Annotated in this window: 54 protein-coding genes (1 of these 54 only partly in view); 34 read left to right on the forward strand and 20 right to left on the reverse strand. The window is 58.3% G+C overall.

The features are described from left to right. Positions 1–251 precede the first annotated feature (251 nt). The 6 genes from AC3ZVB_RS26335 (at position 252) to AC3ZVB_RS26360 (ending at position 9,958) form a co-directional block, all read left to right on the forward strand. The gene (locus AC3ZVB_RS26335; RefSeq protein ID WP_194692609.1) at positions 252–1,607 is read left to right on the forward strand and encodes an imelysin family protein; all 1,356 of its coding nucleotides are present in this window, start codon (positions 252–254) and stop codon (positions 1,605–1,607) included. 289 nt (positions 1,608–1,896) lie between these two features. Further along, positions 1,897–3,324 carry a di-heme oxidoreductase family protein gene (locus tag AC3ZVB_RS26340; RefSeq protein ID WP_490148180.1) on the forward strand — a complete coding sequence of 476 codons (1,428 nt, stop codon included), beginning with the start codon at positions 1,897–1,899 and terminating at the stop codon, positions 3,322–3,324. A gap of 27 nt (positions 3,325–3,351) precedes the next feature. Next, positions 3,352–4,416 (forward strand): imelysin family protein, encoded by a 1,065-nt coding sequence (locus AC3ZVB_RS26345; protein ID WP_490148181.1) that lies wholly within the window; start codon positions 3,352–3,354, stop codon positions 4,414–4,416. A gap of 14 nt (positions 4,417–4,430) precedes the next feature. Beyond that, positions 4,431–5,528: a DUF1513 domain-containing protein gene (locus tag AC3ZVB_RS26350; RefSeq protein WP_490148182.1), complete on the forward strand. Its 1,098-nt coding sequence runs from the start codon at positions 4,431–4,433 to the stop codon at positions 5,526–5,528. Between the two features lie 229 nt (positions 5,529–5,757). Next, positions 5,758–6,906, forward strand: a complete 1,149-nt coding sequence (locus AC3ZVB_RS26355; protein WP_490148183.1) for an efflux RND transporter periplasmic adaptor subunit — start codon at positions 5,758–5,760, stop codon at positions 6,904–6,906. A 13-nt stretch (positions 6,907–6,919) separates the two neighbouring features. Continuing rightward, positions 6,920–9,958, forward strand: coding sequence for a multidrug efflux RND transporter permease subunit (locus AC3ZVB_RS26360; protein WP_162439436.1), 3,039 nt, complete (start codon positions 6,920–6,922; stop codon positions 9,956–9,958). Between the two features lie 204 nt (positions 9,959–10,162). On the opposite strand, the gene AC3ZVB_RS26365 is transcribed toward AC3ZVB_RS26360, so the two are convergent. From AC3ZVB_RS26365 to colR, 5 genes are all read right to left on the reverse strand, one after another. Further along, positions 10,163–10,390 carry a hypothetical protein gene (locus AC3ZVB_RS26365; protein WP_194692615.1) on the reverse strand — a complete coding sequence of 76 codons (228 nt, stop codon included), beginning with the start codon at positions 10,388–10,390 and terminating at the stop codon, positions 10,163–10,165. Between the two features lie 2 nt (positions 10,391–10,392). Beyond that, positions 10,393–11,106 (reverse strand): lipopolysaccharide kinase InaA family protein, encoded by a 714-nt coding sequence (locus tag AC3ZVB_RS26370; protein WP_490148184.1) that lies wholly within the window; start codon positions 11,104–11,106, stop codon positions 10,393–10,395. A 4-nt stretch (positions 11,107–11,110) separates the two neighbouring features. Beyond that, positions 11,111–11,779 (reverse strand): class I SAM-dependent methyltransferase, encoded by a 669-nt coding sequence (locus AC3ZVB_RS26375; RefSeq protein ID WP_162439433.1) that lies wholly within the window; start codon positions 11,777–11,779, stop codon positions 11,111–11,113. Between the two features lie 158 nt (positions 11,780–11,937). Then, the gene (locus tag AC3ZVB_RS26380; RefSeq protein WP_162439432.1) at positions 11,938–13,221 is read right to left on the reverse strand and encodes a sensor histidine kinase; all 1,284 of its coding nucleotides are present in this window, start codon (positions 13,219–13,221) and stop codon (positions 11,938–11,940) included. Beyond that, a complete protein-coding gene (gene colR, locus AC3ZVB_RS26385; protein WP_162439431.1) occupies positions 13,211–13,894 on the reverse strand; it encodes a two-component system response regulator ColR in 684 nt (227 codons plus the stop codon). The genes AC3ZVB_RS26380 and colR overlap by 11 nt, the downstream gene beginning before the upstream one ends. A gap of 230 nt (positions 13,895–14,124) precedes the next feature. On the opposite strand from colR, the gene AC3ZVB_RS26390 reads away from it, so the two are divergent. Next, entirely contained in the window at positions 14,125–14,868 is a 744-nt protein-coding gene (locus tag AC3ZVB_RS26390; RefSeq protein WP_490148185.1) for a phosphatase PAP2 family protein, read from the forward strand. A 185-nt stretch (positions 14,869–15,053) separates the two neighbouring features. On the opposite strand, the gene groL is transcribed toward AC3ZVB_RS26390, so the two are convergent. The 4 genes from groL to AC3ZVB_RS26410 form a co-directional block, all read right to left on the reverse strand. Then, positions 15,054–16,697, reverse strand: a complete 1,644-nt coding sequence (gene groL / locus AC3ZVB_RS26395) for a chaperonin GroEL (protein WP_162439429.1) — start codon at positions 16,695–16,697, stop codon at positions 15,054–15,056. Positions 16,698–16,746: 49 nt separating this feature from the next. Then, a complete protein-coding gene (locus AC3ZVB_RS26400) occupies positions 16,747–17,040 on the reverse strand; it encodes a co-chaperone GroES (protein WP_054045166.1) in 294 nt (97 codons plus the stop codon). A gap of 246 nt (positions 17,041–17,286) precedes the next feature. Next, positions 17,287–17,763 (reverse strand): FxsA family protein, encoded by a 477-nt coding sequence (locus AC3ZVB_RS26405; protein WP_162439428.1) that lies wholly within the window; start codon positions 17,761–17,763, stop codon positions 17,287–17,289. A gap of 66 nt (positions 17,764–17,829) precedes the next feature. Next, positions 17,830–18,561, reverse strand: a complete 732-nt coding sequence (locus AC3ZVB_RS26410) for a HugZ family pyridoxamine 5'-phosphate oxidase (RefSeq protein ID WP_490148186.1) — start codon at positions 18,559–18,561, stop codon at positions 17,830–17,832. Between the two features lie 164 nt (positions 18,562–18,725). On the opposite strand from AC3ZVB_RS26410, the gene AC3ZVB_RS26415 reads away from it, so the two are divergent. After that, on the forward strand, positions 18,726–19,484 hold the full coding sequence (locus AC3ZVB_RS26415) for an SDR family oxidoreductase (protein ID WP_194692619.1): 759 nt from the start codon (positions 18,726–18,728) through the stop codon (positions 19,482–19,484). A 158-nt stretch (positions 19,485–19,642) separates the two neighbouring features. On the opposite strand, the gene apbC is transcribed toward AC3ZVB_RS26415, so the two are convergent. Continuing rightward, positions 19,643–20,737 (reverse strand): iron-sulfur cluster carrier protein ApbC, encoded by a 1,095-nt coding sequence (gene apbC / locus AC3ZVB_RS26420; RefSeq protein ID WP_162439425.1) that lies wholly within the window; start codon positions 20,735–20,737, stop codon positions 19,643–19,645. A 389-nt stretch (positions 20,738–21,126) separates the two neighbouring features. Here apbC and metG point away from each other — a divergent pair, with 389 nt between their 5' ends. From metG to AC3ZVB_RS26460, 8 genes are all read left to right on the forward strand, one after another. After that, positions 21,127–23,178, forward strand: coding sequence for a methionine--tRNA ligase (gene metG / locus AC3ZVB_RS26425; protein WP_490148187.1), 2,052 nt, complete (start codon positions 21,127–21,129; stop codon positions 23,176–23,178). A 119-nt stretch (positions 23,179–23,297) separates the two neighbouring features. Continuing rightward, positions 23,298–23,867 carry an Rnf-Nqr domain containing protein gene (locus tag AC3ZVB_RS26430; protein ID WP_490148188.1) on the forward strand — a complete coding sequence of 190 codons (570 nt, stop codon included), beginning with the start codon at positions 23,298–23,300 and terminating at the stop codon, positions 23,865–23,867. Further along, a complete protein-coding gene (gene rsxB, locus AC3ZVB_RS26435; protein ID WP_194692623.1) occupies positions 23,864–24,874 on the forward strand; it encodes an electron transport complex subunit RsxB in 1,011 nt (336 codons plus the stop codon). Before AC3ZVB_RS26430 ends, rsxB begins: the two co-directional genes overlap by 4 nt. Next, on the forward strand, positions 24,861–25,853 hold the full coding sequence (locus AC3ZVB_RS26440; protein WP_490148189.1) for an RnfABCDGE type electron transport complex subunit D: 993 nt from the start codon (positions 24,861–24,863) through the stop codon (positions 25,851–25,853). The genes rsxB and AC3ZVB_RS26440 overlap by 14 nt, the downstream gene beginning before the upstream one ends. Next, the gene (locus AC3ZVB_RS26445; protein ID WP_194692625.1) at positions 25,850–26,461 is read left to right on the forward strand and encodes an RnfABCDGE type electron transport complex subunit G; all 612 of its coding nucleotides are present in this window, start codon (positions 25,850–25,852) and stop codon (positions 26,459–26,461) included. The genes AC3ZVB_RS26440 and AC3ZVB_RS26445 overlap by 4 nt, the downstream gene beginning before the upstream one ends. Further along, on the forward strand, positions 26,454–26,963 hold the full coding sequence (locus tag AC3ZVB_RS26450) for an Rnf-Nqr domain containing protein (RefSeq protein WP_162439419.1): 510 nt from the start codon (positions 26,454–26,456) through the stop codon (positions 26,961–26,963). The genes AC3ZVB_RS26445 and AC3ZVB_RS26450 overlap by 8 nt, the downstream gene beginning before the upstream one ends. A gap of 25 nt (positions 26,964–26,988) precedes the next feature. Continuing rightward, a complete protein-coding gene (gene nth / locus AC3ZVB_RS26455) occupies positions 26,989–27,627 on the forward strand; it encodes an endonuclease III (protein ID WP_162439418.1) in 639 nt (212 codons plus the stop codon). A gap of 106 nt (positions 27,628–27,733) precedes the next feature. Beyond that, positions 27,734–27,913 (forward strand): PA3496 family putative envelope integrity protein, encoded by a 180-nt coding sequence (locus tag AC3ZVB_RS26460; RefSeq protein WP_162439417.1) that lies wholly within the window; start codon positions 27,734–27,736, stop codon positions 27,911–27,913. 66 nt (positions 27,914–27,979) lie between these two features. Here AC3ZVB_RS26460 and AC3ZVB_RS26465 read toward each other — a convergent pair whose 3' ends face one another. Beyond that, positions 27,980–28,606 carry a response regulator transcription factor gene (locus tag AC3ZVB_RS26465; RefSeq protein WP_162439416.1) on the reverse strand — a complete coding sequence of 209 codons (627 nt, stop codon included), beginning with the start codon at positions 28,604–28,606 and terminating at the stop codon, positions 27,980–27,982. Positions 28,607–29,081: 475 nt separating this feature from the next. Here AC3ZVB_RS26465 and AC3ZVB_RS26470 point away from each other — a divergent pair, with 475 nt between their 5' ends. Further along, positions 29,082–29,702: a hypothetical protein gene (locus AC3ZVB_RS26470; RefSeq protein ID WP_490148190.1), complete on the forward strand. Its 621-nt coding sequence runs from the start codon at positions 29,082–29,084 to the stop codon at positions 29,700–29,702. Positions 29,703–29,855: 153 nt separating this feature from the next. On the opposite strand, the gene AC3ZVB_RS26475 is transcribed toward AC3ZVB_RS26470, so the two are convergent. After that, positions 29,856–31,073, reverse strand: coding sequence for an argininosuccinate synthase (locus AC3ZVB_RS26475; protein ID WP_008155574.1), 1,218 nt, complete (start codon positions 31,071–31,073; stop codon positions 29,856–29,858). A 129-nt stretch (positions 31,074–31,202) separates the two neighbouring features. Next, positions 31,203–32,123 (reverse strand): flagellar protein MotY, encoded by a 921-nt coding sequence (locus AC3ZVB_RS26480; RefSeq protein WP_490148191.1) that lies wholly within the window; start codon positions 32,121–32,123, stop codon positions 31,203–31,205. A 159-nt stretch (positions 32,124–32,282) separates the two neighbouring features. Between AC3ZVB_RS26480 and pyrC the strand changes: the two genes are divergently transcribed. Beyond that, complete coding sequence (gene pyrC / locus AC3ZVB_RS26485) at positions 32,283–33,329, forward strand: dihydroorotase (RefSeq protein ID WP_490148192.1); 1,047 nt, start codon at positions 32,283–32,285, stop codon at positions 33,327–33,329. Further along, positions 33,326–34,003 carry a ribonuclease T gene (rnt, locus tag AC3ZVB_RS26490; protein ID WP_162439412.1) on the forward strand — a complete coding sequence of 226 codons (678 nt, stop codon included), beginning with the start codon at positions 33,326–33,328 and terminating at the stop codon, positions 34,001–34,003. Before pyrC ends, rnt begins: the two co-directional genes overlap by 4 nt. A gap of 73 nt (positions 34,004–34,076) precedes the next feature. On the opposite strand, the gene AC3ZVB_RS26495 is transcribed toward rnt, so the two are convergent. Further along, the gene (locus tag AC3ZVB_RS26495; RefSeq protein ID WP_064679479.1) at positions 34,077–34,679 is read right to left on the reverse strand and encodes a peroxiredoxin; all 603 of its coding nucleotides are present in this window, start codon (positions 34,677–34,679) and stop codon (positions 34,077–34,079) included. A 302-nt stretch (positions 34,680–34,981) separates the two neighbouring features. On the opposite strand from AC3ZVB_RS26495, the gene AC3ZVB_RS26500 reads away from it, so the two are divergent. After that, a complete protein-coding gene (locus AC3ZVB_RS26500; RefSeq protein ID WP_008057530.1) occupies positions 34,982–35,200 on the forward strand; it encodes a bacterioferritin-associated ferredoxin in 219 nt (72 codons plus the stop codon). 199 nt (positions 35,201–35,399) lie between these two features. After that, positions 35,400–35,873 (forward strand): bacterioferritin, encoded by a 474-nt coding sequence (gene bfr, locus AC3ZVB_RS26505; RefSeq protein WP_017340571.1) that lies wholly within the window; start codon positions 35,400–35,402, stop codon positions 35,871–35,873. A 199-nt stretch (positions 35,874–36,072) separates the two neighbouring features. On the opposite strand, the gene grxD is transcribed toward bfr, so the two are convergent. From grxD to AC3ZVB_RS26520, 3 genes are all read right to left on the reverse strand, one after another. Continuing rightward, positions 36,073–36,414 carry a Grx4 family monothiol glutaredoxin gene (gene grxD, locus AC3ZVB_RS26510; RefSeq protein ID WP_194692629.1) on the reverse strand — a complete coding sequence of 114 codons (342 nt, stop codon included), beginning with the start codon at positions 36,412–36,414 and terminating at the stop codon, positions 36,073–36,075. A 97-nt stretch (positions 36,415–36,511) separates the two neighbouring features. Further along, positions 36,512–38,620 carry a molybdopterin oxidoreductase family protein gene (locus AC3ZVB_RS26515; RefSeq protein WP_490148193.1) on the reverse strand — a complete coding sequence of 703 codons (2,109 nt, stop codon included), beginning with the start codon at positions 38,618–38,620 and terminating at the stop codon, positions 36,512–36,514. 160 nt (positions 38,621–38,780) lie between these two features. Next, on the reverse strand, positions 38,781–39,071 hold the full coding sequence (locus tag AC3ZVB_RS26520) for a hypothetical protein (protein ID WP_490148194.1): 291 nt from the start codon (positions 39,069–39,071) through the stop codon (positions 38,781–38,783). Between the two features lie 408 nt (positions 39,072–39,479). On the opposite strand from AC3ZVB_RS26520, the gene argF reads away from it, so the two are divergent. Together argF and AC3ZVB_RS26530 are read left to right on the forward strand one after the other, a co-directional pair. Next, the gene (gene argF / locus AC3ZVB_RS26525) at positions 39,480–40,400 is read left to right on the forward strand and encodes an ornithine carbamoyltransferase (protein WP_162439408.1); all 921 of its coding nucleotides are present in this window, start codon (positions 39,480–39,482) and stop codon (positions 40,398–40,400) included. Beyond that, positions 40,397–41,506: an ABC transporter ATP-binding protein gene (locus AC3ZVB_RS26530; RefSeq protein ID WP_490148195.1), complete on the forward strand. Its 1,110-nt coding sequence runs from the start codon at positions 40,397–40,399 to the stop codon at positions 41,504–41,506. Before argF ends, AC3ZVB_RS26530 begins: the two co-directional genes overlap by 4 nt. A gap of 134 nt (positions 41,507–41,640) precedes the next feature. On the opposite strand, the gene ybaK is transcribed toward AC3ZVB_RS26530, so the two are convergent. Further along, positions 41,641–42,111 (reverse strand): Cys-tRNA(Pro) deacylase, encoded by a 471-nt coding sequence (gene ybaK, locus AC3ZVB_RS26535; RefSeq protein WP_110659830.1) that lies wholly within the window; start codon positions 42,109–42,111, stop codon positions 41,641–41,643. Positions 42,112–42,407: 296 nt separating this feature from the next. Between ybaK and AC3ZVB_RS26540 the strand changes: the two genes are divergently transcribed. The 11 genes from AC3ZVB_RS26540 to AC3ZVB_RS26590 all read left to right on the forward strand — a co-directional run bounded on the left by AC3ZVB_RS26540 (position 42,408) and on the right by AC3ZVB_RS26590 (position 55,015). Next, positions 42,408–43,259, forward strand: coding sequence for an MIP/aquaporin family protein (locus tag AC3ZVB_RS26540; RefSeq protein WP_162439405.1), 852 nt, complete (start codon positions 42,408–42,410; stop codon positions 43,257–43,259). Positions 43,260–43,334: 75 nt separating this feature from the next. Continuing rightward, positions 43,335–44,840: a glycerol kinase GlpK gene (glpK, locus tag AC3ZVB_RS26545; protein WP_490148196.1), complete on the forward strand. Its 1,506-nt coding sequence runs from the start codon at positions 43,335–43,337 to the stop codon at positions 44,838–44,840. A 95-nt stretch (positions 44,841–44,935) separates the two neighbouring features. Beyond that, on the forward strand, positions 44,936–45,691 hold the full coding sequence (locus AC3ZVB_RS26550; RefSeq protein WP_490148197.1) for a DeoR family transcriptional regulator: 756 nt from the start codon (positions 44,936–44,938) through the stop codon (positions 45,689–45,691). A 362-nt stretch (positions 45,692–46,053) separates the two neighbouring features. Further along, a complete protein-coding gene (gene glpD, locus AC3ZVB_RS26555; RefSeq protein ID WP_490148198.1) occupies positions 46,054–47,592 on the forward strand; it encodes a glycerol-3-phosphate dehydrogenase in 1,539 nt (512 codons plus the stop codon). A 451-nt stretch (positions 47,593–48,043) separates the two neighbouring features. Next, complete coding sequence (locus AC3ZVB_RS26560) at positions 48,044–48,958, forward strand: glutamate/aspartate ABC transporter substrate-binding protein (RefSeq protein ID WP_162439401.1); 915 nt, start codon at positions 48,044–48,046, stop codon at positions 48,956–48,958. A 191-nt stretch (positions 48,959–49,149) separates the two neighbouring features. Continuing rightward, positions 49,150–49,896: an amino acid ABC transporter permease gene (locus AC3ZVB_RS26565; RefSeq protein WP_162439400.1), complete on the forward strand. Its 747-nt coding sequence runs from the start codon at positions 49,150–49,152 to the stop codon at positions 49,894–49,896. Beyond that, positions 49,896–50,567, forward strand: coding sequence for an amino acid ABC transporter permease (locus tag AC3ZVB_RS26570; protein ID WP_162439399.1), 672 nt, complete (start codon positions 49,896–49,898; stop codon positions 50,565–50,567). Before AC3ZVB_RS26565 ends, AC3ZVB_RS26570 begins: the two co-directional genes overlap by 1 nt. Beyond that, a complete protein-coding gene (locus AC3ZVB_RS26575) occupies positions 50,564–51,298 on the forward strand; it encodes an amino acid ABC transporter ATP-binding protein (RefSeq protein WP_162439398.1) in 735 nt (244 codons plus the stop codon). Before AC3ZVB_RS26570 ends, AC3ZVB_RS26575 begins: the two co-directional genes overlap by 4 nt. A 152-nt stretch (positions 51,299–51,450) precedes the next feature. Beyond that, a complete protein-coding gene (gene aauS / locus AC3ZVB_RS26580) occupies positions 51,451–53,352 on the forward strand; it encodes a two-component sensor histidine kinase AauS (protein ID WP_490148199.1) in 1,902 nt (633 codons plus the stop codon). Further along, positions 53,349–54,677, forward strand: a complete 1,329-nt coding sequence (gene aauR / locus AC3ZVB_RS26585; protein WP_162439396.1) for a two-component response regulator AauR — start codon at positions 53,349–53,351, stop codon at positions 54,675–54,677. The genes aauS and aauR overlap by 4 nt, the downstream gene beginning before the upstream one ends. 8 nt (positions 54,678–54,685) lie before the next feature. After that, positions 54,686–55,015, forward strand: a complete 330-nt coding sequence (locus AC3ZVB_RS26590) for a GlpM family protein (RefSeq protein ID WP_178114321.1) — start codon at positions 54,686–54,688, stop codon at positions 55,013–55,015. A 209-nt stretch (positions 55,016–55,224) separates the two neighbouring features. Here the strand turns inward: AC3ZVB_RS26590 and AC3ZVB_RS26595 are convergent, their stop codons facing one another. Both AC3ZVB_RS26595 and AC3ZVB_RS26600 read right to left on the reverse strand, forming a co-directional pair. Beyond that, positions 55,225–55,890 (reverse strand): DsbA family oxidoreductase, encoded by a 666-nt coding sequence (locus AC3ZVB_RS26595; protein ID WP_194692634.1) that lies wholly within the window; start codon positions 55,888–55,890, stop codon positions 55,225–55,227. A gap of 83 nt (positions 55,891–55,973) precedes the next feature. Then, positions 55,974–56,565, reverse strand: the 3' portion of a protein-coding gene (locus AC3ZVB_RS26600) for an alpha/beta fold hydrolase (RefSeq protein WP_194692635.1). 428 nt of this gene lie beyond the right edge of the window; the window shows 592 of its 1,020 coding nt (coding positions 429–1,020); the start codon falls outside the window, past its right edge — the gene reads right to left on this strand; it ends in the stop codon at positions 55,974–55,976.

Below are 56,565 nucleotides of genomic sequence, written 5' to 3' on the forward strand. Positions count from 1 at the left end.
CGGCTGCGCAGCAGTCGCTCAACCTGACACCGAAGTTTGCCCGGATCAACGAGGCACCCGATTTCACGACGGCTTCGCCGCCGAACGCAGGCTGCGGCAGCTGCTACAGGTTTTGTATCGCCTGACCTGTCTGTGAATAAGAAATATTTCCACCTACAACCCTTTACACATAATGCGAAAGATTTGCATTATGTCGCAGTTTTGCGCGCTGACAGCGCCATTCCACCCCCTCTCGAAGCAGGATGTTCGCCATGATTCGTATGCCTCTGGCTACCGCCAGTCTGTTGGCCATCGCTATTTCCCTCGCCGGTTGTGGCGAAGGCAAAGACAAGAACGCCGCGGCACCAGCGCCGACTCCAGCCGCCAGCACCACCGCTCCAGCCGCCCCGGCTGCTGCACCTGCCGCTGCCGGTAAAGTCGACGAAGCCGCCGCCAAAGCCGTTGTCGCCCATTACGCCGACATGGTTTTCGCCGTTTACAGCGATGCCGAATCTACTGCGAAAACCCTGCAAACCGCCGTCGACGCCTTCCTCGCCAAACCGAACGCCGACACCCTGAAAGCCGCCAAGGCTGCCTGGGTCGCCGCTCGCGTTCCGTACCTGCAGAGCGAAGTCTTCCGCTTCGGCAACACCATCATCGACGATTGGGAGGGTCAGGTGAATGCCTGGCCACTGGACGAAGGCCTGATCGACTACGTCGACAAATCCTACGAACACGCACTGGGTAACCCGGGCGCGACGGCCAACATCATCGCCAACACCGAAGTTCAGGTCGGCGAAGACAAGATCGACGTGAAGGACATCACCCCGGAAAAACTCGCCAGCCTGAACGAGCTGGGCGGTTCCGAGGCCAACGTTGCTACCGGCTACCACGCGATCGAATTCCTGCTGTGGGGCCAGGACCTGAACGGCACCGGCCCTGGCGCGGGCAATCGTCCAGCGTCCGACTACCTGGAAGGCGCCGGCGCTACTGGCGGCCACAACGACCGTCGTCGTGCCTACCTGAAGTCCGTGACCCAACTGCTGGTCAGCGACCTGGAAGAAATGGTCGGCAACTGGAAGCCGAACGTGGCCGACAACTACCGCGCCACGCTGGAAGCCGAACCGGGTGAATCCGGCCTGCGCAAAATGCTGTTCGGCATGGGCAGCCTGTCCCTGGGCGAACTGGCGGGCGAGCGCATGAAGGTTTCCCTGGAAGCCAACTCCCCGGAAGACGAACACGACTGCTTCAGCGACAACACGCACAATTCCCAGTTCTACGATGCCAAAGGCATTCGTAACGTATACCTGGGCGAATACACCCGCACGGACGGCACCAAAATGACTGGCGCAAGCCTGTCGTCCCTGGTGGCCAAAGCCGACCCGGCCGCCGACACCGCGTTGAAAGCCGACCTGGCCGCGACCGAAGCGAAAATGCAGGTCATCGTTGATCACGCCAACAAAGGTGAGCACTACGACCAACTGATCGCTGCCGGCAACACCGCTGGCAACCAGATCGTCCGCGACGCCATCGCTTCGCTGGTCAAGCAGACCGGTTCGATCGAAGCCGCCGCTGGCAAACTGGGCATCGGCGACCTGAACCCGGACAACGCTGATCACGAGTTCTGATCAACGCTGACTGAACAGAAAGGCGACCTCCGGGTCGCCTTTTTCTTGCCTGATTTTTGCGTGACGCTGATGGCCCCATCGCTGGCAAGCCAGCTCCCACAGATTCGTCGGCGCTCGCAAAACCGGGCACACCACAATCCCTGTGGGAGCTGGCTTGCCAGCGATGGCGGCGCCTCGGTCTCACATGAAAACCATGCCCCACATCAACCAAACGATAATTCCTCTTATTCAATCTCCCGTGCCCTGTTAGACTTTGCGCCCTTGTTTTGCTCGTCTTGCAGGATGTCTGATGCCCCCGCTGCTTCTTCGCTTGTCCGCACTGTTTCTGGCCTTGGGCCTGAGTGCCTGCGATGACGCCCCGCGTTTTACCAAGGCCGAACCCGGTGAAGCCCGGTCCGGTGGCAGCACGACCGTGCGCAAGACCGATCAGAATTCCTTTTCCCTGCCGTCCGCCAATCTGCCGCCCTCCCGGCGGGTGGATTTCAGCGTCGGCAACAGCTTCTTCCGCAATCCCTGGGTGATCGCCCCCTCGACCACCACCGCGCGGGATGGCCTCGGCCCGTTGTTCAACACCAACGCCTGCCAGAACTGTCACATCAAGGACGGCCGCGGTCATCCGCCTGCGCCCGGCGCGTCGAATGCCGTTTCAATGCTTGTACGGCTGTCGATTCCCGATGCACCGGCGTTTGCCAACGTCATCGAGCAACTGGGGGTGGTTCCCGAGCCCGTCTATGGCGGGCAGTTCCAGGACATGTCAGTGCCCGGCGTGGTCCCGGAAGGCAAGGTGCGTGTCGACTACACGCCGGTGCCGATTCGCTTCAAGGACGGCACCGAAATCGAGTTGCAAAAGCCGACCCTGCAGATCACTCAGCTCGGCTATGGCCCGATGCACCCCGACACGCGTTTTTCCGCACGCGTTGCCCCGCCGATGATTGGCCTGGGACTGCTGGAAGCCATTCCCGAATCGGCAATCCTGGCCAATGCCGAGGCTCAGGCGAAAGACAACAAAGGCGTCAGCGGACGTCCAAACCAGGTCTGGGATGACGCCCAACAGAAAACCGTCCTTGGCCGATTTGGCTGGAAAGCCGGCCAACCGAACCTCAATCAACAAAATGTTCACGCGTTTTCTGGTGACATGGGCCTCACCACGAGTCTGAGGCCGATTGATGACTGCACCGACACGCAAACCGCTTGCGAGCAGGCCCCTAACGGCAACGGTCCCGATGGCGAGCCGGAAGTCAGCGACAATATTTTGCGCCTGGTGCTGTTCTACAGCCGCAACCTGGCCGTACCAGCGCGCCGCGATGTCGGCGCGCCCGAAGTGCTGGCCGGCAAGACCCTGTTTTTCCAGGCCGGCTGCCAGTCCTGTCACACGCCCAAATACACCACTGCCGCCAATGCCGCGGAACCTGAGCTGGCCAATCAAGTGATTCGCCCGTACAGCGATCTGCTGCTGCATGACATGGGCGAAGGTCTGGCCGATAACCGTACCGAATTCCAGGCCAGTGGCCGCGAATGGCGTACGCCACCATTGTGGGGCATGGGCCTGACGCAGGCGGTCAGTGGACACACCCGGTTTTTGCATGACGGCCGCGCCCGTAATGCGCTCGAAGCCGTGCTCTGGCATGGCGGCGAGGCGACAGCGGCGCAGCAACAGGTTTTGTCTTTCAATGCCGAGCAGCGCGCCGCGTTGCTGGCATTTTTGAATTCCCTTTAATACGCGTTCAATCAGCGGGAGCCCTACATGTTCCGTCCCAAATTGCTATTTACCAGCCTTGCCGCACTCGCCTTGGGCGCGTGTTCGCCACAGGATCCGCAAGCGGTCACGTCGGCGGCCATCGCCAAATCCGTGATCCTGCCGACCTACACCCGCTGGGTTGAAGCCGACCGCCAACTGGCCGTCAGTGCGCTCGCCTATTGCGAAGGCAAGCAAGACCTCGACACCGCTCGCGCCGACTTCCTGCACGCGCAGAAAGCCTGGGCCGAACTGCAACCGCTGTTGATCGGTCCGCTGGCCGAGGGCAACCGGGCGTGGCAAGTGCAGTTCTGGCCAGACAAGAAAAACCTCGTCGGCCGTCAGGTCGAGCAACTGGTCACCGCGCAACCGCAGATCGACGCCGCTGCCCTGGCCAAGTCGAGTGTTGTGGTTCAAGGGCTTTCGGCCTACGAATACATCCTGTTCGACAGCAAGCCCGACGTCGCCAGCGACGCGCAAAAAGCCAAGTACTGCCCATTGCTCAAAGCGATCGGCGAGCACCAGAAACTGTTGGCCGAAGACATTCTGAAAAGCTGGAACAACACCGACGGCATGCTCGCGCAGATGAGCAAGTTCCCGAACCAGCGCTACGCCGATTCTCACGAAGCCATCGCCGATTTGCTGCGCGTGCAGGTGACCGCCCTCGACTCCCTGAAGAAAAAACTCGGCACCCCGATGGGCCGTCAGAGCAAAGGCGTGCCGCAACCGTTCCAGGCTGATGCATGGCGCAGCCAATCGTCGCTGACAGGCCTCGAAGCCAGCCTCGCCGCCGCCAAATCCGTGTGGGAAGGTGTGGACAACAAAGGCCTGCGTGGCCTGTTGCCAAGTGATCAGAAGCCCTTGGCCGACAAGATCGACGCTGCCTACGCGACGTCCCTGAAACTGTTTGCCAGCAACCAGCGCTCGCTGACAGAAATGCTCAATGACGATGCCGGCCGCCAGCAACTCAACGATATCTACGACAGCCTCAACGTCGTCCACCGCCTGCACGAAGGCGAACTGGCCAAAGCGCTGGGCATTCAACTGGGCTTCAACGCCAACGACGGTGACTGATGAGGGCAAGTGCGATGCTGCGACGTCAGGCTCTGACTTTAGGTAGTTTGCTGCTGGGAGCAGTGACACTGGGCGGCTGGACGCTGTTCAAGCAAAAGGACAAGAGCCCGCTATTGCTGTCGGCGCGGGACGATACCGATGGCAAGCATTACGCCGTCGGTTATCGGCTGGACGGCACGCGGGTGTTCGCCACCCAGGTCGGCCAGCGTTGCCACGACATCATCAATCATCCGACGCTGCCCATTGCACTGTTTGTCGCTCGTCGTCCGGGCACCGAAAGCTACCTGATCAACTTGCGTGACGGCGCCTTGCTGCAAACCGTGACGTCGCTGCCGAATCGGCATTTCTACGGTCACGCAGTGATTCACAAGAGCGGCGACTGGTTGTACGCCACCGAGAACGACACGTCCGATCCGGGCCGTGGCTTGCTCGGCGTTTACGCATTCGAAGGTGAGCGCCTGGTTCACCGCGGCGAGATTTCCACTCACGGGATTGGTCCGCACCAGGTGTCATGGATGCCCGATGGCGAAACCCTGGTGGTGGCCAACGGCGGGATTCGCACCGAGGCCGAAAGCCGGGTCGAGATGAATCTCGAGGCCATGGAGCCGAGCCTGGTATTGATGCAACGCGACGGCACCCTGCTCAGCAAGGAAACCCTGGCCCAGCAGATGAACAGCGTGCGCCATCTGGGGATCGCCAGCGACGGCACCATCGTCGCCGGCCAGCAGTTCATGGGGGCTTCCCATGAATCTTCGGAGTTGCTGGCGATCAAGCGTCCCGGTCAACCGTTCGTGGCGTTCCCCGTGCCTGAGCACCAGCTCCAGGCGATGGGGCACTACACCGCGAGCGTTGCGGTGCACAGCGAATTGCGTCTGGTCGCATTGACGGCTCCAAGGGGCAATCGATTTTTCATCTGGGACCTGGACAGCGGCGAAGTGCGCCTGGATGCGCCACTTCCCGATTGCGCCGGGGTCGGGGCGGTGGCCGATGGTTTCGTCGTGACCTCGGGCCAGGGCCGTTGCCGCTACTACGATTGCCGTCAGGACGATCTGGTCGCAAAACCGTTGGAACTGCCTGCCGGGCTCTGGGATAACCATCTTCACCTGATGTAACTCACCCTGCCCTTTGTGGGAGCCGAGCTTGCTCGCGATAGCGGTCTATGACTGACCATTGATGCTGAATGGAAAGACGCCATCGCGAGCAAGCTCGGCTCCCACAGGTCTCCCACAGGTCTCCCCCGGGCCTTATGACTACCTGTAAAACCTGCCAGTTGGAAACACCCTCACACTCGGAGTAATGTGCGGCACTGTATGCCCTGATTTTCTCCAAGGAAGTGGAAATATGCTGCGTCGCCGCATGCTGATCATGTTGGGTGTTGTCCTGCTAGTTGTGCTGGTGCTGGCCGCTTACAAAGCCTTTTCCATCTATACGATGATTCAAGGCTTCACTGCGCCGAAACCGCCGATAAGCGTCGCCGTGGCCACCGCCACCGAACAACCCTGGCAAGCCCGTCTGCCCACTGTCGGCACGCTCAAGGCGCTGCAAGGCGTGGACCTGAGCCTGGAGACCGACGGTACTGTTATCGAGCTGCAGTTCGAGTCAGGGCAAAAGGTCAAGGCCGGCCAACCACTCCTGCGACTCGACAGCGCCGTGGAAAGTGCGTTGCTGGAAACGGCGCAGGCCGACCTCGGGCTGGCCCAGCTCGATTACGGACGCGGCAGCCAGCTGGTCGGCAGCCAGGCCATTTCCAAGGGTGAGTTCGACCGACTGTCGGCAGTGCAGAAAAAGAGCAAGGCCACGGTCAATCAACTCAAGGCTGCACTCGGCAAAAAAAGCATCGTCGCCCCCTTCAGCGGGACCATCGGTATTCGTCAGGTGGACATCGGTGACTATCTCGCCACTGGCACCATGATCGCCACCCTGCAAGACCTCAGCAGCCTCTATGTCGACTTCTTCGTGCCTGAGCAGTCGGTACCGAAGATCGCCGTCGGCCAACAGGTACAGATCATCGTCGCTGCCTACCCGACGCAAACTTTCCCCGGCCTGATCAGTGCGATCAACCCGAAAGTCGAGAACACCACCCGCAACGTTCAGGTTCGCGCCACCCTGGCCAACCCCGACGGCAAGTTGCTGCCGGGCATGTTCGCCAGCCTGCAAGTGCTGCTGCCTGACCCGCAGCTGCGAATCGTCATCCCTGAAAGCGCGATCACCTACACGCTCTACGGCAATTCGCTCTATGTGGTCGCACAGAAGAAAGGCGAAGACGGCACGCCGGAAAAAGACGACAAGGGCCAACCGGTCCTCATCGCCGAACGACGTTTCATCGAAACCGGTGAGCGCCGCGATGGACAGGTGATGATCACCAAAGGTGTGCGCAAAGGCGAAAAAGTGGTGACGGCCGGCCAGATCAAACTGGACAACGGCGCGCCCATTGCCATCAGCGACGACAAGACTTTAGCCGAGCAGAACAGCCCGCCACGCGCGGACTGATCAAGGAATCCCCATGGCTTTTACCGACCCGTTCATCCGCCGCCCGGTGCTCGCCACCGTGGTCAGCCTGTTGATTGTCCTGCTGGGTTTCCAGGCCTGGAGCAAGCTGCCGCTGCGCCAATACCCACAGATGGAAAACGCCCTGATCACGGTGACCACCGCCTACCCCGGGGCCAACGCCGAAACCATCCAGGGCTACATTACCCAACCGATGCAACAAAGCCTGGCGAGCGCCGAGGGTATCGACTACATGACGTCGGTCAGTCGCCAGAATTTCTCGGTGATCTCGATCCACGCACGTATCGACGCCAACACCGACCGTCTGTTCACCGAATTGCTGGCCAAAGCCAACGAGGTCAAGAACCAGCTGCCACAGGATGCTGAAGACCCGGTGCTGAGCAAGGAAGCCGCGGACGCTTCGGCGCTGATGTACATCAGCTTCTTCAGCAAGGAACTGAATAACCCACAGATCACCGACTACCTGTCGCGGGTGATCCAGCCAAAACTGGCCACATTGCCCGGCATGGCCGAAGCCGAGATTCTCGGCAACCAGGTCTTCGCCATGCGCCTGTGGCTGGACCCGGTCAAGCTGGCCGGTTTCGGCCTGACCGCAAGCGATGTGACCAACGCGGTGCGCCAGTACAACTTTCTCTCCGCCGCCGGCGAAGTGAAAGGCGAGTACGTGGTCACCAGTGTCAACGCCAACACCGAGCTCAAATCGGCTGAAGCCTTCGCTGCCATTCCATTGAAGATCGATGGCGACAGCCGGGTACTGCTCAGCGATGTGGCGCGGGTGGAAATGGGCGCGGAAAACTACGACACCATCAGTTCCTTCGGCGGCACCCCTTCGGTGTACATCGGAATCAAGGCGACACCGGGCGCCAACCCGCTGGACGTGATCAAGGAAGTGCGCAAGATCATGCCGGAACTGGAAGCCCAGCTGCCGCCGAACCTCAAAGGTGAAATCGCCTACGACGCGACTCTGTTCATTCAGGCGTCGATCGATGAAGTGGTGAAAACCCTGTTCGAAGCCGTACTGATCGTCATTGTGGTGGTGTTCCTGTTCCTCGGCGCCCTGCGGTCGGTGGTGATTCCGGTGGTGACCATCCCGCTGTCCATGATCGGCGTGATGTTCTTCATGCAAATGATGGGTTACTCGATCAACCTGCTGACCCTGCTGGCGATGGTGTTGGCCATCGGCCTGGTGGTGGATGACGCCATTGTGGTGGTCGAGAACATTCACCGGCACATCGAAGAAGGCAAGACGCCGATGGATGCCGCCATCGAAGGAGCCCGGGAGATCGCCATGCCGGTGATCTCGATGACCATCACCCTGGCGGCGGTCTACGCCCCCATCGGCTTCCTGACGGGGCTGACCGGTGCATTGTTCAAGGAGTTCGCCCTGACCCTGGCCGGCGCGGTGGTGATCTCGGGCATTGTGGCCCTGACCTTGTCGCCGATGATGTGCGCCTATCTGCTGCGCCATGACGAGAATCCCAGCGGACTTGCCCATCGACTGGACCGGATTTTCGAAGGCCTCAAACGCCGCTACCAACGCATGCTGCACGGCACGCTCAATACCCGGCCGGTGGTGCTGGTGTTCGCCGTCATCGTGTTATGCCTGATTCCGGTGTTGCTCAAATTCACCAAGTCGGAACTGGCCCCCGACGAGGATCAGGGCATCATTTTCATGTTGGCCAACGCACCGAAAACGACCAACCTTGACTATCTGAACGCCTACACCGACGAATTCATTACCATTTTCAAGGAGTTTCCCGAGTACTACTCTTCCTTTCAGATCAATGGATTCGATGGCGTGCAATCGGGAATTGGCGGCTTCCTGCTCAAGCCATGGGGTGATCGTAGCCGTACCCAGATGGAGATCCTGCCGGAGGTTCAGGGCAAGCTGGAGAAAATTTCCGGCCTGCAGGTGTTCGGTTTCAACCTGCCCTCGTTGCCAGGCACGAGCGAAGGACTGCCGTTTCAATTCGCCATCAACACCGCCAACGACTATGAGTTGTTGGCACAGGTGATGGAACGGGTAAAAAAACGCGCCGTAGAATCAGGCAAGTTCGCCTTCGTCGACGTCGACCTGGCCTTCGATAAACCTGAAGTGGTGGTGGATATCGATCGCGCCAAAGCGGCGCAGATGGGCGTGTCCATGCAGGACTTGGGCGGAACCCTGGCGACGTTGCTGGGCGAGGCCGAGATCAACCGTTTCACTATTGAAGGTCGCAGCTACAAAGTCATTGCCCAGGTTGAACGGCCCTTCCGGGACAACCCCGACTGGCTGAACAACTATTACGTGAAAAACACCAAGGGCGAATTACTGGCCTTGTCGACCTTGATCACCGTGACCGACCGGGCGCGACCGCGGCAGCTCAACCAGTTCCAGCAACTCAACACGGCCCGCCTGTCCGGCGTGCCTTTAGTGAGCATGGGCGAAGCGCTCGACACCGTCCGCCAGATCGCTCGGGAAGAAGCGCCGGTCGGGTTTGGAATCGACTATGCCGGCGCCTCGCGACAGTTTGTCCAGGAAGGCAGTGCGCTGTGGGTGACGTTTGCCTTGGCTTTGGCGATTATTTTCCTGGTGCTGGCGGCGCAGTTTGAAAGCTTCCGCGATCCGCTGGTGATCCTGGTGACGGTGCCGCTGTCGATTTGCGGGGCGTTGATTCCGCTGTTCCTGGGGTGGTCGAGCATGAACATCTATACCCAGGTCGGGCTGGTGACACTGATCGGGTTGATCAGTAAACACGGGATTCTGATCGTCGAGTTCGCCAACCAGCTGCGCAAGGACAAAGGGTTGACGGCGCGCGAGGCCGTGGAAGAAGCGGCGGCCATCCGTTTGCGGCCTGTCTTGATGACGACGGCGGCGATGGTGTTTGGCATGGTGCCATTGATCCTCGCGACCGGCGCGGGGGCTGTCAGTCGGTTCGACATTGGCACGGTCATCGCCACGGGGATGTCGATCGGGACGCTGTTTACTCTGTTTGTATTGCCGTGCGTGTATACGTTGCTGGCGAAACCTGACAAGCCAAAGGAACACGCATAACCCTGTGGGAACAGGTTGGTTCCTGTAGCCGCTGCCGAGGTACGAGGCTGCGTTTATGGTCCGCAGGACCGTCCTCAGGGGCCGCTTCGCAGCCCGACGCAGCCTCGTACCTCGGCAGCTGCTACAGGGTTCACCTGCCTCCACCCTCAAGCCCAAATAAAAGGCCTCGCATTTGCGAGGCCTTTTATTTGGGCTTCAATTTGTTCAACTCTGCGGCCTCATTCCCTGGGAAAGTCCGAACATGAACAGCAACAGGTCATGATCGGGTTGGGACGCTTCGGATGCTTTCGCGACCCGTGGCAGCGGACAGTGAGCGTCGCCGCTCACCGAACTGAGGACCTGCGTGCGGGGCTGCTCCCAAGCCGCCACCGCAATTGAAGCAACTGCCAAGGCTCCTACCAGAAACACACCTCGTGCAATTTCGAGTTTCATTGCTATAAACCCTTGATAGCGCTGCCAAACGCCGTCTCATAAAGGTAGACCAGTTTTTTCCAGTCCGTCGTGCTGAACGACGAGTGGCGGCGCAATTGCTTCATGTCATGGGCCGCGGCCTGGCGAGCCGTCAGACGCTGTCGACACTTCTCCAGATCGATCAATGCGACCTCTACTTTGGCCGCCTCGCCTTCACCCGTGACACGGACAAAAACATGCTTGATGTAAATACAACTGTGCTGCCAGCGACCCTTGTGCATCCGCGCCAGATTGTCTGCCAGATCTTTCAGCACACGGTCGTGTACCGCCTCACCTGAACGCTCGCGACCACCGCCGGCGTACCAATGTTCGATTTCCTCAAAGCCGTCCAGCGACTTCGTCACCAGCAAGGCGCGCCACTTGTGCACAGGATCGCGTTGAGCACCGCAGAAAACGACTTCAGGAACGCGTACGCCGATCTTGCGCAAACCGGTCAGCGCATCCAGTTCGCGCAAGACGGTCGGCCGTCCGAACGGGTGCAGCCAGCTGCGGTAGATATGCCCGGTCTGACGCTTGGCGTACAGCAGTTGACCATCGCTGCCCCGGACGCGCTGAACGCCGCTTTCACCACCGCGACGCAGGTTAGGTTCTTCTACCCATTCACCGCGCTGATTCCAGAAATAGTCGAACCGATCGCCGGACGCGACCTCCGTTTCTGGTGCACATTGCACTGCCATCCTGTTACCTCTTGCGTAATACGTAAACTCGCCACATGGCATAGAGCGGTAAAAAATCCAGTTGTTCCTGGATGCGGAAACCCGCTTGCTCAAATTCTTTCTCGACCGTAACAGCTGGTAACACAAACCTATTTTGGTAACCTTCTTGCCCACGCGTTCTTTCAGAACGCTTGCGTTTCCAGGCTTTAAAGTTGCCATCCACCCACAGTGAAATGATCACGCTGTCACGCGTGACGCGCTCGAATTCACGCAAAATGGCCAATCGATGCTCGGCTTCACCAATGTGGTGCAGCAAGCGCATACAGAAAATGCTGTCGACGGCGTTATCAGGTAAGGCGATGTCGAAAGCAGATGTGTGCAAGGGTTGTACCCTTTTCACCACATCGGCCGGTTGCGCGCTCATAGCGATCTTGAGCATTGACTCGGAGTTGTCGGCACCGATGATTGCCCGATTGGATTTTTCCGCCAGCAACGGCCAGAAACGTCCTGCGCCACAGGGTAAATCCAGGACTAGCCCCGGTTCTCCGACCAGGGAAAGCGCCTTTCGTGCCATTTGCTCGTCACGCCAGTGAGAAAGGCGACGGCCCAGGCCATCCTTGTGTTTGCGCAGATACCGTTGCGCATGTTGATCGTCATACTTCTCGGAAAAATCAAGTTTGATTGGCTCATCCATCATCAAATCTCCTAACTGCTGATGACGACTACCTTAGGTAGGGTCTTGTCAGTGTCAGGTCATTACTTTGTGAAAGATTTGTCATGTAAATCGGGGAAGTATTTCTAAATTTTACAGAATCGAGTAATAGCCATGGGCCGCTACCCATTGAACACTTTTCAGCGCAGGCCCGAGGGACGAAGTTGGACCTCGAAACGACAGCCATTGGGTTCCATGGTCGTCAAGCTGACGACCCATCCCTGGTTTTCACAGATACGTTGCACCAACGAAAGCCCCAGCCCCAAACCTTCCCCGCGTTTCTCGGTCCCGCGCACGAAAGGCTCGAACATCGCTTCGCGCTTTTCCTCGGGAATCCCGACACCACTGTCTTCTACCAGGAAACCGGTGGGTGTCAGGGTCAAGCGGATAAATCCGTACTCGGTGTAGTGCAGTGCGTTACGCAGAAGGTTACCCATGACCGCGTGCAATAGCGTGGCGTTGTAGCAGGTGTCCGCGGGGTTACCCGGTTCAAAGATCAGCTTCAAACCTTTCGCCTCTATGGGCTCGCGCCATAGATTGAGCAACCCGTCGGCCACTTCGCCAAGGTTTTGCTGAAGCGTCTGGCTGGCGTCTTCGCGTTGCGCACGCGCCAGCATCAGGAAGGTTTGCACCAGCTCTCGCATTTCCTCGCAGGCGCGAGCGATTCGCTCGACCTGGGCGTGACCGCGCTGATCGAGGCCAGGGTTTTCCAGCAACAACTCGCAGGAACTGGCCAGTACCATCAACGGCGTGCGCAGTTCATGACTGACATCACTGGTGAACAGGCGCTCCCGGGTCAATGCCTGGCGCAGTCGTCCCAGCGTAGCGTCGAAGGCCACGGCCAATTCGCCCACTTCATCGGCGGCGTAGTCAGGTGCCAGTGGCGGAGCCAGGCCCAGCAGTTGATCGCGATGACGTACCTGGCGAGCCAGTCGCACGACAGGAGCCATGACTCTGCGCGCCAGCACCCAGCCCAGAAATACTGCCAACGCAAGACTCAGTACAAAACCCACCAGCACGACGGCAAACAGCACCCGTTCACGCTCTTCGAAATCACTTTGATCCTGCATCAGCACGTAACGTCGGCCATCGACGACTTCAACCATTGCGTGATACGACAGCTGTTCGCGAAACACTTCGTGAAAACCAGGCTCCAGATGCCGCAAATCCTTGGGCAAGTCGAAGTCGCCAGGCCCACCGCTGAAATAAAACAGCTGGTCCGGCTCCGGTCGATGGCTCCAGTCCGAGACACTGTCCATCAGCAGCAGGCGCTGTAGATCGCCGCCCAATCCTGCCGAGATCAGTTTTTCTTCCACCAGGTGCACCGTCGCCACAATGCCCATGGCGAAAGCGCCCGCAACCAACGCGCTCATCAGCGCAAAAGCAATGATGATCCGTTGAGCAAGGCTCTGTTTAAACTCCATCTCGACCCTCGGCCAAGCGATAACCGACACCGTGAACGGTCTGCAGCAACGGTTTGGCGAACGGTTTGTCGATCACCTGGCGCAACTGGTGGACATGGCTTCGCAGGCTGTCACTGTCCGGGCAGTCATCGCCCCACAGCGCTTCTTCGAGAATCTCCCGGCGCAGGACGTGCGGGCTTTTCTGCATCAACACGGCCAACAACTTCAGGCCGACCGGGTTGAGTTTCAGCAAGCGACCTTCGCGGGTGACTTCCAGGGTATCGAGATCATAGGCCAGGTCCCCGACCTGCAACGTACGCCGACCGCCACCTTGAGCACGGCGCATCACCGCTTCGATTCTTGCGGCCAATTCAGACAGGGCGAAGGGCTTGATCAGGTAGTCATCGGCACCGGACTTGAAGCCCTGCAGGCGGTCGTCCAGTTGATCGCGAGCGGTGAGCATGATCACCGGGGTGTCGCGGCGGGCATCTTCGCGCAAGCGTTTACACAGGGTGTAGCCGTCGATACCGGGCAACATGATGTCGAGCACGATCAGGTCATAGTGCTCGGTGGCCGCCAGGTGCAGGCCTGACAAACCGTCTTGCGCGCAATCCACGGTGTAGCCTTTGAGCCCCAGGTAATCCGCCAGATTGGCCAGGATATCGCGGTTGTCTTCAACCAATAGAATTCGCATGGGTAACCCCTCCGTACACAGTGACGGCCGTCTTGGCCCGCGCAGCTTAAGGCCAAGTCAGGCTCAGGGCTAGGACTGTGTGCAGATGTAAATTGGCCATGCAAGCCTGTTCGAGCCTTGACGACTTTTTCACTATCGATTCACACGTAGACGACAGAGTCCGGTTCAAACTCCGCGCGGCTGCGCTTTCTGAACACTTCACAGAACACTTCACAGAACAAGGAATTGCCATGGTGCCCACCTCTGCCCGCCCCACCTCGCGCCCTCTCAATTTCTGGGTGTGCCTTGGGGTTCCTGCTGTCGCGGCAATTGTTCTGCTGCTGCTCGAACTGACTGACCTGGACATGGCCCTGGCCAACCTGTTCTATGACCCGGCCGCCGGTGCTTTCGTCGGACGACACAGTTACTTCCTGGAAAACATCCTGCACGACCGCGCGAAACAGGTGGTCATTGCTTTCTCGGTGCTGGCCATCTTCGGCTTCATCGGTTCTTTTTTCATGGAAAAGCTCAAACCGTTCAAGCGGGAGCTGGGATGCCTGGTGCTGTCGCTGGCGCTTGCGACGTCTTTTGTCACGCCGGTCAAGGCGGTGACCGCGGTTCAGTGCCCATGGAGCCTGGAGCAATTCGGTGGTCATGAGACCTACAGCGAATTGTTGAGCCCGCGCCCGGCCACCGATAAACCTGGACGTTGCTGGCCGGGTGGTCATGCGGCGACGGGTTTCACGTTGTTTGCGCTGTTCTTTGTGCTGCGTGATCGTCGACCCAAGCTGGCGCGCAAGGCGTTTGTCTTTGCGTTTGCGCTGGGGTCGGTGTTCTCGGTGAGCCGAATGATGCAGGGCGCGCACTTCTTTTCGCACAATGTGTGGACGGCGATTTTTTGCTGGCTGATTTGTCTGGGGGCGTATTACTACGTTCTGTATCGGCCGGCTTCCAAGGCTGAACGCGCGACCAAAGCACAACCCATCAGTGCCTGATCCTGCGTCATCGCGGGCAAGCCCGCTCCCACAGGGTGATGCTGATCCTGTGGGAGCGTGGCTTGCCCGCGATGGCCGCGACTCGGTCTCCTCGGCAGATCAGATTGAGGGCATTAAAAAACCCCGCCTGCTTTCGCAGGCGGGGCATTTTTATAGGGTTAAGCTAGTACAAGGGTAAGGCTGGCTTACATCATGCCGCCCATGCCACCCATACCGCCCATGTCTGGCATACCGCCGCCAGCTGGGCCGTCTTCCTTGATCTCGGCGATCATGGCTTCGGTGGTGATCATCAGGCTGGCGATGGAAGCCGCTGCCTGAAGAGCCGAACGAGTCACTTTAGCCGGGTCCAGGATACCCATTTCGATCATGTCGCCGTATTCGCCGGTAGCAGCGTTGTAACCGTAGTTACCCGAACCCTGCTTGACCTTGTCGACAACTACGCTTGGCTCGTCGCCGGAGTTGGCAACGATCTGGCGCAGTGGCGCTTCAACAGCGCGACGCAGCAACTGAATACCAACGTCCTGATCAGCGTTGTCGCCTTTCAGTTCGGAGATTGCCTGCAGAGCGCGAACCAGTGCCACGCCACCGCCAGGTACCACGCCTTCTTCAACGGCTGCACGGGTAGCGTGCAGGGCGTCTTCAACGCGGGCTTTCTTCTCTTTCATTTCAACTTCGGAACCAGCGCCAACCTTGATCACTGCAACGCCGCCGGACAGCTTGGCCAGACGCTCTTGCAGTTTTTCACGGTCGTAGTCGGAAGAAGTATCAGCCACTTGCTGACGGATCTGCAGAACGCGAGCCTGGATGTCAGCCTCAACGCCGGCACCGTCGATCACGGTGGTGTTTTCTTTCGACAGGATGACGCGCTTGGCATTACCCAGGTGTTCCAGGGTAGTGCTTTCCAGGCTCAGACCGATCTCTTCGGAGATAACGGTACCGCCAGTCAGGACAGCGATGTCCTGCAGCATTGCCTTGCGACGGTCGCCGAAGCCTGGAGCCTTGACGGCTGCGACTTTAACGATGCCACGCATGTTGTTCACAACCAGAGTCGCCAGGGCTTCGCCTTCAACGTCTTCAGCCACGATCAGCAGTGGACGGCCGGCTTTTGCAACGGCTTCCAGTACTGGCAACATTTCGCGGATGTTCGAGATCTTTTTGTCGACCAGCAGGATCAGCGGACCGTCGAGTTCGGCAGTCATGGTCTCTGGCTTGTTGACGAAGTACGGGGACAGGTAGCCACGGTCGAACTGCATGCCTTCAACAACCGACAGTTCGTTTTCCAGGCCCGAGCCTTCTTCAACGGTGATCACGCCTTCTTTACCGACTTTTTCCATGGCTTCGGCAATGATGTCGCCGATGGAGCTGTCGGAGTTGGCCGAGATGGTGCCGACCTGAGCGATTGCCTTGGTGTCAGCGCAAGGCTTGGACAGGGCTTTGAGCTCTTTGACGATAGCGATGGTCGCTTTGTCGATGCCGCGTTTCAGGTCCATCGGGTTCATGCCGGCAGCGACGGCTTTCAGGCCTTCGTTGACGATCGACTGAGCCAGAACGGTAGCGGTGGTGGTGCCGTCGCCTGCGTCATCGTTGGCACGGGAGGCAACGTCTTTGACCAGCTGCGCGCCCATGTTTTCGAAGCGATCTTTCAGCTCGATTTCTTTGGCAACGGAAACGCCGTCCTTGGTGATGGTCGGAGCGCCGAAGCTCTTCTCGATGATCACGTTACGGCCTTTAGGGCCCAGGGTCGCTTTTACTGCGTCAGCCAGGACGTTGACACCGGCGAGCATTTTCTTGCGGGCGGAATCGCCGAATTTAACTTCTTTAGCAGCCATGATCGATATTCCTTAAATACTTTGTAGTAGCGGGAAAATGAGCGGGGAATCAGCCTTCGATAACAGCGAGAATCTCGTTCTCAGCCATTACCAGCAGGTCTTCGCCGTCGACTTTCACAGTGTTGCTGCCGGAGTACGGACCGAACACAACCTTGTCACCCACTTTAACGGCCAGTGCGCGCACTTCACCGTTTTCCAGCACGCGGCCGGTACCGACAGCGAGGATCTCGCCGCTGTTGGCTTTTTCAGCAGCCGAACCTGGCAGGACGATACCGCCAGCGGTTTTCTTTTCTTCTTCGCTGCGACGGATGACGACGCGGTCATGCAGAGGACGAAGCTTCATTGTCGATCTCTCCTAATTGTGGTTTTCATCGGCCGGTGTAGTCCCGGCGGGTTTAACAAATCCGGCGGTGCCGGGTGCGGCTCGACAAGCGAGACGCGGAAGTCTGTCTGGCGTGAATGCCAGAAACCTTGCGGTGACCGTTACATAAGGGCGCATAAGCTTATTACAAGAGCGGGGATCGAAAATTTTTTACCTTGATACCCCGAAAACGAACACGGCACCCGAAGGTGCCGTGCAGTGAAGCGGTTACTTGGGATCGCGGTGTTCGAACTCGCCTTCAATCACGTTCGGCTCGCGGCCCAGAGGCTCGCGGGGGGCCGGGCCGCCACGGGATTGCAGGTCATCGGCGAACGCACGCTGCCGGATGGCCTGCTCTTCGGCACGCCGGCGCATTTTATTGGCCAGCAGCCGACGGGAGATCGGCAACAGCATGATCAAGCCCAGCACATCGGTGACGAAACCCGGCAGGATCAACAGGCCACCAGCCAATGCCAGCATCAGCCCTTCGAGCATGGTCTGGGCCGGCAGCTCGCCACGGTTCAGGCTTTCACGAGCGCGCAGCGCAGTGGCCAGACCGGCGATACGCAGCACGAATACACCGAGCATCGAGCCGAGAATGACCAGCAGGAGGGCCGGGAAAAACCCGATCGCTCCGCTGACCTTGACGAATACGAACAGCTCCAACACCGGAAACAGTACAAAGAGCAATAAAAAAGGGCGCATCAAATGGTTCCTCAACGCAAGAATGCCTTGCCAGTGTTCCCTAGATGACGTCGCCGTTTCGTGAATTCAAGCGTCGGCCACTTCATTTTTTGGCCAATGCTCGGCGTGAGCCAGAAAAACCAAGGCTTCGCGCACTTGTGTCGGCGTATTACATGGGGCTTGGAACGGCAGCCAGTAGAGCGTCTGACCGATGCGCAAGTGCATGCCTTCAGTATCGATACCGGCCAACAGCGCCGGCTCGGTCTTGGGCAAGCCCGCCAGTTCTACATAGTGAGCAATGGCCTTGGTGTGATCGGCGTTCATGTGCTCGACCATGCTGACTTCAGCCTTGCCGGCGAACGGGTTCGCCAGGGTCAGATGATCAACCCAGTGAATCGCACCGAAACCGCCGATGTAGCGATGGCGTACGGGTTTGAGCACCCAGAAATCAAAATCGTGAGCCTGGTGATAGTTCCGGGAATCCGGGAAATAGCGATAGTAGCGCTCGGCTGCCGCGTCTATCGCGGTAGCGTCCTCAAGCTTCTCGGCTTCGGCCAGGTAGGTCAGTCGACCCACGGCTTGCACGTCTTCGGCTCCGCGCTCGCCTACAAACAAGGAGCATTTCGGGTCTTTCTGCAGGTTATGCGTGTGCTGGGCAATTCGACTGATCAGGATCAGCGGCCGGCCTTGCTCATCCAAACAGTACGGAACGACAGATCCGAAAGGAAAACCCGGCATGGCCTTGGAGTGGGTCGACAAGACTCCACGGTATTCCTTGAGAAGCAATTCTCGGGCATTCTTGGCCGCTTCAACGCTCAATTTATGACTCCTTATATAGAATCCGTCGAAAAAACGGACAGGCGCCTGGTGATAGTTCCAGCACGCCATCGGGGCAGTTCTCATGTGCAGCCGGGTGTTATCAGGTGCAGATCGAGAGGCCTTCTAGAAATAAGACCACTGCGACCTACTACCGGGGCATGCGAATGCAACTCACTGACAAAGTAATCATTATCACGGGCGGTTGCCAGGGTTTAGGCCGTTCCATGGCCGAGTATTTCGCCGGCAAAGGCGCGAAACTCGCGCTGGTGGACCTGAACCAGGAAAAGCTCGATGACGCCGTCGCCGCGTGCAAGGCCAAGGGCGTCGAAGCCCGCGCCTACCTGTGCAATGTGGCCAATGAAGAGCAGGTTACGCACATGGTCGCTCAGGTGGCTGAAGACTTCGGCGCGATCCATGGCCTGATCAACAACGCCGGGATCCTGCGTGATGGTTTGCTGATCAAGGTGAAAGACGGCGAAATGACCAAGATGACCCTGGCCCAATGGCAGGCCGTGATCGACGTCAACCTGACCGGCGTGTTCCTGTGCACCCGCGAAGTGGCGGCCAAAATGGTCGAGCTCAAAAACAGCGGTGCGATCATCAATATTTCGTCGATCTCCCGCGCAGGCAATGTCGGTCAGACCAACTATTCCGCCGCCAAGGCCGGTGTCGCGGCGGCGACCGTGACCTGGGCCAAGGAACTGGCACGCTACGGCATTCGTGTGGCGGGGATTGCGCCGGGCTTTATCGAAACCGAAATGACCTTGGGCATGAAGCCTGAGGCCTTGGAGAAGATGACGGCGGGGATTCCGTTGAAGCGCATGGGCAAGCCGGAAGAGATCGCCCATTCGGCTGCTTACATCTTCGAGAACGACTACTACACCGGTCGGATTCTGGAGATGGATGGCGGGTTGCGTATTTAAAGCCACCGCAAAACCAATGTGGGAGCTACCTGTGGCGAGGGGATTCATCCCCGTTGGACTGCGAAGCAGGCCCCAGTTTTTTGGGGCGGCTGCGCCGCCCAACGGGGATGAATCCCCTCGCCACAGGTAGCTCCCACAGTTAATTGTGTTTCAGGTCATCAATCGTCGCTGATGGTGATGTTCGGCATCGCCGGCGATACCGCTTCCTGCAACACGATCCGCGCGCCGACATGGCGAGCGAGCTCCTGGTAAACCATTGCGATAGGGCTGTCCGGCTCGGCGATTACCGTCGGTTTGCCGCCATCGGCCTGTTCGCGGATCGCCATCGCCAGTGGCAACGACGCCAGCAACTCGACGCCGTACTGGCTGGCCAGTTTCACACCGCCGCCCTCGCCGAACAGATGCTCGGCATGTCCGCAATTGGAGCAGATGTGCACGGCCATGTTTTCCACGACACCCAGCACCGGAATGTTGACCTTGCGGAACATCTCGACGCCTTTGCGTGCGTCGAGCAGCGCCAGGTCTTGCGGTGTAGTGACGATGACGGCACCGGCCACCGGGACCTTCTGCGCGAGGGTCAGCTGGATATCACCGGTGCCTGGCGGCATGTCGATGACCAGATAATCCAGGTCGCCCCATGCGGTCTGGGTGACCAGTTGCAACAGCGCACCGGAGACCATCGGGCCGCGCCAGACCATCGGCGTGTTGTCGTCAGTCAGGAACGCCATGGACATCACTTCGACACCATGGGATTCGATCGGCACAAACCACTTCTGGTCCTTGACCTTTGGTCGGGTGCCTTCAGGGATGCCAAACATGATGCCTTGGCTCGGACCATAGATGTCCGCGTCGAGAATCCCGACCTTGGCGCCTTCGCGGGCCAGGGCCAGGGCCAGGTTTGCAGCGGTGGTGGATTTCCCCACGCCGCCCTTGCCGGAAGCCACGGCCACTACGTTCTTGACGTTGGCCAGGCCCGGGATCTGTGCCTGAGCCTTGTGCGCAGCGATGACACTGGTGATGTCGACACGGGCGCTTGTCACGCCCTCCAGGCCTTCGATGGCCATTTGCAGCATCTGCGCCCAGCCACTTTTGAACAGGCCGGCGGCATACCCCAGCTCCAGCTGGACGCTGACACGATCGCCCTGGACGTCGATGCTGCGCACGCACCCGGCGCTGACCGGGTCCTGGTTCAAATAAGGGTCGGTGTATTGGCGAAGGACGGCTTCCACCGCTGCGCGATTGACGGCGCTCATGGGCAACTCCGATAGCAAGACTGGAAAATCAGGCGGGTATCGTACCTGTTCTGAGCAATGGACGGCATGCCAGACAAACATTTGCAGTGGACATGCTCCTGTGGCGAGGGAGCTTGCTTGTGGCGAGGGGATTTATCCCCGTTCGACTGCGCAGCAGTCGTCAATCCAGCGCACTCAGTTTATTAGACGTACCGTAATGGCTGATTCATGGGCCGGCTTCGCCACCCAACGGGGATAAATCCCCTCGCCACAAAAAAGACCCCTGCACCGCACTCATCCGAAACAACAATTTTTTCGGTCAGGGCATTTGGAAACAGGCACACGGGGTGAAAAATATGCGCCGGCGCTTTATAGTGGCCGACCTCCGTTTCATCAAGTAGCCGAGCCCCATGTCCGAGCCACGCAAGATCCTCGTCACCAGCGCCCTGCCCTATGCCAATGGTTCGATCCATCTTGGCCACATGCTGGAATATATCCAGACCGATATGTGGGTGCGCTTCCAGAAGCACCGCGGCAACCAATGCATCTATGTCTGCGCCGACGACGCCCACGGTTCGGCCATCATGCTGCGCGCGGAAAAGGAAGGCATCACCCCGGAACAACTGATCGCCAACGTCCAGGCTGAACACAGCGCCGACTTTGCCGAGTTCCTGGTGGACTTCGATAATTTCCACTCCACTCACGCCGAAGAAAACCGTGAGCTGTCGAGTCAGATCTACCTGAAGCTGCGTGACGCCGGTCACATCGCCCAGCGCTCGATCACCCAGTACTTCGACCCGGAAAAGAAAATGTTCCTGGCCGACCGGTTCATCAAGGGCACCTGCCCTAAATGCGGCACGGAAGACCAGTACGGCGACAACTGCGAAAAATGTGGTGCGACCTACGCCCCCACCGACCTGAAAGATCCGAAGTCGGCGATCTCCGGCGCCACTCCGGTGCTGAAGGATTCCCAGCACTTCTTCTTCAAGCTGCCGGACTTCCAGGAAATGCTGCAAGCCTGGACCCGCAGTGGCACCCTGCAAGACGCCGTTGCCAACAAGATCGCCGAATGGCTGGATGCCGGCCTGCAACAGTGGGACATCTCCCGCGATGCGCCGTACTCTGGCTTCGAGATTCCGGACGAGCCCGGCAAATATTTCTACGTCTGGCTGGACGCGCCGATTGGCTACATGGCGAGCTTCAAGAATCTTTGCGCCCGTCGCCCGGACCTGGATTTCGACGCGTTCTGGGCCAAGGACTCGACCGCCGAGCTGTATCACTTCATCGGCAAGGACATCGTCAACTTCCACGCCCTGTTCTGGCCAGCCATGCTCGAAGGCGCGGGTTTGCGCAAGCCGACCGGCATCAACGTGCACGGCTACCTGACGGTCAATGGTCAGAAAATGTCCAAGTCCCGAGGCACCTTCATCAAGGCCCGGACCTACCTGGATCACCTGTCGCCGGAATACCTGCGCTACTACTACGCGGCCAAGCTGGGCCGTGGCGTCGACGACCTGGACCTGAACCTCGAAGACTTCGTGCAGAAGGTCAACTCCGACCTGGTCGGTAAAGTCGTCAACATCGCCAGCCGTTGTGCCGGTTTCATCAATAAAGGCAATGCCGGTGTGCTGGTCGACACCAACGCCGCGCCCGAGCTGACCGATGCGTTCCTGGCCGCAGCGCCAAGCATTGCCGACGCCTATGAAGCCCGCGACTTTGCCCGGGCCATGCGCGAAATCATGGGCCTGGCCGACCGCGCCAACGCCTGGATCGCCGACAAGGCTCCGTGGTCGTTGAACAAACAGGAAGGCAAGCAGGAAGAAGTCCAGGCCATCTGCGCCACCGGCATCAACCTGTTCCGCCAGTTGGTGATTTTCCTCAAGCCTGTGCTGCCACTGCTGGCCGCTGACGCCGAGGCGTTCCTGAACGTCGCGCCGCTGACCTGGAACGACCACGCGACCTTGCTCGGCAACCATCAGCTGAACGAGTTCAAGCCGCTGATGACCCGAATCGATCCGGTCAAGGTGCAAGCCATGACCGACGCTTCGAAAGAAGACCTGACGGCCAGCCAGACCGACACCGGCAACGCTGCGCCCGTTGCCGATGGCGAACTGGCCAAGGATCCGCTGTCGCCGGAAATCGATTTCGATGCCTTTGCCGCAGTCGACCTGCGTGTTGCCCTGATCGTAAAAGCCGAACACGTGGAAGGTGCCGACAAGCTGCTGCGCCTGACCCTGGACATCGGTGGGGAGCAACGTAACGTGTTCTCCGGGATCAAGAGTGCTTACCCGGACCCGTCCAAGCTCGACGGTCGCCTGACCATGATGATCGCCAACCTCAAGCCGCGCAAAATGAAGTTCGGCATCTCTGAGGGCATGGTGATGGCCGCCGGTCCTGGCGGTGAAGAAATTTACCTGCTCAGCCCGGACAGCGGCGCCAAGCCAGGTCAGCGCATCAAGTAAGTTTGCGCTACAACCCTATCCCACAGTCGTGCCCGGCGCGCCTGTGGGATTTTCATGTCTGGCCCATACTATTGTTGGAGCTATTGCGCAGCGCATAAAAACGCTTCAGGCAAACGATCATGACCGAGACGCTTCTGACACTCATCAGCGCTGCCCTGATCAACAACTTCGTGTTGCACTGGCCGTTGGGCGTCGATCCACTGCTCGGCGCCCAGCGCCAACAGGTCCATGCACTGGGCATCGCAACGACCAGCCTGATGCTGGTGGTCGGCGTGCTCGGTTATACGCTCTATCAGGGGGTGTTGGTGCCGTTGGAGCTGGCATCGTTGAGTCTGTTCGTGTTCCTGTCGCTAAACGTCCTGTTGATAACTCCGCTGCTGACGTTGTTGACGCGACGGCTGCCACAGCTTTCCTTCCAGGGACTTTGGCCACTGGTGCTAGGCAACGCCGGACTCTTGGGGTTAATGCTGATCAACGTTCAGGACGACAAGGGCTTTTTCCACGCTACGGCGCTGAGCCTGGGTGCCGGGTTGGGGTTCTGGCTGGTGCTGAGCCTGTTCAGCGATTTGCGCCAACGCACGCTCGATAACGATGTCCCCCTGCCCTTTCGCGGCCTGCCGATCGAACTGATCAGCGCCGGCCTGATTGCAGTGGCTTTTCTCGGATTTACCGGACTGATCAAAACATGAGTCTGATTCAACGCATCGACGCCCTCTTGCCGCAGACCCAATGCGGTAAATGCGGTCATCCCGGATGCAAACCCTACGCCGAAGGCATTGCCGGCGGAGAGTCGATCAACAAATGCCCTCCCGGCGGCAGTGAAACCATCGCGGCCCTGGCCAACCTGTTGAAAGTACCGGTGCTGGAACTGGATACCAGCCGCGGTTCAGCGCCGGCGCAAATTGCTTATATTCGGGAAGCCGAGTGCATCGGTTGCACCAAGTGCATTCAGGCCTGCCCGGTGGATGCGATCGTCGGCGCGGCGAAACTGATGCACACGGTCATCATCGACGAATGCACCGGTTGCGATCTGTGCGTAGCACCTTGCCCGGTGGATTGCATCGAAATGCGTCCGCTGCCGCTGGCGACGGTTGTACCGATTGTCGGCGGGCTGGCCGTCAGCCTTGAAGAACAACGCTCGCGAGCCGTTAAGCGCAATCACGCACGGCGTCGCTTCGAGCAGCGCAATGCCCGTTTGCATCGTGAAGAAGAACAGAAACTGGCCGAGCGTCAGGCCCGTGCGCATCGAACCGCGCCACAGCCCAGCGCCTCGACGCTCGATCCGGTGCAGGCCGCACTGGAACGCGTTCGGGCACAAAAGGCTGCCAACGCCGACGCGGCTCTGAAAAAAGCCAAGATCGATCTGGCCATGAGCCGCGCGCAGTTGAATAAATCACTCAAGGCGTTTGGGCACCCTCCCACCTTCGACCAGCAGTCGCAGTTGATCATCCTGCAGCAGCAATTCGAGGCGGCCGAACAGGCATTGGCAACACTGGAAGACGGTGCAGCGGCCCTGCCGACGCCGGCTCCCCCGGCGAAAAATGCTGAGCTGAATCGGGCAAAAATCCAGTTGGCCATGCGTCGCGCCGAGCTAAAGAAGGCGCAATCCAGCGAATTGCCGCCGGAGCAGATCGAGGCATTGGAACGTGCGCTGAACGAAGCCGAGCGCCTGGTGGACAGTTATGCCACCCCTTGAATCGGTCGACGAGCGTCTGCAGCAGGCCATGAAGCTGGTGTTGCTGGCGACCGTGCCAGGCATGCTGACGATGTTTTGGCTGTATGGCTGGGGTGTATTGATCAATCTCATTCTCGCCGCTGTCTCCGCGCTGGCCGTTGAAGCGGTGCTGCTGCAACTGCGCAAGCGCCCGATTTCGGCGTACGCGTGGGACGGTAGCGCGCTGGTCACCGCGACGTTACTGGCGTTGGCGTTGCCGCCTTATTGCCCTTGGTGGTTGACCGTCAGTGCCGCGAGCTTTTCGATGGTGCTCGGCAAGCACCTGTACGGCGGAGTCGGCAGCAATCCGTTTAACCCGGCCATGCTCGGTTTCGCCTTGGTGATGGTGAGCTTTCCTCAACCGATGACCCATTGGCCATCGTCCCACGGTATGGACCTGATGGGCGGTTTGCAGCAGGTCTTCGGCTTCAGCTCCGGCCCGCCACCGGATGCCTGGGTTCAAGCCACCGCACTGGACAGCCTGCGCATCAACAAAAGCCTGACCATGGACGAACTGTTCGCGGGCAACCCTGCGTTCGGTCACTTTGGCGGGCGTGGCGTGGAATGGGTCAACCTGGCGTTCCTCGCGGGTGGCGTTTTTCTGCTGCAACGGCGGGTGTTCAGCTGGCATGCGCCTGTCGGCATGCTGGCAAGCCTGTTCGTCATCAGCCTGGTGTGCTGGAACGGATCGGGCTCCGACTCCAACGGGGCTCCGCTGTTTCACCTGCTCACCGGCGCGACCATGCTGGGCGCTTTCTTCATTGCCACCGAGCCGGTGTCCGGCCCCAAAAGCCCCGGCGCCCGCTTGATGTTCGGTGCGGGTGTGGGACTGTTGACGTACCTGATCCGCACATGGGGCGGTTATCCCGATGGTGTGGCGTTTGCCGTTCTATTGATGAACCTCTGCGTACCGGCGCTGGAGCGACTGGTCACATCGAGACAGGAAAGGATTACGCCGTGAACCGTGCAACGAGTGGTGTGATCCTGGTGTTGATTGCAGGTCTGGGCATGGCTGCGACGTACTTCGCGCAGCATGTCAGCGCCCCGGGGATCGCCGCGCAACAACGCCTGATCGACAGTCGCAACCTGCTGGACATGCTTTCGCCTGACAGCTACGACAATCAACCGCTGGAACTGCCGCTCACACTCACCGACCGCACATTGGCCAACAGCACGCTGCTGGCTGGCTATCGCGCGACCAAAGCCGGTCAACCGAGCGCCGTATTGCTGCGCAGCCAGACTACCGGTTACGCAGGTACTCTCGAGCTGCTGATCGCCATCGACGTCAATGGCATGTTGCTGGGCGTCAAAACGCTCAAGCAATCCGAAACCTCCGGGCTGGGTGCGCGAATCGCCGAATGGCCGAATGGTTGGCTTCAGGTGTTTTCCGGCCTGTCTCTGGCTGAAACCGGCAACAATGGCTGGGCGCTGAAAAAGGATCAGGGGCAATTCGATCAGATAGCGGGGGCGACCATCACCTCCCGCGCTGCGATCAATGCGATCCATGATGCGTTGCGTTATTTCGATGAACATCGACAAGCGTTGATCGGGGTTAACAGCCATGAGTAAGACATCGTCACTGCGGAACTCGCTGATGCTCGCGCCATTGATCGGTGCTACGGGCTCGTGGATGACTGCTCTGGGCGTGTGGCTGATGTTTATGGTGGTGACCCTGGCCTTCGGCCTGAGCATGAATGCCGTGAGATCCCGTTTGATGCCTGCGACCCATTTGATGACGGGGGTATTACTGGCGGCGACGCTGACCGGTTGCGCGGAATTTGCCGCACGGGCCTGGTCACTGCAATGGCACCAACACCTCGGAATCTACTCCGGATTGATAGCTCTGCAGTGCGTCATTCTGGACCACTCCGGTTTTTTCCAGAGTGCCTGGCGTGATCGCCTTCGATTGTGCGTCCTGTTCGGCGCATTGATGGTCGGCCTCGGACTGCTGCGTGAACTACTCGGCACAAGCGGGTTGCGGCTGGCCACCCTGGCACCCGGCGGCTTTATCCTGCTCGGATTGCTGATCGCCGCCTGGCAGGCTTGGGCCCGACCGACCTCATCACACTGACCTCCTTCGGGGAAACGTACTGTCCATGAATGCAGCAAAACGGCTGGAAATTTTTCGCAGGCTTCACGAAGACAACCCGGAACCGAAAACTGAACTGGCCTACTCCTCGCCGTTCGAACTGCTGATCGCAGTGATTCTCTCGGCGCAGTCAACCGACGTGGGCGTCAACAAGGCCACCGCCAAACTCTACCCGGTGGCGAATACCCCAGCAGCCATTCATGCGTTGGGTGTCGAGGGGCTGTCGGAGTACATCAAGACCATCGGCCTGTTCAACAGCAAAGCGAAAAATGTGATCGAGACCTGTCGCTTGCTCGTGGAACGTCACGGCGGCGAAGTGCCGCAGACTCGCGAGGAGTTGGAAGCGCTACCAGGGGTGGGTCGCAAGACGGCGAATGTCGTGCTCAATACCGCGTTCCGTCAGCTGACCATGGCCGTAGACACTCATATTTTCCGGGTCAGCAACCGCACCGGCATTGCGCCTGGCAAGAATGTGGTCGAGGTGGAAAACAAACTGATGAAGTTCGTGCCCAAGCAATATTTGCTCGATTCTCACCATTGGCTGATCCTCCATGGCCGCTATGTCTGCCTGGCCCGCAAGCCTCGCTGCGGGAGCTGTCGCATCGAAGATTTGTGCGAATACAAGCACAAGACTTCGGACGATTGAGCCGCTATTGGTTTTATTGATACATCGATTGAAAAAATCTTTTTTACCCGCAGGGAGATTATCGCTATAAGAGGCGCCAACGGCAGTCTTAGCCTGGAGTTAACCTATGAGCACTGGCAAAGAGCAATTGGACGTAGAAGAAGACTTCACAGCCGTTGAAGCCGAAGACGCTGAACCGGTAGTGGAAGTGGCAAAGACCAACCTCAGCAAGCGCCGTACCATCGACAATATGCTGGAGGAGCGCCGACTGCAGAAGCAATTGGCCGATTACGATTTTGACCTATGACACCTAAAAGCCTCCCGAAACGGAGGCTTTTTAACAGGTGCGAAACCTTGATGAACGCGAGATCAATCACACCAGACCATTGCGTTGTGCCAGCTCAATCAGGTCAACCAGTGAGCGAGCATTAAGCTTCAATAGCAGCCGGGTCTTGTACGTGCTGACCGTTTTATTGCTGAGAAACATTCCATCGGCAATCTCCTTGTTGGTTTTACCTCGAGCCAACTGTTGCAATACCATCATTTCTCGTCCGGACAAGCGATCCACCATGTCCGCTTCACTGGCATTTCCCAAACTGGAACGCACGGTGTGCAAGGCCTGGTTCGGAAAGTAGCTGTAACCTGACAATACGGCCTTTATTGCACTAAGCAGCTCAGTAAGATCCTGCTGTTTGCAAACATATCCTGCGGCGCCAGACTGCATGCAACGCATTGAAAAATGCCCCGGAGCCTGCGACGTTAAAATCAGGACTTTGATCGGCATTGCTGTCGATACCAGGCGCGCGATAACTTCAAGTCCGTCCAACTTTGGTATATGGATATCCAGAATGACAATATCCGGCATATGGTCACGAGCCAGCTGCAATGCATCCACGCCATTATCGGTTTCGGCAACGACCTCGTAGCCATGACGCTCCATCAGCATACGTACCGCAAGACGAATGACGGGGTGATCATCCACGATCAGCACTTTATTCATGGGCAAGTCCAATTTCGCTGTTCGAATTTTTAGAACCAGCACAATAGCCTAGTCGTTTCGCCCATGGCATGGCATGCCCCCCGCTCGCCTGCACCGAGAGACGCTTCCTACAAATTTTAAAGATTTATCCTACAAAAAAACCTTCTGAACAGCCCCTCTGAAGTATAAATAGTCTCCTAATATTTCGTTTTTTTATAGTTTTTGTATCTATTCACAACAACAAACATGCTAACAAAAACGCGAGCTGCCAATGCAATATTGACCTCACAATAGATTACGATAAAGAAGCCGGAGTTCCTGGATAATCATATCTCATACTAAAATTACCGCACCCCGCAAATCACCCCATTCGACACCACCCAACTACTATAAAAAAACCAATCCATTCTAAAATCAAAGCGCCAGTTGATTCACTGCACCGTTCTAAAAAACCATTAACCCATCGAGAAAAAGATAAAACAAATGAGAAAAAATTATGGACAAACTCAAACAGCGAATAACCAACCCCATGACAGTTATCGCCATATTCGCAACACTGTCTGAAACATCAGCGGCTATCTCTCTGCCCTTTCTCGACGATTCGGAACGAGAGATTTATGTCTGGTTTCTAATCAGTTTCCCTTTTTATTTACTGCTGCTTTTCTTCGCCACGCTAAATTTCAACTACCGCTCACTCTATGCGCCTGCCGACTTTGAAAAGAGCAAACATTTCCTGAAAGTCATGGGCAACGAGCGCTCGCAAACGCGCGAAGCCAAAGCGCCAAGCGAGGCAGGTTTGCACATACTCCAACCGATGGAGCATTACATTCGTTTTCCCAAGCGTCTCAAGGATCTCTATATCGTCGACGTGAGGGGGGTCAGTAAAAAAGCTGTCATCAACGCTTCAGTGGAGAACATTCAGGACGAACCGGGAAAACCAGCCCGTGCAATCGTATTCATCACGTGTGCGGATTCGGAGGTTTTGCTGAAAGCGAGTGCGCTCGATAATTTCAAGCACGTAAAAAAAAGCAGCACGTTCTGCGCTTCTTTCAATTTGAGCTCAAATGACCTGACGATCATGGAACAAAACTGTCCCTTGGCTCATGGCAACCAATAGCCTTGAGACACAACCAGAGAGATAAAACGGGAAGGAATTGGAAAGCGCACGAGAAAACGCAGCGCATTCAAATGGAACATTTCTTTTTTCGACTGTGTGGCCTTGTCGATGACAAGGCCACACATCACTGCGCGGGGTGAACGCTCAAAGGGCTCAGAAAAGCTTCCGGCCCTTGTTCGCGGCAATGCGCATGCGCAACGCATTGAGCTTGATAAAGCCCGCCGCGTCCGCCTGGTTGTAGGCACCGCCGTCTTCTTCGAAGGTCGCAATGTTGGCATCGAACAACGATTCGTCGGACTTGCGACCTGTAACAATCACATTACCTTTGTACAGCTTCAGACGCACAACACCGTTCACGTGTGCCTGGGAGGCATCGATCATCTGTTGCAGCATCAGGCGCTCCGGGCTCCACCAGTAACCGGTGTAGATCAGGCTCGCGTACTTTGGCATCAGCTCGTCTTTGAGGTGAGCCACTTCACGGTCCAGCGTGATCGATTCGATCGCACGGTGAGCGCGCAGCATGATGGTGCCGCCCGGGGTTTCGTAGCAGCCACGGGACTTCATGCCCACGTAACGGTTTTCCACGATATCCAGACGGCCGATACCGTGCTCGCCACCGATTTTGTTCAGGGTCGCCAGAACGGTGGCCGGGGTCATCTCGACGCCGTCCAGTGCAACGATGTCGCCATTGCGGTAGGTCAGTTCCAGGTACTGAGCCTTGTCAGGAGCCTTCTCCGGGGAGACGGTCCACTTCCACATGTCTTCTTCGTGCTCGGTCCAGGTGTCTTCCAGCACGCCGCCTTCATAGGAGATGTGCAGCAGGTTGGCGTCCATCGAGTACGGGGATTTCTTCTTGCCGTGACGCTCGATCGGAATATTGTGCTTCTCGGCATAATCCATCAGCTTCTCGCGGGACAGCAGGTCCCACTCACGCCAAGGGGCAATCACTTTCACACCTGGTTTCAAGGCGTAAGCGCCCAGTTCGAAACGAACCTGGTCGTTACCCTTGCCGGTAGCACCATGGGAGATAGCGTCAGCGCCGGTTTCGTTGGCGATTTCGATCAGGCGTTTGGCAATCAACGGACGAGCGATGGAAGTACCCAACAGGTACTCGCCTTCGTAAACGGTGTTGGCGCGGAACATCGGGAAAACGAAATCACGCACGAACTCTTCGCGCAAATCGTCGATGTAGATCTCTTTGACGCCCATGGCCTGAGCCTTTGCGCGTGCAGGTTCGACCTCTTCGCCCTGACCCAGGTCAGCGGTGAACGTCACCACTTCACAGTTATAAGTATCCTGCAGCCACTTGAGGATCACCGAAGTGTCCAGGCCGCCGGAATACGCCAGAACGACCTTGTTTACGTCCGCCATGCCATCACTCCACGGGGTTCTACGGAAAGCCGTCGAGTCTACCGGTCATGCGCAATAATTTACAGAGGCGCGACAGCTTATGACGACGAAGCGACAGATTCTGTCGAGAGCGCGACGATGACCGGCAAGTCAGGATGTTGCCGACGTACTGCCGGGTGCAGTGATTTGGGGAGCGACTTGCGGCGTGGCCTTCTCCGTGGGCGCCACCCTTTCGAGGCGCACGGCAACCCGGCGATTCTTCGCGCGGTTAGCGGCACTGTTGTTAGGGGCCACAGGATAACGTTCGCCATGAAAGCGCATCGTGATCTGCGATTCCTGAACGCCATTGGCCTTGAAGAACTCCATGACCGCCAGGGCACGACGTCGCGAGAGGTCACGGTTGGTGAGGCGATTGCCACTGTTGTCGGAGTGACCGTCCAGTTCGATGTGATTGACCGTCGGATCAGCCTTCATGAACTCCAGCATCACCTGCAACTGGGCCTTGGCTCGCGCGTCCAGGTCCAGGCCTTCGCCGGAAAAACCTATCTGGGACTGCCGGATCTGTTCAAAATTCTTTGGCAGCAGCTTTGCCACACAGCTCTGGTATTCATTGAACGCCTGGCTGAACCTGACCGGAAGCAGTCGCACTTCCGATACCCGGCCATCGCCTGATGAATGCCGGATTACCGGGCTTCGGCCGTCCAGCAAGCCGCTGATCAAACGCCCGGCCTGTACCTGCGAAGTGTCAAACAGAACGTTGCCACTCCCGATGCGCACAGACCCCAGGTTGATGTCGCCACGGCCCGGCTGCCAGGGCGCGGCGGCAGCCAGCAAGGTCGCCGAACCGCCGCCAATCATGGCGTTGAAGGCCGTCAGACGAAAAGTCGCCTGTTCTCCAGCACGGCGGACGAATCCACCAGCGCCGAAGTCGGTAATCGGTTGAGTCAGACGACATTCGAACTTGTCCCCTTCGACCGTCCACTCGATGCTCTCCAGGCGCGTCTGGAAAGTGAGCGCCATGGCAGGAACGCTGGCAAACACACTGAGCAAGGCTAAATAACGCTGGCGCACGGGAGGCTCCACTGGCTTCTACAACAAAAAGACCGACACAGACTTGTTTACGGCATACCTGTTGGATATCGGAAGCTTGCGGCAAAACTTGATAGCGAGTGCCTGGAAGAGTCTTTTCCGGTAGCATTCCCCTCAGTTTGACCCGCCTGGAATCCCCTCATGTCCGACCGCCTGACCCTGCTGCGTCCCGACGACTGGCATATTCATCTTCGCGATGGTGCCGTGTTGACCAATACCGTCGCGGATGTCGCGCGCACCTTTGGTCGCGCCATCATCATGCCCAACCTGGTTCCTCCGGTACGCAACGCTGCTGAAGCCGATGGCTATCGCCAGCGAATTCTGGCCGCACGTCCGGCCGGTAGCCGTTTCGAACCGCTGATGGTTCTCTACCTGACCGACCGCACCCAGCCCGAAGAAATTCGCGAGGCCAAGGCCAGCGGATTTGTTCACGCCGCCAAGCTGTACCCGGCCGGCGCGACCACCAACTCGGATTCTGGCGTCACCAGCATCGACAAGATTTTCCCTGCGATAGAGGCCATGGCCGAAGTCGGGATGCCCTTGCTGATTCACGGTGAAGTCACCCGCGGTGACGTCGACGTCTTTGACCGCGAGAAGATCTTCATCGACGAGCACATGCGTCGTGTGGTCGAGCGCTTCCCGACGCTCAAGGTAGTGTTTGAACACATCACTACCGCGGACGCCGTGCAGTTCGTCAACGAGGCCTCGGCCAACGTCGGCGCGACCATTACTGCTCATCACCTGCTGTACAACCGCAACCACATGCTGGTTGGCGGGATTCGCCCGCACTTCTACTGCCTGCCGATTCTCAAGCGCAATACCCACCAGGAAGCCCTGCTCGACGCCGCCACCAGCGGCAGCGAAAAGTTCTTCCTCGGCACTGATTCGGCGCCGCATGCCCAGCACGCGAAAGAAGCCGCTTGCGGCTGTGCAGGTTGCTACACCGCTTATGCAGCGATCGAGATGTACGCCGAAGCGTTCGAGCAACGCAACGCGCTGGACAAGCTCGAAGCCTTTGCCAGTCTGCACGGCCCGCGCTTCTACGGCCTGCCGGTCAATACCGATCGCATTACCCTGGTCCGTGATGAATGGACCGCCCCTACCAGCCTGCCATTTGGCGAGCTGACCGTTATCCCGCTGCGCGCCGGTGAAAAACTGCGCTGGCGCCTGCTGGAGGAACACGCGTGAGTGAAGACCATTTCGACGACGAACAGGACGGTCAAGGTGGCGGAGGTGGTTCGCGCCACCCAATGGCTGCTCGCTTCCGTGGATACCTGCCAGTTGTTGTCGACGTTGAAACCGGTGGTTTCAACTCTGCCACTGACGCCTTGCTGGAAATCGCTGCAACAACCATCGGCATGGACGAAAAGGGCTTTGTTTATCCCGACCACACCTACTTCTTCCGTGTAGAGCCTTTTGAAGGCGCGAACATTGAAGCGGCGGCGCTGGAATTTACCGGGATCAAACTCGATCATCCGCTGCGCATGGCTGTCAGCGAAGAAGCTGCACTGACCGATATTTTCCGTGGCATCCGCAAGGCGTTGAAAGCCAACGGTTGCAAACGGGCGATTCTGGTCGGTCACAACAGCTCTTTCGACCTGGGCTTTCTCAACGCTGCGGTAGCGCGTCTGGACATGAAACGTAACCCGTTTCATCCGTTCTCCAGCTTCGATACTGCAACGCTTGCAGGCCTGGCCTACGGTCAAACCGTGCTCGCCAAGGCCTGCCAGGCCGCTGACATCGATTTCGACGGTCGCGAGGCCCACTCGGCTCGCTACGACACCGAAAAGACAGCCGAGCTGTTCTGCGGCATCGTCAATCGCTGGAAGCAAATGGGTGGCTGGGAAGATTTCAACGACTGATTGCTGTTGCTGATTTATACGCCCACAAAAAAACCGGCCTCAGAGGCCGGTTTTTTTATGCCAGAAACGCGCCTTACAGGGCAGCAGCGTTTTCGGTCAGGTAAGCCGCGACGCCTTCGGTCGAAGCGGTCATGCCTTTGTCGCCTTTTTTCCAGTTGGCAGGGCAAACTTCGCCGTGCTCTTCGTGGAATTGCAGAGCGTCGACCAGACGGATCAGCTCTTCAATGTTACGGCCCAGCGGCAGGTCGTTGATGATCTGCGAGCGGACAACGCCTTTGTCGTCGATCAGGAACGCGCCACGGAAAGCCACGCCGCCTTCGGATTCAACGTCGTAAGCCTTGGCGATTTCGTGCTTCAGGTCGGCAGCCATGGTGTAACGAACTTCGCCGATACCACCGTTGTTCACCGGGGTGTTGCGCCAGGCGTTGTGGGTGAAGTGCGAGTCGATCGACACGGCGATCACTTCAACGTTGCGTGCCTTGAAGTCAGACATGCGGTTGTCCAGAGCGATCAGCTCGGACGGGCAAACGAAGGTGAAGTCCAGCGGGTAGAAGAACACCAGGCCGTATTTGCCTTTGATGGCCGACGACAGGGTAAAGCTGTCGACGATTTCGCCATTGCCGAGTACAGCCGGTACGGTGAAGTCAGGGGCTTGTTTGCCTACGAGTACGCTCATTGAATATCTCCTGGTGTAAAAACGTGAAGTTCCGGATTTGCGCCAGCCTGCCACCTTCAGGCGACAGCCCTGTGACACGAACCCGCTTCATAAGGACCGGCCATCATACACTGCGTTTTTGACCTGTCCCCAACGGATTTTTCGACACTGCCAGATTGCTTCTGCCTGAAAAAGGCTATAGCCAACCGTTCGTCAGGGATGCGCGTTTATAACGCGAAGCTTTCAGAAACCACTTTGACAATCATTCTCGTTAACATTAAGATCCATCGCAATTGAGTCACAACCAGCGACGGTTATCACTTATGTATGTCTGCCTCTGCACTGGCGTCACCGACGGACAAATTCGCGATGCAATCTATGAAGGTTGCTGCAGCTACAAGGAAGTCCGCCAGGCTACCGGCGTAGCCAGTCAATGCGGTAAATGCGCCTGCCTTGCCAAGGAAGTGGTGCGTGAAACCCTGACCAAATTGCAAACGGCCCAAGCCGCGATACCTTTCCCTGTAGAATTTACTGCCGCTTAAAACACCCTATTTAAAGAACCGGACTTGATGTCCGGTTTTTTTATGCCTGCAAATCAATCGCTTAGGCGCCAGACGCGGAACACAAACATTCTTATTCCGATTAATTTTCACTTAACTTTCAATAACTTAGGTTTGACACTCTTAATGACGCGGCTCAAACTCTGCCGTATAGACAGTTAATAAAGGGCAGGACCCCATCATGAAAGGCGACATTACAGTCATCCAGCATCTCAACAAGATCCTTGCCAATGAGCTGGTCGCGATCAATCAATATTTCCTGCATGCGCGCATGTACGAAGATTGGGGCCTGAACAAGCTCGGCAAGCACGAGTACCACGAATCCATCGACGAGATGAAGCACGCGGACAAGCTGATCAAGCGCATCCTGTTCCTTGAAGGCCTGCCGAACGTCCAGGACCTGGGTAAGCTGCAGATCGGCGAGCACACCCAGGAAATGCTTGAGTGCGACCTGCGTATCGAACGTACCGGTCACGCTGATCTGAAAGTAGCGATTGCTCACTGCGAAACCGTAGGTGACTTCGGTAGCCGTGAACTGCTCGAAGATATCCTTGAGTCTGAAGAAGAACATATCGACTGGCTGGAAACCCAACTCGGCCTGATCGATAAAGTGGGTCTTGAGAACTATCTGCAATCGCAGATGGGCGAAGAGTAATTAGCGCCCGCTAATCTCAAGACAACAAAAAAGCCCCGCTCTCTTTTACAGAGGCGGGGCTTTTTAATGACCCTATCCGGGACACTGACTCTACTGCGGGGGCAAAGCTTGCTCGCGATGCAGGCGCCGGGGTTTAACAAAAAACCGCGTTATCGTTCATCGCGAGCAAGCATTGCTCCTACAGGCAGCAAGCAGTTGATCAGGCTTCGGTCTTGTTCGCAGCAGCTGCTTCGACAGCAGCCTTGATAGTGCTCTGCAACGAACCGTCCGCAGCCATCTCGGTCATGATATCGCTACCGCCGACCAGCTCACCACCGACCCACAGTTGCGGGAAGGTTGGCCAGTTGGCGTATTTTGGCAGGTTGGCACGGATTTCCGGGTTCTGCAGGATGTCCACGTAGGCGAACTTTTCACCACATGCCATCACAGCCTGTGCAGCTTTTGCGGAGAAGCCACACTGGGGGGCATTCGGCGAGCCTTTCATGTAAAGCAGAATGGTGTTGTTAGCAATCTGCTCTTTAATCGTTTCGATGATATCCATGGAGCACCTCGGCTGAACTTTCCGACTCAGAGGTCGGCACGGTGGCGCATTGTAACGGAAACCCGAGCGCTATGCTCGGTCTCCCCGACAGACACGATCACGCCGCCGCCACGGTCACCGGCACCCCGTTGAGCGCCGCATTACCCGACAATTCGTCGAGCTGGCATTCATCAGTCAGGTCATTGGCACTGGAGCCTGGCTGACCACTGGCGATTGTCATCTGCACGCCCGGCCGCGCATGCCCCCACCCGTGGGGCAGGCTGACCACGCCTTTCATCATGTCCAGGCTGGCAACCACCTCCACTTCGATGACCCCAACCCGCGAACTGACACGCACGCGCTGACCGTCGTCAAGGCCGCGGCTGGCGAGATCCTCAGGGTGCATGAGCAGTTGATGACGCGGCTTGCCTTTCACCAGTCGGTGATAGTTGTGCATCCACGAGTTGTTGCTGCGCACGTGACGCCGGCCAATCATCAACAACTCATCGGGAGCAGGCGCCTGCAAGGCTGCAAAGCGTACCAGGTCCGAGAGAATCGCTGGAGGCGCGGCCTGAACACGCTGATTGGCAGTTTTCAAACGCGGCGCCAGGTTGGATTTCAGGGCACCCAGATCGATACCGTGAGGGTGATCGAACAAGGTCGCCAGCGACAACTTATGCGGCGACGCATCGCCATACGCCCCCATCCGCAAGCCCCGATCAATCATCTGGGCCGGCGCAATGGTCGGTTTCAGCTCCTTGCCGGTCTTGCTGGCAAAGGCCTTGGCCAACCCGACGAAGATTTCCCAATCGTGCAACGCACCTTCAGGCTTGGCGAGAATGGCGCGATTGAACCGACTGACATTGCGCACGGCGAACATGTTGAACGTTGTGTCGTAATGATCGTTTTCCAGGGCCGAGGTGGAGGGCAGGATCAGGTCGGCATAGCGTGTGGTTTCATTGATGTACAAGTCAATGCTGACCATGAACTCCAGCCCGTCCAGCGCCTGCTCCAATTGCCGGCCATTGGGCGTGGACAATACCGGATTGCCCGCCACCGTGATCAGCGCGCGTACCTGCCCTTCCCCTTCGGTGAGCATTTCTTCGGCCAAGGCCGACACCGGCAGCTCGCCAGCGTACTCCGGACGCCCGGACACACGGCTTTGCCACAGATTGAAATGCCCTCCCGACGTAGATGCCACCAGATCCACCGCCGGTTCGGTGCAGAGCGCACCACCGACCCGATCAAGATTACCGGTGACCAGATTGATCAATTGCACAAGCCAATGGCACAACGTGCCGAACGCCTGGGTCGACACGCCCATGCGTCCATAGCAAACAGCCGTAGGTGCCGCAGCAAAATCGCGAGCCAGCTGCCGGATCTGCTCGGCCGGCACCGCGCACAGCGGGCTCATGGCCTCGGCGGTGAACCGGCTGACCGCCTCACGCACTTCATCCAGACCGTCCACCGGCAGATGGCTTTCGCAGTCCAGCCCTTCGGCAAACAAGGTGTTGAGCAACCCGAACAACAACGCCGCATCGCCACCGGGACGCACGAACAGATGCTGATCGGCCATCGCCGCCGTTTCGCTGCGACGCGGATCGACCACCACCACTTTGCCGCCCCGTGCCTGAATAGCCTTCAGGCGTTTCTCCACATCCGGCACGGTCATGATGCTGCCATTGGACGCCAGCGGATTGCCGCCAAGGATCAACATGAAATCGGTGTGATCGATGTCCGGGATCGGCAACAGCAAGCCATGGCCGTACATCAAATGGCTGGTGAGGTGATGCGGTAACTGGTCCACCGACGTAGCCGAAAACCGGTTTCGGGTTTTCAACAGCCCGAGAAAGTAATTGCTATGGGTCATCAACCCGTAGTTGTGCACGCTGGGGTTGCCTTGATAGACCGCCACCGCATTCTGCCCGTGATGCGCCTGAATCGCCGCAAGGCGCTCGGCGATCAGGTTGAAGGCATCTTCCCACTCGATGGGCTGCCATTCGCTTCCCACGCGCTGCATCGGCTGATGCAGGCGGTCCGGGTCGTTCTGGATATCCTGCAAGGCAACTGCCTTGGGACAGATGTGACCGCGACTGAACGTGTCCTGCGCATCCCCCTTGATCGAGGTAATCTGCACGCCGGCGCCGTCAACGTCGGTGGTTTCGATGGTCAGGCCGCAAATGGCCTCACACAGGTGGCACGCACGGTGATGGAGAGTCTTGGTCATGGCCAGTCTCTGTTTTGTTCTGAGCGGGCAATATCGGCCGCGGGAACAAAACTATGGCGCCAGACCCGCAAGTGCGCCAGCGACGTTCGTCTTGTGAATCGGCGGCCATCAGGCCAGCCGATGAGCGCCACTGATCAGCGCGACCAACCCTTCAGGCAGATCAGTTCGGTGGAAGCCTGGGGGGCGATTGCAGTTGGATCTCCTGGACGGTCTCGATCTGCTCCTGGGCGACATGCACACCCGTGAGCTCACCGATCAGGCGCCAATGCTCGTCCAGTCCGGTACTGATGGTGGCCATGCGATCGATCATGCGCCTGCCGGCTGCTTTTGTGACTTCGTCATGGCTGCGCATCAACTCGAAGGACATCGAGGTCATAGAGGCCGTCAGATGGGTCAGTGAGCGGGCCGTGAGGCTGAGTAATTCCATTAATTGCTGTTCTTTCGATTCCATTCCGGAAGCTTCCTGCGTCGCTCGAAAGGTAGTTATAACCCAGCACTTTGCTTTAGCAAATGTTTCAGACGAGACACAGGCTCCATACGCCTTGCCGAATGACAGGTCGCAAACCGGCCGGTGATACCCCCTGCCCGCCCTGCAAGATTGCAAAGCCCCGCAAGCACAGTGTACAAATGGCGGGCTGCTGTCAGGAAACAGGCTTCAAAAGCGCTACTGCGGTCTCCCCGTAGCCCCTCTGAAATCCCCTAAAAACCGTAGCCCTATTGGTAAGACGCGACATTTAATTATAAGATCGCGCCTTCCCCTATTTCGTCGCCCCGTGCGGCTTACGCCGCAGGTCTCGCCCGTTTTTCAGTTAAACAAGGCTTTGAGTATCTGCGGTCTGTTGCAAAAAGGTAGTCAATGATGAGCGCAAGGCACTTTCTCTCCCTGATGGATTGCACGCCCGAAGAGCTAATCAGCGTGATCCGTCGAGGCGTTGAGCTCAAGGACCTGCGTAACCGCGGCGTACTGTTCGAGCCTCTGAAAAACCGCGTTCTCGGGATGATTTTCGAGAAGTCCTCGACCCGTACCCGTATTTCCTTCGAAGCCGGCATGATCCAGCTCGGTGGCCAGGCGATTTTTCTGTCGCCCCGTGACACCCAGCTGGGTCGTGGCGAGCCGATCGGTGACGCCGCCATTGTGATGTCGAGCATGCTCGATGCCGTGATGATCCGTACGTTTTCCCACAGCACCCTGACCGAATTCGCTGCCAACTCCCGTGTTCCGCTGATCAACGGCCTGTCCGATGACCTGCACCCGTGCCAGTTGCTGGCCGACATGCAGACGTTCCTCGAACACCGTGGCTCGATTCAGGGCAAGACCGTGGCCTGGATCGGCGACGGCAACAACATGTGCAACAGCTATATAGAAGCGGCGATCCAGTTCGACTTCCAGTTGCGCGTTGCCTGCCCGGAAGGTTTCGAGCCTAACGCTGAATTCGTGGCCAAGGCCGGCGATCGTGTGACCATCGTCCGCGATCCGAAAGACGCCGTGCGCGGTGCACATTTGGTGAGTACCGACGTCTGGACCTCCATGGGCCAGGAAGAAGAGACCGCCAAGCGCCTGAAGCTGTTCGCACCGTTCCAGGTCAACCGAGCCTTGCTCGACCTGGCCGCTCCGGACGTCTTGTTCATGCATTGCCTTCCCGCTCACCGTGGCGAAGAAATCAGCCTCGACCTGCTCGACGACAAGCGCTCCGTGGCCTGGGATCAGGCCGAGAATCGTCTGCACGCACAAAAGGCCTTGCTTGAGTTTCTCGTCCCGCCTTCGTACCACCACGCATGAGCCAGCCATTACTGCTTAACCTGCGCAACCTCGCCTGCGGCTATCAAGATCAGCGCGTGGTACAGAATCTCAATCTGCATTTGAACGCGGGTGATATCGGTTGCCTGCTCGGCTCTTCGGGTTGCGGCAAGACCACCACCTTGCGTGCCATTGCCGGGTTCGAACCGGTGCATGAAGGTGAAATCCAACTGGCCGGAGAGACGATCTCCAGCGCCGGTTTCACGCTTGCGCCAGAGAAACGCCGTATCGGCATGGTGTTCCAGGACTACGCACTGTTTCCGCATTTGAGCGTGGCCGAAAACATCGCATTCGGCATCCGCAAGCACCCGCAGAAAGAACGCGTCACCGAAGAATTGCTCGAACTGGTGAACCTGAAGAATCTCGGCAAGCGCTTTCCCCATGAGTTGTCCGGTGGTCAGCAACAACGCGTGGCCCTGGCCCGTGCACTAGCGCCGGAGCCGCAATTGTTGCTGCTCGATGGACCGTTCTCCAACCTCGATGGCGAGTTGCGCCGCAAGCTCAGCCATGAAGTGCGCGACATTCTCAAGGCTCGCGGCACCAGCGCCATCCTGGTCACCCATGATCAGGAAGAAGCCTTTGCAGTGAGCGATCACGTCGGGGTTTTCAAAGAGGGTCGCCTGGAACAATGGGACACGCCCTACAACCTGTATCACGAGCCGCTGACGCCCTTCGTTGCCAGTTTCATCGGTCAGGGTTACTTCATTCGCGGGCAGCTGAACAGCCCGGAATCGGTGCAGACCGAACTGGGTGAACTGCGCGGCAACCGCGCCTACACCTGGCCGGTAGGTGGTGCGGTCGATGTGCTGCTGCGTCCGGACGATATCGTTTATGCACCGGACAGCGCCCTGAAAGCACGCATCACTGGCAAGACCTTCCTCGGCGCATCAACCTTGTATCGGTTGCAGCTACCGACCGGCACGCAGCTGGAATCGATCTTCCCAAGTCACGCGGATCATCTGGTCGGTGCCGAAGTGGGCATTCGCGTTGCGGCTGAACACCTGGTGTTGTTCCAGGCAACCGGTAGCACCGCGGCGCAGATACCGGCAGTCGAGTCAGGCGTCCGCCGGTACAGCACAACCAGCTGACATCTGTAGATCTAAACGGTGGGAGTGAGCCTGCTCGCGATGACGGTGTTTCAGTCAATGATTTGTCGACTGACACTTCGCCATCGCGAGCAGGCTCACTCCCACAATGGATTTGGGCGCATGCCCATTCCAAGTTATGCCCTGCCGATATCCGCAAACTTCGCTTGGGTATGCTCCGCCAGCACCGCAGGCGCAAGCTCCACTTCAAGCCCCCTTCGCCCCGCACTGACAAAAATACTCGCAAACGGCTGGGCCGAATTGTCGATAAACGTGCGCAGGCGTTTCTTCTGCCCTAACGGACTGATGCCACCCAGCAGATAACCCGTCGACCGCTGAGCCGCCGCCGGGTCCGCCATCTCGACTTTCTTTACCCCCGCCGCATGTGCCAACCCTTTCAAATCAAGACTGCCAGCGACGGGCACTACAGCCACCAGTAACTCACCCTTCTCACTGGCCGCCAGCAAGGTCTTGAACACCTGTGCCGGGTCGAGCCCCAGCTTCTCCGCAGCCTCCAATCCATAAGACGCAGCCTTGGGATCATGTTCGTAACTGTGCACGCGATGTTCGGCTCGAACTTTTTTCAACAAATCCAATGCGGGGGTCATGACAGCTCCAGACTGGTCGGCGATACAAAAATATCGTGCTGGATTCTAGGCCATTGACCCGTAAAAGGCTCTATCTCAGCCCCGTTTCATTGGACTTGCCAATCATTTTACCGTCCGTCCACATTAAGCCTGCGCCGTGAACAATAGGATCATTCACCTGACTAATAGTTGAAATGTGACCGACGGTTCACTTTCGACCTTTGACAGCAGTGTTTCTTGTCTATATTTTTTCGAATACGAATACGGCAAGAATATTCCTTCGCAGCACCCAGACAAAAACAACAACGAGGTTTTCAATGACAACTGCTTTACAACAACCGCCGCTCTCGAGCCAGTGCATGGCCGAGTTTCTGGGTACTGCCCTGCTTATCTTTTTCGGCACCGGTTGTGTGGCTGCACTCAAAGTTGCAGGTGCCAGCTTTGGCTTGTGGGAAATCAGCATCATCTGGGGCGTTGGCGTGAGCATGGCGATCTACATGACCGCCGGTGTTTCAGGCGCGCACCTCAACCCGGCCGTCAGTATTGCGCTGTGCATGTTCACCGACTTCGAAAAGCGCAAACTGCCGTTCTATATCCTGGCTCAGGTAGCGGGCGCCTTCTGTGGGGCCTTGTTGGTTTACACGCTCTACAGCAATTTATTCTTCGATTACGAACAAACGCACCATATGGTTCGCGGCACCCAGGCCAGTCTTGAATTGGCCTCAGTGTTTTCCACGTTCCCGCACCCAGCCCTGTCCACAGCCCAGGCGTTTCTGGTTGAAATGATCATTACGGCCATTCTGATGGGCGTGATCATGTCCCTGACCGACGATAACAACGGCTTGCCCAAAGGGCCGTTGGCACCCTTGCTGATCGGTTTGCTGATTGCAGTGATCGGCAGTTCGATGGGGCCTTTGACCGGTTTTGCGATGAATCCGGCGCGCGACTTCGGGCCCAAGCTGATGACTTTCTTTACGGGCTGGGGTGAGATTTCCTTAACCGGCGGGCGCGACATCCCGTACTTCCTGATTCCGGTTTTTGCACCGATCGTCGGTGCCTGCCTCGGTGCTGCAGCTTATCGCGGGCTGATTGCCCGGCATTTGCCCGGCACCCAACCTGCTACAAAGGACGCAGCACCGGCCATTGACGGCAAACCACGAACTTCTTGATACCGTAGGCGCGTGATCCTGCCAATCTGGTCCCGCGCCTGACCTCACTCCCTTATTTCGTCCAAGGCAATCGACATGACCGACATTCAGAATAAGAACTACATCATTGCCCTCGATCAGGGTACGACCAGTTCGCGCGCGATCATCTTCGACCGTGATGCAAACGTGGTGTGCACCGCTCAGCGCGAATTCGTCCAGCATTACCCGCAAGCCGGTTGGGTCGAGCATGACCCGATGGAAATTTTCGCCACGCAAAGCGCGGTGATGGTCGAGGCCCTGGCCCAAGCCGGCCTGCATCACGACCAGGTCGCCGCCATCGGTATCACTAACCAGCGCGAAACCACCGTGGTCTGGGACAAGACCACCGGCCGCCCGATCTACAACGCGATCGTCTGGCAGTGCCGCCGCAGTACTGAAATCTGCCAGCAGCTCAAACGCGATGGCCACGAGCAATACATCAGCGAGACCACCGGACTGGTCACCGACCCGTACTTCTCCGGCACCAAATTGAAGTGGATCCTCGACAACGTCGAAGGCAGCCGCGAACGTGCGCGCAAGGGTGAGTTGTTGTTCGGCACCGTCGACAGCTGGCTGATCTGGAAATTTACCGGCGGCAAAGTGCACGTCACCGACTACACCAACGCCTCGCGCACCATGCTCTTCAACATCCACACGCTGGAGTGGGATGCGAAGATGCTCGACGTGCTGGATATCCCCCGCGAGATGCTGCCGGAAGTTAAATCTTCGTCCGAAATCTACGGCCACACCAAAAGCGGCATCGCCATCGGCGGTATCGCCGGTGACCAGCAGGCGGCTCTGTTCGGCCAGATGTGCGTCGAGCCAGGACAAGCGAAAAACACGTACGGCACCGGCTGCTTCCTGCTGATGAACACTGGCGACAAAGCGGTGAAATCCAAGCACGGCATGCTGACCACCATCGCTTGCGGCCCTCGCGGTGAAGTCGTCTACGCACTCGAAGGCGCGGTGTTCAACGGCGGTTCGACCGTTCAGTGGTTGCGCGACGAGTTGAAAATCATCAACGACGCCCATGACACCGAGTATTTCGCCAACAAGGTCAAAGACAGCAATGGCGTATACCTGGTCCCGGCCTTTACCGGCCTGGGCGCTCCGTACTGGGACCCGTATGCCCGTGGCGCGCTGTTCGGCCTGACCCGCGGCGTACGCGTGGATCACATCATTCGTGCAGCGCTGGAATCGATTGCCTACCAGACCCGCGACGTTCTGGACGCCATGCAACAGGATTCCGGCGAACGCCTCAAAGCCCTGCGCGTGGACGGCGGTGCGGTGGCGAACAATTTCCTCATGCAGTTTCAGGCCGACATCCTTGGCACCCAGGTCGAGCGTCCGCAAATGCGCGAAACCACCGCACTGGGCGCCGCCTATCTGGCGGGCCTGGCGTGTGGCTTCTGGGGCAGCCTGGACGAGTTGCGCGGCAAGGCGGTGATCGAACGTGAATTCGAGCCGGCGCTGGACGAAACCGCGAAGGAAAAACTCTACGCCGGCTGGAAAAAAGCGGTCAGCCGCACCCGTGACTGGGAACCCCATGAAGGCGATGAATAAGCCCGCCTTGCGAGAGGATTAGGGTTGTAACTGGTCGGGAGCAGATTCCTGCGGCATCATGGGCAAATTTTGCATGGCAGCCCAAAGGAAGCCCAATGAATCTGCCTCCCCGTCAGCAGCAAATCCTCGAACTGGTCCGTGAACGCGGCTACGTGAGTATCGAGGAACTGGCCACGCTGTTCGTCGTTACACCGCAGACTATTCGCCGCGATATCAATCAGCTCGCGGAAGCCAATCTGTTGCGTCGCTACCACGGCGGCGCAGCCTATGATTCCAGTGTCGAAAACACCGCCTACGCCATGCGCGCCGATCAGATGCGCGATGAAAAGCAGCGTATCGGCGAAGCCATTGCGGCACAGATCCCCGACCACGCCTCGCTGTTCATCAACATCGGTACCACCACCGAGTCGATCGCCAGGGCGTTGCTCAATCACAATCACCTCAAGATCATCACCAACAACCTGCATGTAGCCTCCATGCTCAGCGCCAAGGACGATTTCGACGTCCTGCTGACCGGTGGCAATGTGCGGCGCGACGGTGGTGTGGTCGGCCAGGCCAGCGTCGATTTCATCAACCAGTTCAAGGTCGACTTTGCGCTGGTCGGCATCAGCGGCATCGATGAGGACGGCAGCCTGCTGGACTTCGATTATCAGGAAGTGCGCGTGTCCCAGACGATCATCGCCAATGCGCGGCAGGTGATTCTGGCGGCTGACTCCAGCAAATTCGGGCGCAACGCCATGATTCGTCTGGGCCCGATCAGCCTGATCGATTGCCTGGTCACTGATCAGCAGCCGGTGCCGGCGCTGGCGCAGTTGTTGAGTCAGCACAAGATTCGGCTGGAAGTGGTTTAACCCCTTTGCGCCTGTTGAAGAAACCCCGTGGCGAGGGGATTTATCCCCGTTGGGCGCGAAGCGGCCCCTGAAAGTTGCACTACAGTATTTCCGAAACACATGGTGTGAAGTGTTGACGACTGCTTCGCAGCCGAACGGGGCGGTGCGACGGTTCGCTAAATCCCCTCGCCACAGATAAATCCCCTCGCCACATTTTGTTCTTCACAGTCTCTAAATGTTCGTAAATTTTCCTTTCACAGCCCTTCGATGAGTATTTTCAATCGAAGTTGACTGGCTGCGCGCGTCTTTATGGGCTACCATTTTCGCAAATGAACATTAATGTTCGAATTCCAATACAGAAAATCAAAGCCCGAGGCCAGCCGATGCCCACTTCTACCTTGCCTACGCCCCCTCTCGCCGAGGTCTACGATGTTGCCGTTATCGGTGGCGGCATCAATGGCGTGGGGATCGCAGCGGATGCCGCCGGTCGCGGTCTTTCGGTGTTCCTTTGCGAAAAGGATGACCTGGCCAGCCACACCTCGTCTGCCAGCAGCAAGCTGATCCACGGGGGTCTGCGCTACCTCGAACATTACGAGTTCCGTCTGGTGCGCGAAGCGCTGGCTGAACGCGAAGTGCTGTTGGCCAAGGCGCCACACATCGTCAAGCAGATGCGCTTCGTGCTGCCTCACCGCCCGCACCTGCGCCCGGCGTGGATGATCCGTGCCGGCCTGTTCCTGTATGACAACCTTGGCAAACGGGAAAAACTGGAAGGTTCGAAGAGCCTGAAGTTCGGTCCGGACAGCCCGCTGAAAAGCGAAATCATCAAGGGCTTTGAGTATTCTGATTGCTGGGTCGACGATGCTCGCCTGGTGGTGCTGAACGCCATGGCCGCCCGCGAAAAAGGCGCCCATGTCCACACTCAGACCCGTTGCACCAGCGCCCGTCGCAGCAAGGGTCTGTGGCATCTGCACCTGGAACGCGCCGATGGCAGCCTGTTTTCGATTCGCGCCAAGGCCCTGGTAAACGCTGCTGGCCCGTGGGTCGCCAAGTTCATCCGTGACGACCTGAAGATGGAATCGCCATACGGCATCCGCCTGATCCAGGGCAGTCACCTGATCGTGCCGAAACTGTACGAAGGCGAACACGCGCACATTCTGCAAAACGAAGATCAGCGAATCGTCTTCACCATTCCGTACCTGAACCACTTCACCCTGATCGGCACCACCGACCGTGAATACACCGGCGATCCTGCGAAAGTCGCGATCACCGACGGCGAGACCGATTACCTGCTCAAGGTGGTCAACGCGCACTTCAAGAAGCAAGTCAGCCGCGACGACATCCTGCACAGCTACTCCGGCGTTCGCCCGTTGTGCAACGACGAATCCGACAACCCTTCGGCCGTTACCCGCGACTACACCCTGGCGTTGTCCGGCAGCGGCGAAGAAGCACCGTTGTTGTCAGTCTTCGGCGGCAAGCTGACGACCTATCGCAAATTGGCCGAGTCGGCGCTGGCACAACTGACGCCGTACTTCACCCAGATCAAACCCAGCTGGACGGCCACCGCTACGCTGCCAGGGGGCGAAGACATGACCACCCCTCAAGCCTTGTGCGCCTTGATCCGCGACAAGTTCGACTGGGTGCCGACCGAAATCGCGCGCCGCTGGTCCACCACCTACGGCAGCCGCACCTGGCGGATGCTGGAAGGTGTGCAGAGCCTCAATGACCTGGGTGATCACATCGGCGGCGGGCTCTACACCCGCGAAGTTGATTACCTGTGCAGCGAAGAGTGGGCAACCACCGCGCACGACATCCTGTGGCGTCGCAGCAAGCTCGGGCTGTTCACCACCCCGGCAGAACAGCAGAAGCTGGTGGATTACCTGAGCAAGGTCGAACAGAATCGCAGCAAGATCGAAGCGGCCTGATCGGGTATCCGCTCAACCGAAAGCCCTTGGATCGCATGATCCAGGGGCTTTTCGCATTTTTAATCCCACCACATCCCACTGTAGGAGTGAGCCTGCTCGCGATAAGGCCATCACATGCAAAACTCTATGTGCCGAACACAAGGTAATCGCGAGCAGGCTCACTCCTACATGGAAAATGCGGATGACTCCTATATTGCATTCGGTTTTCCGAACGCGACCCGGCAGTCGATTCGGGATACCGGATTAAACAACGCAAACAATCTCGCCATAAATATTTAATATCCTTATATTTCAACGATTTATCTCATAGCACCTGGCCTGGCACGAGTCATGCTCTACACTCTTGGACGAATGCTTGCTGCGCCGTTCATTCAGACGCCGGCAAACCTTCGAAGCACAAAAAGGGCCGATGAACTGGCTCCATAAAAAAAACAATGTCGAGGAAAATTTGATGCGCATCGTTCCCCATATCCTGGGCGCAGCCATTGCTGCCGCTCTGATTACCACTCCAGTTTTCGCTGCCGAACTCACTGGCACACTGAAGAAGATCAAAGAGTCCGGTGTCATCACCCTCGGGCATCGTGACGCTTCCATTCCGTTTTCCTACATCGCTGATGCCTCCGGCAAACCGATCGGCTACTCCCACGACATCCAGCTGAAAATCGTCGAAGCGATCAAGAAAGACCTGGACATGCCAAACCTGCAGGTCAAATACAACCTGGTCACCTCGCAAACCCGTATCCCCCTGGTGCAAAACGGCACCGTGGACGTCGAGTGCGGCTCCACCACCAACAACGTCGAGCGTCAGCAGCAAGTTGACTTCTCCGTCGGCATCTTCGAAATCGGCACCCGCCTGCTGTCGAAGAAAGACTCCCCTTACAAAGACTTCGCCGACCTGAAAGGCAAGAACGTCGTGACCACCGCCGGTACCACGTCCGAGCGCATCATCAAATCGATGAACGCCGACAAGCAGATGGGCATGAATGTCATTTCCGCCAAAGACCACGGCGAGTCGTTCCAGATGCTGGAATCGGGCCGCGCTGTAGCGTTCATGATGGACGACGCCTTGCTGGCCGGTGAAGCAGCCAAAGCCAAGAAGGCCAGCGACTGGGCCGTGACCGGTACGCCACAGTCCTACGAAATTTACGGCTGCATGGTCCGCAAGGGCGACGAGCCGTTCAAGAAAGCCGTGGATGACGCGATCGTGGCGACCTACAAGTCGGGCGAGATCAACAAGATCTACGAAAAATGGTTCATGGCGCCAATCCCTCCTAAAGGCCTGAACCTGAACTTCCCGATGAGTGATGAACTCAAGGCCCTGATCGCCAATCCGACCGATAAAGCGGCTGACGAAAAGAAATCCTGATTTCTGACTAACCTTACCTCCTGAGAGGGCTGTTGCTCTTTCAGGAGGTTGTCACTCCCTGCTGGCATTTCTGGAAACACTCGAACCGGTGGCAGTCGAGCCGGTGGCGTGTGCCCGACGTTCAAGTCGGGTGGGAACGGAGCTTCCCCAGGCGGGCACTTGCACATTGATCGATCCGAGGGGAGACCCTAATGAATTACAACTGGGACTGGGGCGTGTTCTTCAGGTCCACCGGGGTGGGCAGCGAGACGTATCTCGACTGGTACATCACCGGACTGGGCTGGACCATCGCCATCGCCATCATGGCCTGGATCATTGCCCTGACGCTGGGCTCGATTCTGGGTGTCATGCGCACCGTACCGAATCGCATCGTATCGGGCATCGCGACCTGCTACGTTGAGATCTTCCGTAATGTGCCGCTGCTTGTTCAGCTGTTCATCTGGTACTTCCTGGTACCCGATCTGCTGCCTCAAGGCATGCAGGACTGGTACAAGCAGGACCTGAACCCGACCACCTCGGCATTCCTCAGCGTCGTCGTGTGCCTGGGTCTGTTCACCACCGCTCGAGTCTGCGAACAGGTGCGCACCGGCATCCAGGCGTTGCCGCGCGGCCAGGAATCCGCCGCTCGCGCCATGGGCTTCAAGCTGCCGCAGATCTACTGGAACGTGCTGCTGCCCCAGGCCTACCGCATCATCATCCCGCCGCTTACCTCGGAATTCCTGAACGTGTTCAAGAACACCTCCGTGGCCTCGCTGATCGGTCTGATGGAACTGCTTGCACAAACCAAGCAAACCGCCGAGTTCTCCGCCAACCTGTTCGAAGCCTTTACCCTGGCGACCCTGATCTACTTCACCCTGAACATGAGCCTGATGTTGCTGATGCGCCTGGTCGAGAAGAAAGTCGCTGTGCCGGGCCTGATCTCCGTAGGGGGTAAATGATGGAATTCGACTTCTCGGGCATCATCCCGTCCTTGCCGGGCTTGTGGAACGGCATGGTCATGACCCTGCAATTGATGGCGATGGGCGTCGTCGGCGGGATCATCCTCGGCACCATCCTCGCGCTGATGCGCCTGTCCCACAGCAAACTGCTGTCGAACATCGCCGGCGCCTACGTCAACTACTTCCGCTCGATCCCGCTGCTGCTTGTCATCACCTGGTTCTACCTGGCGGTGCCGTTCGTGCTGCGCTGGATCACCGGCGAAGACACGCCGATCGGCGCGTTCACCTCGTGCATCGTGGCCTTCATGATGTTCGAAGCCGCGTACTTCTGCGAGATCGTGCGGGCCGGTGTGCAGTCGATTCCCAAGGGCCAGATGGGCGCTGCCCAGGCGCTGGGCATGACGTATGGCCAGATGATGCGGTTGATCATCCTGCCGCAGGCGTTCCGCAAGATGACCCCGCTGTTGCTGCAACAGAGCATCATCCTGTTCCAGGACACCTCGCTGGTTTACGCCGTCGGCCTGGTGGACTTCCTCAACGCCTCGCGTGCCAGTGGCGACATCATCGGTCGCTCCAATGAGTTCCTGATCTTCGCAGGGCTCGTGTACTTCATCATCAGCTTTTCCGCCTCGCTGCTGGTCAAGCGTCTGCAAAAAAGGTTCGCCGTATGATCTCTATCAAAAATATCAACAAGTGGTATGGCGACTTCCAGGTGCTGACTGATTGCAGCACTGAGGTCAAAAAGGGTGAAGTGATCGTGGTGTGCGGGCCTTCCGGTTCCGGCAAGTCGACCCTGATCAAATGCGTCAATGCCCTGGAACCGTTCCAGAAAGGCGACGTGGTCGTCGATGGCACGTCCATCGCCGACCCGAAGACCAACCTGCCGAAACTGCGCTCGCGCGTCGGCATGGTGTTCCAGCATTTCGAACTGTTTCCGCACCTGACCATCACCGAAAACCTGACCATCGCGCAGATCAAGGTGCTGGGCCGCAGCAAGGAAGAAGCCACCAAGAAAGGCCTGCAACTGCTTGAGCGCGTCGGTCTGTCGGCGCATGCCCACAAGCACCCTGGCCAGCTTTCCGGTGGTCAGCAACAGCGTGTGGCGATTGCCCGTGCGCTGGCGATGGACCCGATCGTCATGCTGTTCGACGAACCGACCTCGGCGCTCGATCCGGAGATGGTCAACGAAGTGCTGGACGTGATGGTGCAGCTGGCCCACGAAGGCATGACCATGATGTGCGTCACCCACGAAATGGGCTTCGCCCGCAAAGTGGCGGACCGGGTGATTTTCATGGATCAGGGCAAGATCATCGAAGACTGCAAGAAAGAAGAGTTCTTCGGCGACATCAGCCACCGGGCCGAGCGTACACAGCACTTCCTCAACAAGATTCTGCAGCACTAAGTGAAACACCGCTCCCCTGTAGGAGCTGTCGAGTGAAACGAGGCTGCGATCTTTTGATTTTAAAAAGATCAAAAGATCGCAGCCTTCGGCAGCTCCTACAGTGCCGGTGTGAGCGTTCGGATATGTGTTGTGGTTGACCCAAGGCATCTGTGATGAAATGCGACCCCACTCTCTATCGCGCAGCGCCGCCATCACTCGCCGTGAAACCCCGTCTGATTCGCCATCTGTTCCTGCCTCCGCTGATCATCGCGCTGATGATCGGATTGGGTTACGTCGGCTTCTGGGTCAGCGAGTACTACGGCATACGCAGCCTCAGCGAAAACGGCCAGCGCCAGCTGGAGTTGCATGCACGCGCCGTCGAGAGCGAGATCAGCAAGTACACCTACCTGCCCAGCCTGCTGGAACTCGAAACCAGTGTTTCCCAACTGCTGGCCGACCCGTCGCCGGAACATCGGCAAACGGTCAATGACTACCTGGAAGGCCTGAACCGTCGCAGCCGCAGTCGCGCCATCTACGTGATGGACACCACCGGCCGCGTCATGGCCACCAGTAACTGGCGCGATGTCGACAGCTACCTGGGTGAAGACCTCTCCTTTCGCGCCTATTTCCAAAACGCTATTCGCGGCCAGCCGGGACGTTTCTATGGCATCGGCAGCACCAACGGCGAACCCGGTTACTACCTGGCCCACGGCCTGGAAGAACACGGCAAGATCATCGGTGTCGCGGTGGTCAAAGTCCGCCTCGAAGCGATGGAAGAACGCTGGCAGCGCGCCCGTCTGGAAGCCTTCGTCAGTGACGAGAACGGCATCATCATTCTGTCCAGCGATCCGGCACGTCGTCTCAAATCAGTGATACCGCTGAGCGACGAGACCAAGGAAAAACTCGCCCGCAGCCTCCAGTACTACTGGTTTCCGCTCAACGAACTGCAACCGCTGGCCCGGGAAAAACTGGCAGAGGGTGAAGAGAAACTGACCTTCCCCGCCAACAGCGAAGTGGAGTCCGATCAGGAAGACATCAGCTACCTGTCGCAAACTCGCCCGTTAAGCGACACACCGTGGAATTTCACCCTCCTCACCCCGCTTCAGGATTTGCGCCGCGAAGCGATCAATCAGGGGATTCTGGTGGCCGTGGCATTGGCCCTGGTGACGTTTCTGCTGATTGCCTGGAATGAGCGCAGAAAGGTCATCTCCACCCGCCTCGCCGCCCGGGAAGCCTTGCAGGAAGCCAACAATCAACTGGAGCGTCGGATTACCGAACGCACCACCGACCTGCGCGCCAGTAACGAACGGCTCAAGGGCCAGATCCGTGAACGGCGCCAGGCCGAAGAGACCTTGCGCCGGGCCCAGGACGAACTGGTGCAGGCGGGTAAACTCGCGGCCATCGGCCAGATGTCGACCAGCATCGCCCATGAACTCAACCAGCCGCTCGCCGCGCTGCGCACCTTGTCCGGCAACACGGTGCGCTTCCTGGAACGCGGTCAGCTGGATGTCGCCAGCACCAACCTCAAGACCATTAATGAACTGATCGACCGCATGGGCCGGATCACCGCCAGCCTGCGGTCATTTGCCCGACGCGGTGACGACAAGGGTCAGGCCAGCCTCGGTAAAGCCGTGGATGCGGCCTTGCAGTTGCTCGGTGGCCGGGTTGAAAGCGCGCACCTGCAAGTGCATCGCGACTTCAGCGATGTACAGGTGCAAATCGATCAGACGCGCCTGGAACAGATTCTGGTCAACCTGATGGGCAACGCCCTGGATGCCATGCAGGCCCAGCCGTTACCGGAGCTGTGGCTTGAAGGCGAAGTGCTCGATGGCAAATACCGTCTTCGTGTCCGCGACAACGGCCACGGCATCGACGCCGAAACGCGCAAGCATCTGTTCGAACCATTCTTCACCACCAAACCCGGCGAGCAGGGTCTGGGCCTCGGCCTGACCTTGTCCGCGAGCCTGGCCGCTGCTACGGGCGGACACCTGGGTGTCGAACACCCGGTCGGTGGTGGAACCACTTTTGTCCTCAGTTTACCGTTGGTAAGCCCCTCTTTCGCCGAGCCAATATGAACAACGACCTTAGTGTGCTGATCGTCGAAGACGATCCTCATGTACTGCTCGGCTGCCAGCAGGCGCTGACCCTGGAAGACATTCCCTGCGTGGGCGTGGGCAGCGCCGAAGAAGCGCTGGAGCGGGTCGGCGACAACTTTGCCGGGATCGTCATCAGCGACATTCGCCTGCCGGGCATTGATGGCCTGGAATTGCTGACCCGACTCAAGGCCCGTGATCGCAGCCTGCCTGTGGTGTTGATCACTGGCCACGGCGACATCTCGATGGCGGTCGGCGCGATGCAAAAAGGCGCCTATGACTTCATGGAGAAACCGTTTTCCCCGGAGCGCCTGGTGGACGTTGCCCGTCGCGCTCTGGAGCAACGCAGCCTTGCTCGAGAAGTCTCGTCGTTGCGGCGGCAACTGGCAGAGCGCGACTCGTTGGAAGGCCGGATCATCGGCCGTTCTGCGGCCATGCAGAATCTGCGGGAGCTGATCGCCAACGTTGCCGACACCTCGGCCAACGTGTTGATCGAGGGCGAAACCGGCACCGGTAAAGAATTGGTCGCCCGCTGCCTGCACGACTTCAGTCGTCGCCACACCCGGCAGTTTGTTGCGCTGAACTGCGGAGGCCTGCCGGAGAACCTGTTCGAAAGCGAGATATTCGGCCACGAAGCCAACGCGTTTACCGGCGCTGGCAAACGGCGGATCGGCAAGATCGAACATGCTGACGGCGGCACGTTGTTCCTCGACGAGGTGGAAAGCATGCCACTGCCGCTGCAGATCAAACTGCTGCGGGTATTGCAGGAGCGCACCCTCGAACGCCTCGGTTCAAACCAGAGCGTGGCGGTGGATTGCCGGGTGATTGCGGCGACCAAATCCGATCTGGACGCGTCGAGCAAGGCCGGCGAATTCCGCAGCGACCTGTATTACCGTCTGAACGTGGTGACCCTGGAACTGCCGCCGCTGCGCGAGCGCCGTGAAGACATCCTGCAGCTGTTCGAGCACTTCCTGCAGCAATCGTCCCTGCGCTTTGACCGCGCAGTGCCGGAGCTGGACAACCAGACCCTGTCGCACCTGATGAGTCATGACTGGCCGGGCAACGTGCGCGAACTGCGCAACGTCGCTGAACGCTTTGCCCTGGGCTTGCCGGCCTTCAAGAAATCCGGCACCAGTGGCAGCAATCACGGCCTGGCCTTCGCCGAAGCGGTGGAAGCCTTCGAACGCAACCTGCTCAGCGACGCCTTGCAACGCAGCGGCGGCAATCTGACCCAGGCCAGCCTGGAGCTGGGCATGGCCAAGACCACCCTGTTCGATAAAGTGAAAAAATACGGGCTGAGCCACTGATGGACCTGATACTCAAAGCAACTCTGGGTGCAGCGGTGGTGATCATTCTCGCTGCGCTGGCTAAAACCAAAAACTATTACATCGCAGGATTGGTGCCGCTGTTTCCGACCTTTGCACTGATCGCGCACTACATCGTCGGCAAGGGCCGTTCGCTGGATGACCTGAAGACCACCATCGTGTTTGGCATGTGGTCGATCATTCCGTACTTCATCTACCTGGCAACGTTGTATGTGATGGTCGACAAGATGCGGCTGGAAGCTTCGCTGGCCGTTGCGGCAGTGGCGTGGTTGATGGCGGCTACGGTGCTGGTCAGCGTGTGGGTGCGCGTCCACGGCTGATCACATCTCTTCGGATTGGTGGTGAGGGAATTCCCCTCTGGTTGAACTGCCTTACTCTCCTGTGGCGAGGGAGTTTACTCCCGCTCGGCTGCGAAGCAGCCGCAAAACCTGCATGCCCGGTGCATCAGAAGTAGCGGGGTGACTGTGATGGGGGGCTGCTGCGCAGCCCAGCGGGAGTAAACTCCCTCGCCACAGAAGTAGTCAGCGAATCAGCTCACCGTCCCACCCTTCGACTCGCTCATGATCTGCCGGATTGCCCCGACAAACGTCTCAACCGGCTGCCCGCCGCTGACCGCGTACTGCCCGTTGAACACCACGGTCGGCACCGAACTGACGCCCCGTGACAGCCACAGCTGCTCCTCTTCGCGAACCTCTTTGGCGAACTCATCCGACGCCAATATGGCCTCGGCGCGCTTGCGATCCAGTCCGACACTTTCGGCGATCCGGACCAACTGCTGAGGGTCAGACGGATTGCCGCCTTCGGTGAAATACGCCCTGAACAGCGCCTCCTTCAAATTGAACTGCGCGCCCTCGAGCCCCGCCCAATACAGCAAACGATGAGCATCGAAGGTGTTGTAGATGCGGCTATTACCGTCCGTGCGGAAGGCAAACCCGAGCTCGGCACCACGAGCCCGGATCATTTCGCGATTCTTCTGGGATTGCTCAGGCGTCGATCCGTATTTCTCGGTGATGTGCTCGGTAATGTTCTGTCCGTCAGGTCCCATCTTCGGGTTCAGCTCGAACGGCTGGAAACGAATCTCGGCCTGCACCTCATCGCCCAGCAAATCCAGAGCGCGAGTCAGGCCGTACAAGCCCACCACGCACCAGGGGCAGGACACGTCGCTGACGAAATCGATTTTCAGTGGGGTACTCATCACTCACCTCGCAAACTGGAATGCGCCGCAAAGGTCTAACGATACACCCGACGAACCCTGACGCGCAGCAGATCTACTGTGAATTACAGGAGATTGGGAGCCGGCAACGGATCAATCTGCGCCCAATGCGAAGTGTCTTCGCGATGAGCCTGCAAATACGGCAGCACCGCCGCCAGTAGCGGCGCTTTGAACGCCTCCTGGAATCGATGGGCCAAGCCCGGAATCAGCTTCAGCTGACTGCCGCGAATATGCGCCGCCAGGTGCACGCCGTGCATCACCGGCAGCAAGGGATCAGCCGTCCCATGCACCACCAGGGTCGGCACACGAAGCTGATTGAGCAGCGCTACCCGGCTCGGTTCCGCAAGGATGGCCATGATCTGGCGCTTCACGCCTTCAGGGTTGAATGCCCGGTCATAGGACTGTGCCGCCTGATGCAACAATGCCTGCCGATCATCACTCACCGTCGGACTGCCCAGCGCCGCGAGCAGATCTGCCTGTTGTTCCAGAGCGGCTTCGCGATTCGGCGCACCACGACGCGCAAGCAATTGCACCAATGCTGCACTCGGCGCCGGCAGCCCTTCGGCACCGGAACTGGTCATGATCAAAGTCAGGCTCTCGACTCGCTGCGGCGCCATCGCCGCCATGTGCTGGGCAATCATGCCGCCCATGCTCGCG

It is taken from the genome of Pseudomonas sp. MDV22-iso1 (genome assembly GCF_058145095.1).

Excerpts from the sequence above, each read along its gene's own strand:
- AC3ZVB_RS26515 (WP_490148193.1), bottom strand. The coding sequence starts at position 38,620 with ATGACCAAGACTCTCCATCACCGTGCGTGCCACCTGTGTGAGGCCATT.
- AC3ZVB_RS26440 (WP_490148189.1), top strand. The coding sequence starts at position 24,861 with ATGCCACCCCTTGAATCGGTCGACGAGCGTCTGCAGCAGGCCATGAAG.
- AC3ZVB_RS26380 (WP_162439432.1), bottom strand. The coding sequence starts at position 13,221 with ATGGAGTTTAAACAGAGCCTTGCTCAACGGATCATCATTGCTTTTGCG.
- colR (WP_162439431.1), bottom strand. The coding sequence starts at position 13,894 with ATGCGAATTCTATTGGTTGAAGACAACCGCGATATCCTGGCCAATCTG.
- AC3ZVB_RS26560 (WP_162439401.1), top strand. The coding sequence starts at position 48,044 with ATGCGCATCGTTCCCCATATCCTGGGCGCAGCCATTGCTGCCGCTCTG.
- aauR (WP_162439396.1), top strand. The coding sequence starts at position 53,349 with ATGAACAACGACCTTAGTGTGCTGATCGTCGAAGACGATCCTCATGTA.
- AC3ZVB_RS26370 (WP_490148184.1), bottom strand. The coding sequence starts at position 11,106 with ATGGCAGTGCAATGTGCACCAGAAACGGAGGTCGCGTCCGGCGATCGG.
- AC3ZVB_RS26405 (WP_162439428.1), bottom strand. The coding sequence starts at position 17,763 with ATGCGCCCTTTTTTATTGCTCTTTGTACTGTTTCCGGTGTTGGAGCTG.
- AC3ZVB_RS26430 (WP_490148188.1), top strand. The coding sequence starts at position 23,298 with ATGACCGAGACGCTTCTGACACTCATCAGCGCTGCCCTGATCAACAAC.
- AC3ZVB_RS26500 (WP_008057530.1), top strand. The coding sequence starts at position 34,982 with ATGTATGTCTGCCTCTGCACTGGCGTCACCGACGGACAAATTCGCGAT.
- pyrC (WP_490148192.1), top strand. The coding sequence starts at position 32,283 with ATGTCCGACCGCCTGACCCTGCTGCGTCCCGACGACTGGCATATTCAT.
- AC3ZVB_RS26340 (WP_490148180.1), top strand. The coding sequence starts at position 1,897 with ATGCCCCCGCTGCTTCTTCGCTTGTCCGCACTGTTTCTGGCCTTGGGC.
- AC3ZVB_RS26465 (WP_162439416.1), bottom strand. The coding sequence starts at position 28,606 with ATGAATAAAGTGCTGATCGTGGATGATCACCCCGTCATTCGTCTTGCG.
- AC3ZVB_RS26460 (WP_162439417.1), top strand. The coding sequence starts at position 27,734 with ATGAGCACTGGCAAAGAGCAATTGGACGTAGAAGAAGACTTCACAGCC.
- AC3ZVB_RS26360 (WP_162439436.1), top strand. The coding sequence starts at position 6,920 with ATGGCTTTTACCGACCCGTTCATCCGCCGCCCGGTGCTCGCCACCGTG.
- AC3ZVB_RS26415 (WP_194692619.1), top strand. The coding sequence starts at position 18,726 with ATGCAACTCACTGACAAAGTAATCATTATCACGGGCGGTTGCCAGGGT.
- aauS (WP_490148199.1), top strand. The coding sequence starts at position 51,451 with ATGAAATGCGACCCCACTCTCTATCGCGCAGCGCCGCCATCACTCGCC.
- AC3ZVB_RS26390 (WP_490148185.1), top strand. The coding sequence starts at position 14,125 with ATGGTGCCCACCTCTGCCCGCCCCACCTCGCGCCCTCTCAATTTCTGG.
- AC3ZVB_RS26475 (WP_008155574.1), bottom strand. The coding sequence starts at position 31,073 with ATGGCGGACGTAAACAAGGTCGTTCTGGCGTATTCCGGCGGCCTGGAC.
- glpK (WP_490148196.1), top strand. The coding sequence starts at position 43,335 with ATGACCGACATTCAGAATAAGAACTACATCATTGCCCTCGATCAGGGT.
- AC3ZVB_RS26375 (WP_162439433.1), bottom strand. The coding sequence starts at position 11,779 with ATGGATGAGCCAATCAAACTTGATTTTTCCGAGAAGTATGACGATCAA.
- AC3ZVB_RS26335 (WP_194692609.1), top strand. The coding sequence starts at position 252 with ATGATTCGTATGCCTCTGGCTACCGCCAGTCTGTTGGCCATCGCTATT.
- AC3ZVB_RS26550 (WP_490148197.1), top strand. The coding sequence starts at position 44,936 with ATGAATCTGCCTCCCCGTCAGCAGCAAATCCTCGAACTGGTCCGTGAA.
- AC3ZVB_RS26470 (WP_490148190.1), top strand. The coding sequence starts at position 29,082 with ATGGACAAACTCAAACAGCGAATAACCAACCCCATGACAGTTATCGCC.
- rsxB (WP_194692623.1), top strand. The coding sequence starts at position 23,864 with ATGAGTCTGATTCAACGCATCGACGCCCTCTTGCCGCAGACCCAATGC.
- groL (WP_162439429.1), bottom strand. The coding sequence starts at position 16,697 with ATGGCTGCTAAAGAAGTTAAATTCGGCGATTCCGCCCGCAAGAAAATG.
- bfr (WP_017340571.1), top strand. The coding sequence starts at position 35,400 with ATGAAAGGCGACATTACAGTCATCCAGCATCTCAACAAGATCCTTGCC.
- glpD (WP_490148198.1), top strand. The coding sequence starts at position 46,054 with ATGCCCACTTCTACCTTGCCTACGCCCCCTCTCGCCGAGGTCTACGAT.
- AC3ZVB_RS26520 (WP_490148194.1), bottom strand. The coding sequence starts at position 39,071 with ATGGAATCGAAAGAACAGCAATTAATGGAATTACTCAGCCTCACGGCC.
- nth (WP_162439418.1), top strand. The coding sequence starts at position 26,989 with ATGAATGCAGCAAAACGGCTGGAAATTTTTCGCAGGCTTCACGAAGAC.
- AC3ZVB_RS26355 (WP_490148183.1), top strand. The coding sequence starts at position 5,758 with ATGCTGCGTCGCCGCATGCTGATCATGTTGGGTGTTGTCCTGCTAGTT.
- AC3ZVB_RS26570 (WP_162439399.1), top strand. The coding sequence starts at position 49,896 with ATGGAATTCGACTTCTCGGGCATCATCCCGTCCTTGCCGGGCTTGTGG.
- apbC (WP_162439425.1), bottom strand. The coding sequence starts at position 20,737 with ATGAGCGCCGTCAATCGCGCAGCGGTGGAAGCCGTCCTTCGCCAATAC.
- AC3ZVB_RS26400 (WP_054045166.1), bottom strand. The coding sequence starts at position 17,040 with ATGAAGCTTCGTCCTCTGCATGACCGCGTCGTCATCCGTCGCAGCGAA.
- AC3ZVB_RS26575 (WP_162439398.1), top strand. The coding sequence starts at position 50,564 with ATGATCTCTATCAAAAATATCAACAAGTGGTATGGCGACTTCCAGGTG.
- AC3ZVB_RS26495 (WP_064679479.1), bottom strand. The coding sequence starts at position 34,679 with ATGAGCGTACTCGTAGGCAAACAAGCCCCTGACTTCACCGTACCGGCT.
- grxD (WP_194692629.1), bottom strand. The coding sequence starts at position 36,414 with ATGGATATCATCGAAACGATTAAAGAGCAGATTGCTAACAACACCATT.
- metG (WP_490148187.1), top strand. The coding sequence starts at position 21,127 with ATGTCCGAGCCACGCAAGATCCTCGTCACCAGCGCCCTGCCCTATGCC.
- AC3ZVB_RS26565 (WP_162439400.1), top strand. The coding sequence starts at position 49,150 with ATGAATTACAACTGGGACTGGGGCGTGTTCTTCAGGTCCACCGGGGTG.
- AC3ZVB_RS26540 (WP_162439405.1), top strand. The coding sequence starts at position 42,408 with ATGACAACTGCTTTACAACAACCGCCGCTCTCGAGCCAGTGCATGGCC.
- ybaK (WP_110659830.1), bottom strand. The coding sequence starts at position 42,111 with ATGACCCCCGCATTGGATTTGTTGAAAAAAGTTCGAGCCGAACATCGC.
- AC3ZVB_RS26345 (WP_490148181.1), top strand. The coding sequence starts at position 3,352 with ATGTTCCGTCCCAAATTGCTATTTACCAGCCTTGCCGCACTCGCCTTG.
- AC3ZVB_RS26365 (WP_194692615.1), bottom strand. The coding sequence starts at position 10,390 with ATGAAACTCGAAATTGCACGAGGTGTGTTTCTGGTAGGAGCCTTGGCA.
- AC3ZVB_RS26350 (WP_490148182.1), top strand. The coding sequence starts at position 4,431 with ATGCTGCGACGTCAGGCTCTGACTTTAGGTAGTTTGCTGCTGGGAGCA.
- argF (WP_162439408.1), top strand. The coding sequence starts at position 39,480 with ATGAGCGCAAGGCACTTTCTCTCCCTGATGGATTGCACGCCCGAAGAG.
- AC3ZVB_RS26450 (WP_162439419.1), top strand. The coding sequence starts at position 26,454 with ATGAGTAAGACATCGTCACTGCGGAACTCGCTGATGCTCGCGCCATTG.
- AC3ZVB_RS26530 (WP_490148195.1), top strand. The coding sequence starts at position 40,397 with ATGAGCCAGCCATTACTGCTTAACCTGCGCAACCTCGCCTGCGGCTAT.
- AC3ZVB_RS26595 (WP_194692634.1), bottom strand. The coding sequence starts at position 55,890 with ATGAGTACCCCACTGAAAATCGATTTCGTCAGCGACGTGTCCTGCCCC.